Raw genomic sequence first — 52,250 nt, 5'->3', positions numbered from 1 at the left:
CGCCCCCCGCCGTTAAAGGCACTCACCCCTCCTGGCCCCGGGGGGGGCGGGGCCACTTCTGCGTTGTGGGGATTCCGGGCCTAGGCCCGGGCAGTCTTTCCAGGCAATGCCAGCTTGAAGACCTTGGCCCACGAGGAACCTACCTGCTTCAGCAACGGCCCCGTGGTGTACTTCAGGCCGTAGCGCTGGCAGATCTCGCGGACCCTGGGTGCCACCTCTGCGTACCGGTTGGAGGGCAGGTCCGGGAAGAGGTGGTGCTCAATCTGGTGGGAGAGGTTGCCGGTCATCAAGTGCATGAACTTGGAGCCTGAGATGTTGGCGGACCCGATCATCTGGCGCACGTACCAGTCGCCGCGGGTCTCGCCGTCCACCATTTCCTCCGTGAAGGTGTCCGTTCCTTCGGGGAAATGGCCGCAGAAGATGACCGCGTGGGCCCAGACGTTGCGGATGGCGTTGGCTGCGATGGTGCCGAACAGGGCCTGCTTGGCGGAGCCGGTCAGCATGGCCAGGGCGGGGGTGGCGGCGTAGTCCTTGGTGAACTGGGTGACTACCTTCTTGCCCAGGGCCTTGAGGTCCTTGAGCAGGGCCTCCTTGGACTTGGTGCCTTCTTTGTACTCGGTCAGCTCGAGGTCGTAGATGGCGATGCCCCATTCGAAGACCGGGGCCAGGATGGCGTTGAACAGCGGGTTGGCCAGGTTGATGGGCTTCCACGGCTGGTTTTCGTCCATCCGCAGCAGGTTGTATCCGACGTCGTTGTCCTTGCCGACAACATTGGTCCAGCGGTGGTGCAGGTCGTTGTGCGTGTGCTGCCAGGACCGCGACGGAGTGACAAAGTCCCATTCCCACGTGGTGGAGTGGATATCAGGATCGCGCATCCAGTCCCACTGGCCGTGCAGGATGTTGTGGCCCAGTTCCATGTTTTCCAGGATCTTGGCCAGGCTCAGCAGCGTAGTGCCCGTGACCCAGGCGGCTTTGTTCTTTCCCACCAGCAGGGCCGCGCGGCCGGAAAGTTCCAGGCCGCGCTGGATCTTGATCATGCGGCGGATGTAGGCGGCGTCTTCCGCGCCGCGCTTGCCCAGGATCTCATCACGGATGGCGTCGAGCTCGCGGCCCAGCTCCGCTACCTGCTCGTCGCTGAGGTGCGCGGCGGCCGGCGGCCGGACGGTGGGGCTGCCCGATTCGGCGAGCTTCCCGGGGCGCGTTCTCGAGCTTCCCGCGGGGGTGACCTTGGTAGGTGTGATTACAGACATTCCGTGGTGCTCCTCAGATTTCGAGGTTGACGGGTCCGGCGGCTGCCGAGACACACGTTTGGATCAGTTGGCCGGGTTCGCCATGGATTTCCCCGGTACGCAGGTCCCGGACCTGCCCTGCGAGCAGCGGTGTGAGGCAGCTGTGGCAGATGCCCATGCGGCACCCGCTGGGCATCAGCACCCCGGCGTCCTCGCCAACGTCCAGGATGGGGGTGTCGCCGTCGGCCTGCACCTCGCGGTCGGAGGCTTCGAAGGTGACCAGGCCGCCGTCGTGCCCTACGCCGGCGTTGAAGGTGGTGTTGAAGCGCTCAATCATCAGGTTGCCGGGGTCGCCGGCCACGGCGACGTCGGATCCGGGACCCTTGGCGGTCAGTGCCCGCTTCCAGAGTGCCTCGGCGTCGTCCAGGAAACTGTCCGGACCGCAGGCGTAGGCTGCCCGTTCCTTCCAGTCGGGGCAGATCGCGTCCAGTTCCTTGGTGCTGGAGAAGTCCAGACGGCCCTGCTCGCCGGTGTACCAGTGCGCCAGCCGGAAGTTGGGGAATTGGTCCGCAAGCTCGGCCAGTTCCTCGCGGAACAGGCTGTCACCCGGGGTGCGGGCCGAGTGGACCAGGACGACGTCGGCATCCGGGCGGCGGGGAACGAGGGTACGGATCATGGACATCACCGGGGTGATGCCGCTGCCCGCGGTGATCATGAGCAGGGGACGCGGGTGTTCAGGGAGCACAAAATCGCCCTGGGGCGGGGCCAGGAACAGCACGTCCCCGGGCTTCGTGGTGCGCACCAGCGTGCCGGACACGGCACCGACATCGGTGACGGTGATGGCCGGGTCCTTGCCGGCGGGAGCGCTGAGGGAGTAGGAGCGCCAGTGGCGGACGCCGTCGAGTTCGACGCCGATGCGGGCCCACTGGCCTGCCAGGTGCGCCTTCCAGCCACGGCCGGGGCGGAAGAAGATCGTGGCCGACTGGGCGGTCTCCTGGACCACCCGGGTGACCACGCCGCGCAACTGCCGGGCCGAGTAGACAGGGTTGAACAGCGCCAGGATATCTTCGGGCGCCAAAGGGGTAGTGAGCACTGAGGCCGCCTGGGCCAGCTGTCGTAGCCGGATCATACGGGTAAGCCTAGAGCGGTGCGAGCCATATTTCTCTCTCTCCGTCATATGACCGTTCCGCAGTCACACGCTAGTTGGTGGGCGCGAAGCCTCCACGCCGCACTCTTAAGAGTAACGGTTGGGTCTCACAAAAGGTTCCCAGCGTCCTTTCGGTTCCATCCCAGGGCAGGGGCCACGTATTTTGCGATGGTGCCCAGGAGCTTGGCGTTGAAGTCCACGCCCAGCTGGTTGGGAACGGTCAGCAGCAGGGTATCCGCTGCCTGCACCGCGGTATCGGCGGCGAGCTGCTCCGCCAGGAGGTCCGGCGCTCCCACGTAGCTCTTGCCGAAACGGGACGTGAGGCCGTCCATGACTCCTACCTGGTCGCGGCCGTCCCGGAGCGCACTTCCGGCGAAGTAGTAGTTGTCCTCCTCATCCACGATGGGAAGGACGCTGCGGCTGACCGAAACCCTTGGCTGATGGGGGTGGCCTGCGGCCGCCCATGCGTCCCTGAACAGTTGGATCTGCTCGGCCTGGAGTTCATGGAACGGGACCCCGGTGTCCTCCGTGAGCAGGGTGGAGCTCATCAGGTTCATTCCGAGTTCCGCGGCCCATATGGCGGTCTTCCGGCTGCCGGCACCCCACCAGATCCGTTCCGCCAGCCCCGGGGACTGGGGCTGGACCGGGAGGAGGCCCGTGGCGCCGCCCGCATAGCGGGGATCGGCCTGGGCCACCCCGGCGCCCGTAATGGCTTTGCGGAAGGCGTCGGTGTGTCGGCGCGCCATATCGGCATCGGTCTCCCCCGGCTGCGGCCGGTAGCCGAACGCGGACGCGCCCTGCAGGGCGGGCTCGGGTGAACCACGGCTGATGCCAAGCTGCAGCCTGCCGCCGCTGATCAGGTCTGCCGCGGCCGCTTCCTCTGCCATGTACAGCGGGTTTTCATAGCGCATGTCGATGACGCCGGTGCCAATCTCGATACGGCTGGTGCGGGCCGCGATGGCTGACAGGAGGGGGAAGGGCGATGCCTGCTGCCGGGCGAAGTGGTGGACACGGAAGAACGCCCCGTCCACTCCGAGTTCTTCGGCGGCGACCGCCAGTTCGATGCCCTGGAGAAGGGCGTCCGCCGCCGTCCTGGTCCGGGAACCCTGGTCGGGACCCCAGTGGCCGAATGAAAGGAATCCGATGCGCTCCATACCTCCCCCAACTGTGCTGGCGGCAGCTGCATTCCCGGCTGGGATGATGGCTGGGTGGGTACTCCGGGTGAAGCTGTCGCTGTTTTCAAGACCATCGTGCTGTTCGTACTGGCCGCTGCCGCTGAAATCGGGGGCGCCTGGCTGGTGTGGCAGGCCGTGCGCGAGGGCAGGGACTGGTGGTGGGCGGGGCTCGGCGTGATCGCGCTGGGCGTCTATGGCTTCGTGGCCACGCTCCAGCCCGACGCCCATTTCGGGCGGATCCTGGCGGCCTACGGCGGAGTGTTCGTTGCCGGCTCGCTGGCGTGGGGCATGGCATTTGACGGCTTCCGCCCGGACCGGTGGGACGTCGCCGGATCCCTGGTCTGCCTGTTGGGCGTCGGCGTGATCATGTTTGCACCCCGCAGCGGCGGCTAAAGCAGCGGTTACGTGGCTAAAATCTAGCCACGACGAAAGGCGGGTCCTGTGGAGCGGGTGGACTACTGCGTTATTGGCGGCGGCATCGTGGGCCTTGCAACGGCCTACCAGCTGCTGCAGAGGCAACCGGGAGCCTCCCTGGTCCTGCTCGAGGCCGCGGGGTCCCTGGCTTCGCACCAGACCGGGCACAACAGCGGCGTCATCCACTCCGGGATCTACTACGCCCCGGACAGCCTCAAAGCCCGGTTCAGCAAGGCCGGAGCGCAACAAACCAAGGAGTTCTGCCGGGAGCACGGGATCAGGTTCGCCGAGCCGGGGAAGCTGCTGGTGGCTACCTCGGCCGTGGAACTGGGCCGGCTGGACCGCCTGGAGGAACGCGCGGCCGTCCATGGGCTGGACTGCGAGCGCCTCGACCAGGCGGAACTCAACCGGCGCGAGCCCAATGTTTCAGGCCTGGGCGCGCTGTTCATTCCGAGCACCGGCATCGTGGACTACGGGGAAGTGGCGCGGAAGCTGGCCGACCTCATCTCCGCTGCCGGGGGGCGGGTCATCACCGGAGCCACCGTGGGCTCGATCGTGGAGCATTCGGACCGCGTGGAGGTTGCCACGGGCCACGCCGTCTACTCATGCCGGCGCCTGGTGGCATGTGCTGGCCTACAGTCGGACCGCGTGGCGGAAATGGCCGGCATGAAGATCGACGTCCAGATCATTCCTTTCCGCGGGGAGTACTTCGAGCTCCCGGAATCCAAGTGGGACTATGTGACCCACCTGATCTACCCCGTACCGGATCCGGAACTGCCCTTCCTGGGGGTGCACCTCACTCCCACCATCAACGGCAGCATCACCGTGGGACCCAATGCGGTCCTGGGCCTGGCCCGGGAGGGCTACCCCAAATACTCCGTGGACCTCAAGGACGTGGGCCGCTACCTGCGCTTTCCCGGGCTGTGGCACGTGGCAAGGTCCAATGCCCGCACCGCAGTGCGCGAAGTCCGGAACTCGCTGTTCAAGGGCAGCTACCTCCAGGAATGCCGCAAATACGCCCCCGGCCTGTCCAAGGCGGACCTGCTGCCGTACGAGGCAGGCATCCGGGCCCAGGCTGTGCGCCGGGACGGAACGCTCCTGCACGATTTCCTGCTGGCGGAGACGGACAGGATGATCCATGTCTTGAACGCCCCCTCCCCGGCCGCAACTGCTGCCCTGCCCATCGGGGAACACCTGGCCGGCAAAGCCGTGCTGCACCCCGCGTCCTGACCGGCAGGCAGGCACCGGCCACGGCTAAACTGGCCCGGTGATCAACAGTGAGCAGCCGCCCCGGCCAACGGTCCCGCCGTCGCGCGGGAGGATGGCGGAACGACTGTTGCCTGGCGGAGAGGAACCGGACCCGCGCTTCACGCTTGCGAACGAACGCACCTTCCTGGCCTGGATCCGGACGTCGCTTGCGCTGCTGGCAGGTGGCATTGCCATCGAGGCGTTCACTTCAGGCCTCTTCATTGAGCCTGTCCGGAAAGGCCTGGCCGTCCTGCTGCTTCTGCTGGGCATGATGCTCAGTGGCGGGGCCGCCGTACGGTGGCTTCGGGTGGAGCGCAGCATGCGCAACAAGGCGCCGTTACCGCTGCCGCTCTTTGTGCCCCTGTTGGCCGGGGCAGGCGCGCTGGCTGCCGCCGTCGTACTGGTCTTCATTCTCTGGCGCTGATTCGATGGCACCCAGCGGCCCCAGCCCCCACGGCGATCCCGGCCTCCAGCCGGAGCGGACGGCCCTCGCCTGGGGCCGGACCATGCTGGCGCTCGTGACGGCGAGCGCCTTCTTCCTGCGCTGGCTTCCCACCTATGGGCCACCGATCCTGATGCTGCCGGTGGTTTCCGGCGGCGCAGCCCTGGCCATCTACCTCACGCAGCGCCGCCGCTACCAGGCGAGGTCGCACGGGCTGGCAGGCGAAAGCATCGAAGCCGACCTGCCAGCTGTGCTCTGGACCGCCTTTGCCGGGCTCGCCCTGGGGTGCCTGGGCATTGTGGTGGTGCTGGTCAGCTAGAACGGCCCCTGTCAGCTAGAACATGGGCAGGACGAAGCCGGCCAGCAGGGCCACGACGCCGATCGCCGTCAGGCACCGGCCCAGGACCGAGGCCGTCCTCCCGGGTTCCTCCGGCCTGGTGGTCTGCCACTGCGTTGGACGCTTGGGGTGGTAATAGATGGGCAGTGTGTCTCCCGCCGCCATGTCCTTGATGTCGTACGGGGACATCGGGGCGTTGTGCACCTGGTGCTTCCGGTCAAACCAGCGGAAGCCAACACCGGTGGAATCCGAGTACACCACGGCCTCGGCCATGTCCCACGGGTGCACGAAGCGGCGGAGGAACCCGGTGTAGAAGAGCAGTCCCAGACCGGCGGGCAGGCACAACCAGGTGAGCACTTCCAGGATGGGACCTGCCATATCGAGCGCAGTGGGCATGAAGTTGATGGTACAGCTCAGGGGCTGGCTCCTTCAGCACCTGATACGTACGCTGAAGGAGACCGGACCGGAGTAAGGGGAAGCCATGAATGATCAGGACATTTTGACGCACATCCAGGCCCTCGTGGAAGAGGAGCACTCGCTGCGTGAGGGCTCAGGGGACGGGCAGGCCCCGGACCAGGCACGGCTCAAGTACGTGGAAGAAAGCCTGGACCAGTGCTGGGACCTGCTGCGCCAACGGCGGGCCAAGAAGGATTCGGGCGAGAACCCGAACGACGCCGAAGCCCGCCCCATCAGCGAGGTGGAGGGCTACCGGCAGTAACCCCGCCGCATCCCACCATCCTGGGTGTCCGGGCCGGCGTGGCCCGGGCACCTGTTTCCGCCACCAACAGATTGAGCTCTTCCATGCGTATTGCAGTAGCGCAGATCATCAGCAGTGCCGACACCGCCGCCAACCTGGAACTCATCTGGGACTATGCCGCCCAGGCCAGGAACGCCGGAGCGCAGCTGGTGGTCTTTCCCGAGGCGTCCATGCGCGCCTTCGGCCATTCCCTGAAGGACATTGCCGAGCCCGTTGACGGCCCGTGGGCCAGCGAAGTCCGCAGGATGGCGAAGGAGCTGGACCTCACGATCGTGGTCGGCATGTTCACTCCGGGAAAGGACGGCCGGGTCCGCAACACGCTGCTGGTCACCGGGCCCGGAGTGGAGGCGTCCTACGACAAAGTCCACCTTTTTGACGCCTTCGGTTTCACGGAGTCCAAGACAGTGGACGCCGGGGAAGCGCCGGTGACGTTCGAGCTGGACGGGACGGTGTTCGGCCTGGCGACCTGCTACGACGTCCGCTTCCCGGGTCTCTTCACCGCCAACGCCAACGCGGGTGCCCAAGTGAATATCGTGTGTGCCTCCTGGGGTGCCGGTGAGGGCAAGGCGGAGCAGTGGGACCTGCTGGTGCGGGCCCGGGCGCTGGACAGCACCACTTTTGTGGTCGCCTGCGGCCAGGGTGACCCCGAAACAGTGGGCGCCGGCCAGGCGGGCACGGCACCCACCGGCATCGGGCACAGCGCCGTGATCACCCCCCTGGGCAAGGCGGTGGCGGCATTGGGCGGTAAGCCGGAACTCGCCGTCGTCGACATTGATCCCTCAACGGTGGATGACGTCCGGACCAAGCTGCCCGTCCTGGCCAACGCCCGCACATTCTGATCGGGTGAGGCGCCGTTCATAGCTTCGAAACAGACGGCAAACGAGAGGACGACGCCGGGTCTCACCTGGGGCGTGCCGCCTGCGCCCGTGATGGCAGGCATCCGGCGGGGCCGGGGCGTACGGAGGCCGGCGGCGGAAGAGGCGCCGTTTACATGCCCGAAACATAGCCGATACGTGAACTTCACGCACGGCCTATTTGTGTAACGTGGCCGCAACTTTAAGCGGCATTGGCTGAAACACACACCGCCAAAAATGGATCCCGGGGGAAATGCCACGGGGCCAATCGGGCCCCTGCACCACGTTCACGTTGCGAAGGGACCCACCGGTGGAAATCACTGCCCAACACGTCTGGCTGATGATCTCGGCAGCCATGGTCCTGCTGATGACCCCGGGGCTTGGCCTCTTCTACGGCGGCATGACCCGCGCCAAGGCCGCCCTCAACATGATCATGATGAGCTTTATCTCGGCGGGGATTGTTGGCGTGGTCTGGGTCCTGTGGGGCTACTCAATGACCACCGGCGACGGCGTCCTGGGCCTCTTCGGCAATCCCTTCACCAGCTTCGGCCTGCAGAACCTCATGGGTTCACCGGACCTCCTCAAGGCCGGGTACAGCGCGACGTTCGCCATCATCACGGTTGCCCTGATCAGCGGCGCCATCGCCGACCGCGCCAAGTTCGGGGCCTGGGCCCTGTTCGTGCCGGTGTGGATTACGGTGATCTACTGCCCGCTCGCCTACATGATCTGGGGTGGCGGGCTGATGAGCGCAGGGGGCGCCGTCACGCAAATCTTCGGCCAGGTCATCGATTTTGCCGGCGGTGCCGTGGTGGAAATCAGTTCGGGAACGGCCGCCCTGGTGCTGGCCGTGATTGTTGGCCAGCGGCACGGGTTCGCGAAGGACCCCAACCACCGCCCCCACAACCTGCCTTTCATCATGCTGGGTGCCGCGATTCTGTGGTTCGGCTGGTTTGGCTTCAACGGCGGGGCCGCCACCAGCGTCGAACAGGCCGGCCTCATTTGGATCAACACCCTGGTGGCACCCGCGGCCGCCATGCTCAGCTGGCTGGTCACGGAGAAGGTCCGCCACGGACACCCCACATCCCTGGGCGCAGCCTCCGGCGTGGTTGCCGGCCTGGTAGCCATCACCCCTTCATGCGCCAACATCAGCCCGGTGGCCGCTATCGGCCTGGGCCTGGTGGCCGGCGCGGCCTGCTGCGTATTCGTGGACCTCAAATACCGCTTTGGCCTCGACGACTCCCTGGACGTGGTGGGTGTCCACCTGGGTGCCGGCCTCATCGGCACCCTGTCCCTTGGCTTCATCGCCCTTCCCGTGAACGGCCAGGGCGGCGGCCTCTTCTACGGCGGCGGAGTCCAGCAGCTCATTGCCCAGACAGCCGCCGTCGTCATCACCCTGCTGTTGTCCGGTGTTGGCACCGCGGTCATTGCCCGGACCATCAACAAGACGGTGGGCTTCCGGGTCAGCCACGAGGCCGAGACCGCCGGCGTGGACCTGGCCGAGCACGCCGAGACTGCCTACGCATTCGGTGAGATCGGAGCAGGATTCAATCCCCTGCGCCACGCCGCGGCCCACATCCCGACCGCACCTGCCCCGGCTGAACGGCATGCCAAGGAAGACTCCTTCGCGTAGGTTTCCGTTCTAGTCCGCAAGGATCTTGTAGAGCGCCCGGCGCAATTCGTCCATCTTTTCGACGGCGGCAGCCCGCTGTTCCCCGGTCACTCCGGCGCGGAACTGGTGGATGGCACCCATGAGCTTGGCGATGCTCTGATGGAAGTCCCTGTCCGCACTGTCCGGTTCAGCGTTCCACGCGTCCTCCATTTCCTCAGCGTGTTCCGCCACGTAGGCCCTCCCTGCATCGGTGAGGGCAAACTCAGTCCCGCGGCCTTCGCTGAGCGCCTCAATCAAGCCCTCGTCCACCAGCTGCTGGAGCGTTGGATAGATGGATCCCGGGCTGGGCCGCCACACGCCGCCGGTCTTGGCGGCAATGGTCTTGATCAGTCCGTAACCATTGGACGGCGTCTCTGCCAGGAGTGACAGGATGGCCGCGCGCACGTCGCCACGGCTGGCCCTCCGTCCGCCGCGGCCGAATCCGGGGCCAAAACCGGGGCCAAACCCCGGACCAAAGCCTGGACCGCGGTGCCCATGGGGCCCCCGATGGCCCCTCCCCCGCTCGAAGCGGCCCTTGCCGAACTCCGGGCCCGGATGTTTCTCGTCGAATATGCCTTTCATGGTGGCATCGTCCTTTCATATTGACCTGTTCGCTGTCACTTCAGCGATAGTTAACGATATGTCGTTAACTATCGCTGGTCAACAGGTGGATGTGACCAAATCCTGATCCTTCCGCCTCTGGTTCGCCCTTCCCCGTGAGCGTATTCTGTTCCCACTTCCGAGGACGAGGGCTGAAAAATGGTGAAGAGGCGGAAGCGCGGGCGCAGTTTTGGCGCGGCCCTGGGAAGGATCCTGGGGTTCATTGCAGCGAGCGTCATGTGTGGCGTACTGGTGGCCAGCCTCGTGGTCCCGGCGGTGGCAGCAGCGGGGATGGGGGTCAGTTCCTCCATTGGTTTCTTCGAAAGCCTGCCGGCAGAGCTGACGGTGCAGCCGCCGTCGCAGGCCACCAAAGTCCTGAGCTCAGACGGGCAGTCGATCGCAACCTTTTATGCGGAGAACCGTGTGCGGGTGCCGCTGGACCAGATGTCGCCCTTCATCAAGGACGGCATTATCGCCATCGAGGACAGCAGGTTCTACGAGCACGCGGGCGTGGACCCGCAGGGGATATTGCGGGCGGTGGTGTCCAACCTGACCAAAGGCGGCGAGCAGGGCGCGTCGACCATCACGCAGCAGTACGTCACCAACGTCCTGAACGAGGCGCAGCTTTCGCAGGACAGGCCGGACGCGGTGGTGCTGAACGGGCAGAAGAACCTGGGCGACAAACTGCGCGAAATGAAACTGGCCGTCACGCTGGAGAAGAAGTACACCAAGGACCAAATCCTTGAGGGGTACCTCAATATCGTGTTCTTCAGCAGCAACGCGTACGGGATTGAAGCGGCGGCACGCTACTTCTTCAGCACCACCGCGAAGGACCTTACCCTCCCCCAGGCCGCCTTGCTGGCCGGGGTGGTCAACAGCCCCACCCTCTACAACCCGGCCACCAATCCTGATAAGTCGATCGTGCGCAGGAACCAGGTCCTGTCCGAGATGCTGCGCCTGCGCAAGATCACGCAGGCCCAATACGATGCCGCTGCGGCCACCCCGATCCAGCTGAAGATCACGCCGCAGCAGCAGGGGTGCGCCAACGCTGCCATGGCGCCGTACTTCTGCGACTACATCTCCCATTTGATCCTGAACAATCCCGCCTACGGGCCCACCGAGGCTGACCGCGAACGGAGGCTTTACCGCGGCGGCCTCACCATCACCACCACCCTGGACAGCAGGCTCCAGGCAGCCGCCCAGGCCCAGGTGGATGGAACCGCGGGCGCAAATCCGGACCGGTGGGCGGCCTCGCTGCTGACCCTGCAGCCAGGCAGCGGCAAGATCCTGGCCATGGCCCAAAACACGGTCTTCCTCCCGCAACCAAGCAAGTTCGACACCAACCTGAACTTCAACGTGGATGCCAAGGACGCCCAGGGCAACGACCTGAACGGCGCCGGCGGGTTCCAGCCCGGTTCCACCATGAAGCCCTTTACCTTTGCGGAGTGGCTGAACGAGGGAAAGTCGCTCACCGCCGAAGTGGACGCCTCACGCCGTGTCTATCCGCTGGGGTTCCCGTGGAAGGACAGCTGCGGGAAGGTGCTGGGAGCGTACAGCACGGCGCAGGCCAACCCTGCCCTCGGCGCTGCCGATGACCTGCAGAATGCGGAGGACGGCTTCTACCGCCCGATGCCCGTGAATTACGGCCTGTACAACTCGATCAACACGGCCACTTTCGCTTCGGCATCCCAGCTCGACTTTTGCGGCATCCAGAAGATGGTGGACGCCGTAGGGCTGCACAGCGGCTTGGACAGCACCCCGGTCAACATGCATCAGCTGGGCAACCTCCTCGGCGGCACCGGCGTGGCGCCCCTCACCCTGGCAAACGCATTTGCCACCTTCGCCACGGAGGGCCGCTACTGTGCTCCCATCGCCCTGGTTGATGTCACTGATGCCGCCGGGGCAAAACTGCCCGCCCAGGCCCCGGACTGCCACGACGCCGTCAAACCCGACGTGGCCCGAGGCGTCAACTCGGTACTGCAGGACGTGCTGAAGAAGGGTTCCGGCGTCTGGATCAACCCGAAGGTGCAGGACAAAGTTCCTACCGCCGCCAAGACCGGAACCTCGAACAACAACGGGTCCACCTGGGTGGTTGGCTACACCACCGGCCTGGTCACGGCGTCCTTCTTCGGGGATGCCCTGGAAGGCCAAAAGCGGGCAGGGCAGAACGTTACCATCAACGGCACGTTCTACCCCCGCCTTGACGGGTACATGATTGCCGGGCCGCAGTGGGCCAACTACATGCTCAAGGTGGCACCGCTCTACCCCGCGGGTCCGTTCGCGCCGCCTCCCGCTTCGATGATTGGACCCAATCCCAACTACAAGCCGTAGCCCGGGGATGGTCATCAACGCAGCCCGGTAAGGACCGCACCGCTCTGGCACGATGGGAACGTGCGGGCCCTTGAGACTGAGCGGCTCATCCTGCGCCCCTGGGAGCCGGCCAGGCGGTTCTCAACTACGCGTTTGAAAGCGGCCTGCCGGAGGTGATGACAGTGACCCACCCGGCCAACGCCGCGTCGCAGCGGGTGTGCAGAAGGATTGGCCTTGCCCACCGGGGCCAGACCGGCAAGTACTACAACGCCTTGTGCGAGCTGCTCGGGAGCGCAAACCCTTCCGCCTAGCCCGTACCCTTCCAGAGGCGTTTCCACCAGGACCGCTCCGGTTCGGGCTCAGCAGGAGCCTCCACCGCGCGCGCGGTCCGGCGGCTGCGCCAGCGCTCCACTTCCTCCTCCACGTCACGGATCCTGGTGACCACCGGCGGCCCGCCCTGGAGCTGGCGGCGCGCGTCGATCACGCGCCGGTTGAAATCCTGCAGGATCTCCCGGACCTGCTGCTCGGTGTACTGGGCGTCCAGCCTGGTGTCGAGTTCGGCGTCCTCAGTTCGGAGCAGGATGGCCGCCGGACCCAGGCCGCTGATGTTCTCCCGCTGGATCAGCCCCTTCACCCACCAATCGGGATCGTACGATTCGCCCAGGCCGGGGATCGGCTTGCCCGCGTACTTCAGGTTGTCGAACTTCCCTTGCGCCATGGCGTCGCGGACCAGGTACTCGGCACGGGCGGCATCACTGACTTTCCTGTGCTTCTCCCGCTCCTGCGCGTCGAGGGCATCCAGCGCGGCTTCCTCCTCGGCGCTGATGCCGGCGCCACGGTATGACCGGACTTCGGCCGCACGCTCGAGGCGCTTGCGGAAATCCCCTGCCCCGCCGCTCATTGCCGCCACCGCCTTTCCTTGCCTGGCCCCCATCTTCCAGTATTCAGCGGTGGGCTTGTGCGTTCAACGCCCAAGCTGGACGGACGACGGCGGCGCGTCCCGCCGTCGTCCGCCCACGTGGCGCTGTGGCAAAGGGTGGTTGGTGCGCTGTCAGGCGTTGGCGTGCTCGGCGAGGATGCCATCCATCTGGCCGACCGCTTCCTTGAGGCCTTCCTCCATGCCCATCTGCATCATCTGCTCGAGTTGTTCCTCGGACTCGAAGGTGGACAGCATGGTCATCCGGGTCCGCTCCCCCAGCGGCTCCAGGGTCACCGTGGCGTGGCTGATGCCGAACTCCCCGGTGGGGTTGCCGTCGCTGTCCGCGAACCCGTCGTCGAACTGCAGCTCCCGCGGGAACTCGATGCTGGTGAACTCCCACCAGCCGTGCGCCTTGTCCCTGTCAGGTCCTGTCATGTAGTAGCTGGCCCGGCCGCCCGGAACGAAGTCGTGCTTGTAGAAAGTGGCGGGATAGGTGGGCGGTCCCCACCAGCGCTCCAGCCGGCGCGGGTCTTCGAAGAGCTGCCAGACGCGCTCCACGCCCGCGTCGAACTCGGCGACCAGGGTGAGGCTGAGGGCCTCGGGGTTCTTATCCGTACTGATGACTGTCATGGCAATGCCTTCCTAACCTTCAGCGAGAATGTCGGCCATCCGGGCGGCCCGCTGCCGCCAGATCTGTTCATAGTCGTCGAGCAGCCGCCGGGCGTTTTGCAGTCCTTCGTGGTTGCCCCGCACGATCTGCTCCCTTCCGCGCTTTTCCTTGGTGACCAGTGAAGCGCGTTCCAACACCGCCACATGTTTTTGGACGGCGGCGAAACTCATGGCGTACAGGGCGGCCAGGCCGGACACGGAGTACTCGCCCACGGTGACCCGGCGGACGATGTCCCGCCGGGTGGAGTCGGCGAATGCCTGGAAGAGGCGGTCCAGTTCGGTCTCGCGCAGCTTTTCTACAACCATTTGGTTGTACGTTAGTCCCGCAGTGACTGCAGGTCAAGGGTCTTTTCCTGTCTCCGGCAGCCCGGCGGCGCCTGCCGGTACCTTAAAGCCCATGAGTATTTTCCTTGCCGGGGCCGGCCCGGATCCGCTGGGTTTTCCGGACGTCTTTGACCGGTTTGCGGAGGACATCCGGCGGCATGCCGCGCCGGGCCGGACTGCCCGGATCGCCGTTGCCGTGCATCATCACGGCGGAAGCCTGCAGGAGCTGGTGGAAATCTGCGCAGGGCCCCTCCGGCCCAGGCTTGACTGTGAGGTGGTGGCGGTGCCGCTGGCAGAAGGCAGGACAGCGGATCCCGCTGATTTCAGCGGTGTGGACGGCGTGGTGGTGGGCGGCGGATTGACGCCGGCGTACTGGAAGGGCCTCCGCCCCGCGGCCACCGCAATCTCCAGATTGGCGGCCGGCGGCGCCCCCTATCTGGGGTTCTCCGCCGGAGCCATGGTGGCACCAGGCCCCGCGCTGATTGGCGGCTGCCGGATCAACGGGGTGGACGTGTGCGGGGAGGAGTGCTCGGAGGGCCTGGATGCAGTCGACGTCCGGGAGGGCCTGGGGATGGTCCCGTTCGCGGTGGACGTCCACGCCGCCCAGGCCGGGACACTGAGCCGCGCGGTGGGCGCCGTGGCGGCAGGCCTGGTGGAATGGGCGGTTGCCATCGACGAGGGCACGGCAGTGGTGCTGGAATCAGTCGGAGACCGGGACTACAAGGTCATTGGCAGCGGCAACTGCTGGGACATCCGCGGAGCAGCCGGCGAGGCGAGAGTGTCCGTGCGGACCGCCGGTTGACCGGACGGGGACCGCTGGTGGACTGCAGGGAGCCGGGGCGCCGGCCTAGGCGTCGAAGTGGGTCTGGATGCCGCTTCCGGACAGCTGTTCAATCAGTTCCTTGGCCACGTCCCGCAGCTTCCGGTTGCGGTTGCTGGAGACCTTGGTGAGGATCTCCACCGCCTCTTCCTGGGAACACCGGTTCTGCGCCATGATGACGCCGCAGGCCAGGTTGATGGCGGTCCTGCTCTCCAGGGCAGCTTCGAGGTCATCCGCCCGGTTCTGCGCAGTGTGGATGCGGACTGAAAGATGCAAGGTGTTGTGGGCAGCGGCGGCGAAACCCGCCGCCTTGTCGTAAACGTCAGCCGTGAACACGCCCGGCCTGGAGGCGAAGAAGTTCAGGGCAGCACTGGCCTCGCCGCTGATTTCCAGTGGCACACCCAGGCTGCTCTGCACGCCCCGGCGCGCCAGTTCCTGGTTGTATTTTGTCCAGCGGGGGTCCCGTGCGACGTCGTCGATCAACACAGGCGCCATCTCCCGCAACGCACGGATACAGGGACCGTCCCCCAGCGCCTGCTCAATGACGTCAAGTTCCAGCGCCCGGGCACTGCTGCCCGCCGCAGTGGTGGGCCGCCGCCGGAGCTTCAGGGTCACCGCGCACTCAATGTCGTCACCGGCAGCTGCGGATACTGCCGCTGCCGCCATTCCCGAGAGACCCGACAGGAACTCCACGGCATTTTCAGCCCCCACCAGGACCTCTTGGAGGTGTTGGACAGTCACATCGTCGGCAGGATTCAGCATGGGGTTCATCTTACGGTCGCCGGGGACCCGCAGGGCAGCGGAGCGGGCATTTACGGGGGCTTAAGCTGAAGTCTCAGGGATCCACCTGGACTTACCCGCGGTCCGCTGCTGGACGACGACACCCGGCCCGCAGGCGGCCGGGCCGCGCGAATGCAACCGGCCGCCATACCAGAAACACCTCCAAGGGCGTAGTGTCAAACGTAGGAGATTTCGGGATGGCTACAGGATCCGGAGGTTGAATGCACGGGCCGAACGCGCCAAGAGCGGGCGGCCGCCAGCCAGGAAAAGCAATTCTGGCGCAACTATGGATCGAGGCCCGATGGCCGGGAACAATGCGCTGACCACCGCCGGGCCCATGGGACCGCAAGGATGAACGCCGACTGGACCGGGGACCCCGACCAACTACTGGAAGCCGACGAGCAGCGAAGGGACGTTGCCCGGCGTTTCCGCGAGACGCAGATACCGATGCTGAAACTGTGGACGTACTACTACGGCCTCGGCGGCGACGCTGACGAAATGTCATTCGACGCCTACCTCAACGAAGCGCTCCACCTTCCGGCCTCCCAGGTGGGGTTGATCGCCACGGCCATGAGGGAACTGACCGCGGGTGAGGACCAATGACCGGCAGCGAGGAGCAGCCGTTCCGGGAATCCGAGGGATGGCCGCTGGAGGCAGCAGAGCTGTCGCTGCAGCAACTCGTGCTGGAAAGCCCGGACATCAAGGCCTTCCTCACCGAACTGGCGATGCTTGCCAGTACCCGGTTGTCCGTCCCCGGGAACACGATCCACAGCGGCGTCACGGTGCTGCGGCACAAGCGGCCCCAGGCTGTGGCAGCAAGCGACCCTGCGGCATGGGCCCTTGACGAGCTGCAGAACGGATTCGGCCAGGGCCCGTGCCTTACCGCGCTCCGGCAGGGATCCACCCTCCTTGTGCCAGACCTGGCCGGCGAAGACCGCTGGCGCCCTTATGTCAGGACGGCTGCAGAGCACGGCGTGTCCTCGATCCTTGCCGTCCCGCTGGACTTGGCGGGGGAAGCAGAAGCGGTACTGAATCTCTACTCGGGCCGCAGCAACGGGTTCTCCGGGGAGGACGTCGCCACCGTGGAATCGTTCGCGGCCCAAGCCGCCAGTTCACTGCGGTTGATCCTGCGGATCTCCCAGCTCCGGGAAGCCAGGAATGACCTCACCGCCGCAATGCAGTCACGCACCGTGATCGACATGGCGGTGGGTGCGACCATGGCCCAAAACCGCTGCGACCGGGATACCGCCTTCAGCATCCTCTCGCACGCCTCAAGCACCAGGAACGTCAAGCTGAGGGAAGTGGCAGCCACCGTCATCACCTCAATCTCCGGAGAACAGAGGATCACCGCCCACTTCGACGAGTAGCTGTAACCCGGATCACACGTGATGAGATTCACTCGCAACAAATGCGTGATTTGGTTGAGTGCGCCCATCCGCCATGGGCACTATGGATAGGCAGGGCCGGAAACATCCGCCCTTGACATCCTGGTGACGCAACGAGGCCCACCGGTGAGCACAGGCCACCGACCCTCCGAGCGCGGACAGGCCATTGCCGGGGACAAAACCGGCTTGACACAGGAAAGTACTGAACAATGACGTTTAACACTGCCGAATCCGTGACGCTGAAGATCTGGGACCGGACCTCCCTCCACGAGACCCTCGATTCCGCGGTCTCCGACCTCTCCGCGCGCCACAACACCACCACCTGCCGCATCGCCGTCACCTGCAGCGGGCCCAACACCTTCACCTTGAGCGTGCGCGGGAACGAGCCGGCGCTGGCCCTCTAAGCGGCCCACCCGCACAGGGCGTTGACGACGGCGGGCCCCACCCGCCGTCGTCAACGTCCTTTTCCGTCCACGAAACGGGTGACACGACCGCAGATATTTCGGGCGTGAACTGTCCACCCGGACCGGCGTAGCATTCGTCAGGTACACCCAAACGACGGGAAGGGCACATGGCTACCCACCAGAAGGGCACCAAGTTCAGGTTCGAGTCGCTGGCACTGCCCGTCATCCAGGCACCCATGGCCGGGGGACCCTCCACCCCACGGCTGGCAGCGGCCGTCAGCGGGGCCGGCGGACTGGGCTTCGTCGCTGCAGGCTACAAGACCGCCGCAACCATGCGCGCCGAGATCGAGGCCGTCAGGGGACAAACGGACAAGCCGTTCGGCGTGAACCTCTTCGTACCCCAGGCGTCCGTCATCAGCCAAGCGTCCCTGCAGCAATACGTGGACTCGCTGGCCCCGGACGCCGAGCGCTTCGGCGTGAGCCTCGGCGAGCCGCGGCATGACGATGACGACTGGGACCAAAAGCTCGAGGCCTTGCTGGACCTGGCACCGGAGGTCGTTTCATTCACCTTCGACATCCCGGAAACCAGCGTGGTGGAAGCACTGCAGCACCGCGGAATATACGTCATCGCCACAGTCACGGACCGCGAAGAAGCCCTGCGGGCGCTGGCGGCAGGCGCCGATGCGCTGTGCGTCCAGGGCCCGGAAGCCGGAGGCCACCGCGGAACGTTCAAGCCGGATGTGCCTGCTCCCCTGGTGCCCCTCCACGGGATCCTGGGCGCGCTGTCTGATCTGGAGGTGCCCCTTATCGCGGCGGGTGGCATTGCCTCGTCTGAGCACACCCGGGCTGCGCTCGCCGTCGGAGCCGTTGCGGTCCAGGCCGGCACCGCATTCCTCCGCGCTGATGAAGCGGGAACCAAGCCCGCGCACCGGGCTGCCTTGTCGTCGCCGGACCATTTCACCACCACCGCCCTCACCCGTGCCTTCTCCGGCCGCAACGCGCGCGGCCTCTACAACGAGTTCATGCGCCGCCATGACGGCCACGCCCCGTACGGCTACCCGGAGATCCACCACCTCACCACTCCCCTGCGTGCCGCAGCCGCCGCAGCAGGGGAGCCGGAGTGGCTGAACCTGTGGGCCGGCATCAACTACCGGGACACGAAGGAAGGCCCGGCCGTTTCCATCCTGGCGGCCCTTCGTCCGTAAGGCCTGTACCGCCGTCGTCCCCTACCTTAAAGCCCGACGGCGGGCCAGCCCCTTCTGGGAGCCGGCCCGCCGCGCGCGCCGTAAAAGCGGGGGTAGTGCTTTAGAAGGTGGCGGTGTCGATCACGAAGCGGTACCGGACATCCGATGCCAGCACGCGCTCGTAGGCGTCGTTGATCTTCCCAGCCGGGATGACCTCGATCTCGGCGCCCAGGCCGTGCTCGGCGCAGAAGTTGAGCATCTCCTGGGTCTCGCGGATGCCGCCGATCATGGAACCGGCGAAGGAACGGCGTCCGCCGATCAGCGCGAAGGCGTTGACGGGAAGCGGTTCCGCGGGGGCACCCACGTTGACCAGGGCGCCGTCGAGCTTCAGCAGGCCCAGGTAGGAGCTGATGTCGATCGAGGCGCTGACCGTGTTGATGATCAGGTCGAAGGAGCCGGCGAGTTCAGAGAAGGTGTTCTCGTCGCTCGTGGCGAAGTAGTGGTCGGCGCCAAGCTTCAGGCCGTCCTCCTGCTTCTTCAACGACTGCGACAGGACAGTCACCTCGGCACCCATGGCGTGGGCGAGCTTGACGGCCATGTGGCCCAGGCCGCCGAGACCGACGACGGCAACGTTCTTGCCGGGGCCGGCACCCCAGTGCCGCAGCGGTGAGTAGGTGGTGATGCCGGCGCACAGCAGCGGTGCGGCGACGTCGAGGTCGATGCCCTCGGGGATGGTGACGACGAAGTCTTCAGTGACCACAATGTGGGTGGAGTAGCCACCCTGCGTAATGGTGCCGTCGCGGTCAACGGCGCCATAGGTGCCGGTGTTGCCCTTGAGGCAGTACTGCTCCTCGCCCTTCTGGCAGTTGACGCATTCCCGGCAGGAGTTGACCATGCAGCCAACACCAACGCGGTCGCCCACTTTGTGCTTGGTCACCTCGGCCCCCACCTCGGTGACGATGCCGGCAATCTCGTGGCCGGGCACCAGCGGGTACTGCTGCGGGCCCCAGTCACCGCGGACGGTGTGGATGTCCGAGTGGCAGATGCCGGCGAACTTAATGTCGATCAGGACGTCATGAGGGCCCACTTCGCGGCGCTCAATGGTGGTAGCCACCAGGTCCTCCGTGGCGGACGGGGATGCATAAGCCTTGACGGTAGTCATGGTTCTCCTGTGATCTGTTGGGGGGACATATAAATGCTACCGGGGTTGTTCGGAGCAAACCCGGGAAAAGGTGGCACCAAGGTGGCCCTGTTGTGACTGGTCTTGAGAGTCCTACCCTTGGGCCCTTGGGGAAAAGGATGCGCTAGGGGCGCAGGAGCACCTTGATGGCGCGGCGTTCGTCCATGGCCTTGTACGCGTCCGCGGCCTGCTCGAGCGGGAGTTCCAGGTCAAACACTTTTCCAGGATTGATCGTGCCGCTGAGGATCAGGTCGATCAGCTCCGGCAGGTATTGCCGGACCGGAGCCGGGCCGCCGTGCAGGTGCACATGCGAATAGAACAGGTCCCGCCCTGGCAACGCCACATCGTGGGAGACTCCCACAAAGCCCACATGGCCGCCCGCCCTGGTGGCGTGGATGGCCTGCAGCATCGATTCCTGCGTGCCCACGGCTTCCAGGACGGAATGTGCACCGAGGCCACCGGTGAGTTCCTTGATCTTCTTCACGCCCTCGTCCCCGCGCTCCTCCACGATGTCCGTGGCGCCAAACTCGCGTGCCAGCGCCTGCCGGTCCCCGTGCCGGGACATGGCGATGATCCGTTCAGCACCCATCTGCTGCGCTGCGAGGACCCCCAAAAGTCCCACGGCGCCGTCGCCCACTACTGCCACGGTCTTCCCCGGACCCACCTCGGCGGCCTTGGCGGCGAACCATCCTGTCCCCAGGACGTCGGAGGCCGCAAGCAGCGACGGAACCTTGCCGGCGTCGGGCATGCCGGGCGTGGCCACCAGGGTGCCGTCCGCCAGCGGAACGCGCATGTATTCTGCCTGTGCACCGCCCACGCCCTGGCGGTGGACACACGCGCTCTGGTAGCCGGAGCGGCAGATTTCGCAGGTGTTGTCGGAGGCAAAGAATGACCCGACGACGAACTGGCCCGGCCGGACATTCCTGACCCCCGCACCGACCTCCTCGACGATTCCCACGTACTCGTGGCCCATCGGCGCGGGCTTGGAGATTTTGTCGGCGCCGCGGTAGGGCCACAGGTCCGACCCGCAGACGCAGGCGGCAACGAGTTTGATGACCGCATCCGTGGGCTGCCGGACGGCTGGTTTGTCGCGATCCTCGACCCGGACGTCTCCGGGCGCGTGCATGATGGTTGCGCGCATGCTGGGTCCTCCACATGGTGAAACGGCTGAAAGGGACATTCCCATCAAACCCGGCCCAGGCATCGTTGGCGAGGGCCCTGCTGTAACTGGTTCCGGCAGAACCTCCTTAGGGTCCTGCCATCCGTCGTAACGTGTTCCCTATGGATAACCGAGCCGAGGTACGGCAGTTCCTGTCTTCACGCCGTGGGCGGATTACCCCCGAGCAGGCGGGCATCGAACCCTATGGCGGCCGCCGCCGCGTACCGGGGCTCCGGCGGGAGGAAGTGGCGCGGCTGGCCGGCGTCAGCGTGGACTACTACACGCGGCTGGAACGGGGAAACCTGCACGGTGTTTCTGACAGCGTCCTGGATGCCATCGCCGGTGCCTTGGAACTGGACCGCGCCGAACATGACCACCTCTATGACCTGGCCCGGGCAGCCAACACCTCGGGCCGCAAGCGGGCTGCGGGCGCCGGCGGCTCCGCCCCGTCCAAGGTCCGGCCGGAGCTGCAGTACCTGCTGGACGCCATCACGGAGGCGCCGGCCTTCATCGGCAACAACCGCCTGGACATCGTGGCCGCCAACACCCTGGGCTATGCCCTGTATTCGGACATGTACCGCACTCCGTCACGGCCGGCCAACCACTCCCGGTTCATCTTCCTGGACCCCCGCGCCCACAACTTCTACACGGACTGGGAACGGGCGGCCAACACCAACGTGGCCATCCTGCGGCGGGAGGCCGGCCGCAATCCCCATGACAAGGGCATCGCCGAGCTGATCGGGGAACTGTCCATGCGCAGCGACGAATTCCGCACGCTGTGGGCAGCCCACAACGTCCGCCGCCACTACGCCGGCACCAAGTTCTTCCAGCATCCCGTGGTGGGACTCCTCGAGCTGAACTACCAGGTGCTGGGCCTGGAAGAGGACCCGGGGCATACCCTCACCGTCTATCCCGCCACCCCCGGCAGCCCGTCCGCGGAAGCCCTCAAGCTCCTGGCCTCCTGGGCCGTCACCGAGAACATCGTGGAAACGGCGCAGGCGACGGTGGGCGGCTAGGAACAACGCCGGCTATTGAACGTTCGACGGCGGCCCGGGCGGCGCAGCGTCCGCCCGCCGCCGGCCTGCGAGTTCGCCGAAGCGTTCGACGGCGTCCTGGGCAGTGCGGTACAGGGCCGGGTCGGACCAGGGTGCCCGCGCCCAGGCGTTCACGGCGGCGAGGGCCTCGGCCAGCAGCTGGGCGGGATGTTCCCTTGGGAATCCTTGCGCCAAGGATGGACCTCCGGTCTGCTTCCAAGGTGTCCGCCATGGTCCGCGTGCTGACCCGCTGCCAAACATCAGGGATGGCGTCGACGTCGAGCAGCCGCTCACGGAGCGGCCAGTTACCGATGAAACGGGCCACCCAGGCCTGGTGCCGCTGCTTATAGTCCTTGATGAACTTCCGCCTCTTCCACTTCGGGTAGGCGCCCAGCACGACGAGGCACGGGACGAGGACTGCCAGCGCTGTCAACACCCAGCCGGCTTGTCCGGCGTCCCCGTCCTGGACCGCATCCTTGTAGAGTCCCAGCATCACTCCCGCAGTGATGCACCCCAGGATCCAAGTGGCGTGCAGGACAATGGTCCGGCGTTCCTGTTTCCTGGAAGGCTGGAGTGACGGCGCCGGCTCCGCGGCAACGGCAGACTCAGCCTCGGTCAGGCCGGCGTTCAGGAGTCTGCTGGTACCTGCACCCGGCATTCCTGATTCATCCGGCACGTCCACATAGACAGGCGGAAGGCCCGTCCGATCCTGCGCAACCTGATTGGCAAGCTCACCCATGTTCCCCCATCAACCCACTCATGACCCGCCTTCAGAGTCTACGGTTAGGCGGGCTCCGGGCGGGTAGTCCTTAGACTGGCCAATAAACGTTGAATGCAGGACTATACGAAGGAGCGAACGAATGGCGAATGTAGTTGTAGTAGGTGTGGATGCCAGCCCGTCCGCACGGAAGGCCGCAGAAGTGGCGCTGGACCTGGCGGAGTCACTGGGAGCGTCCCTCCATGTAGTGACCGCCTTTGAGATCGAGAACGCCGAAACCTTTGGGGTGGGCTCGGACAAGGTACGGATCTCCAACGCGGACAGCTCGGAGATGGTGGCAAAGTCCTTGGGCGCATCGCGGCCGGGAGTGGAGATCACCCACTTCGCCGCCCGCGGCAAGCCGGCTGATTCGCTGATCAAGGAAGCCATCCGCCTGGACGCCCGGGTGATCGTGGTGGGCAACCGCAGGATGCGCGGCATCGGCCGGCTCCTGGGCAGCGTTGCCAACAGCGTGGCGCACAACGCCCCGTGCGACGTCTACATCGCGAACACCTACGAGGACTAAGCTGCCACGAAAGAAGGTGGGGGGGGGGGCGGCGGGGGCCCCCCCCCCGCGCCCCCCCCCCCCCCCCCCCCCCCCCCACCGTCGTTAGGGGTGCTCAGGCCCCGTATTCCTCATCGGTGACGTGCTGGAGCCAGGTGACCACCTGCCCGTTTTCGTCCGCTTCCTGCATGGCGACGTGGGCCATGAACCGCTCCGGTGTTGCCCCGTGCCAGTGCTCCTCCCCCGGCTCGATGTAGACCACGTCGCCGGGACGGATTTCCTGGACCTGCCCGCCGCGCCGCGCCACCAGTCCAATGCCGTCCGTGACGTACAGGGTCTGGCCCTTGGGATGGTGGTGCCAGGCGGTGCGGGCACCGGGGGCGAAGCGGACGTGGGCGCACCCGACCGCCGACTGTTCATCGGGGTTGCGGATGCCGTCAATCTGCACGGTGCCGGTGAACCATTCCTTCGGTCCGGCTCCTGTCTGGCCGCCGCTCTTGGTGTACTTCATGTTCTCCTCCTGTTATTTCGGCTAATTGGAAAAATCTGTTGGTCGGTCAGGCGGTCCGGCTTGTGATCCGTGCCGTCACGAACGCCAGGACCGACGAGACCGCGAGGACAGCGGCGGCCACCATGAAGGCGCCGCCGTGGCCGGCTGAGTCGAACAGGACGCCGCCCAGCGTTGATCCGACAGCGATCGAGGTCTGGACGACGGCCACCATCAGGCCCCCACCTCCCTCGGCGTCGTGGGGCATGGCCTCTGCGATCCAGCTCCACCAGCCCACCGGGGCGGCCGTGGACAGCAGCCCCCAAACACCCAGGAGGACCATCACGACGGCGAGCCAGCCGCCGGTGGGGACCAGGGCGGCGGCGATGACCGCCATAAGCGCCGGGATGGTGACCAGCGTCCGGTACAGGCCCTTCCCCAGGAACCGGCCAATCAGCATGGTGCCCGCAAACCCTGCCACACCCATCACCAGCAATACGAGCGACACCGTGGCCACCTCCACGCCGGTCACCCGCTCCAGGAACGGACGGACGTAAGTGAACAGGACGAACTGGCCCATGAAGAAGGTGCCGCAGGCGGCCATCCCCCAGGCGACAGCCGGGCTCTTGAATGCGGCGAAAATTCCGAGGACGTTTCCGGACGCCCGCTTTTCCACTGGCATGGAAGGAAGGCTGATCCACTGCCAGACCAGGGCGAGCAACGCCACCGGAACCAGGCAGAAGAACGCTCCACGCCACCCGATGAATGAGCCCAGGTAGCTGCCCAGCGGCGCAGCCAGCACGGTGGCCAGGGCGTTGCCGCCATTAAAGACCGCCAGGGCGCGCGGCACCTGGTGGGCCGGCACCAGCCGCATGGCGGTGGCCGCGGACATGGACCAGAAACCGCCGATGACCACGCCAATGAGGGCACGGCCGACCATGAAGAGCAGGTATCCCGGGGCCATCGCGACCAGGGCACCGGAAACAGCCATCACCGTGGTCAGGCCCAGCAGCAGGGTCTTGCGGTTCATGCTGCCGGCCAGCGTGGACACCGACAGGCTGGTGGCGACGGCGAAAAGGCCGGAGATCGCGATGCCCTGCCCCACCATCCCCTCGGAAACCCGGAGTTCGGCGGCCATCGGGGTGAGCAGGCTGACCGGCATGAATTCGGAGGCGATCAGGGCGAAGACGCACAGGGACATCGCGAAGACGCCTCCCCAGTGCGCGTGGTGCTGCACGCCGGGTTTTTGGGGCGCACGGGTGCTGGTGACAGTTGTTTCGGGGGCCATGCCTTCCATCAAACCGTGCTCACCGAGCCCTGGCGAGGGCCCTGCTGAAACCGGTTTTGGCAGACCCCCTTTAGGGCAAGACTGCCATGGAACTACGCAGTGGTTCCTTGCCGCTGCGTAGTTTGCGGGCTCTTTCGCAGGTCTTTTTCAAGTTCCGCCAGGCAGTAATCCTTGAACCAGTGCCTGATGCGCACCGGCAGCATGGGGTAAGCCACCGCAAGGATGCGCCATGTCAGGTCGAAGCGTCGCTGGTGGCGGTCGCTCCACACGAGGCCGAAGTCCTTCCGCAACTGCTCCGGGAGGAGCCCGGCGGTGAGGAACCTCGCAGAAGGCATGATGGCGCGGTACCAGAGTGCGGTGTGCTTGGGGAACAGCAGGCCGCGCCCCACGCGCACGCCTTCTTTCTCGGCACGGAGGGTGGAAAGCTGCTCATCCCAGTAGCGGCTGAACGCCGCCCGGTCCTTCGGCCACATGTCCGGTGGAAGCTGCAGGGCGGTGCCGATCCGTGCGTAGTCCCGGTACATTGCGTCGGCCGCCTCGTCACCGAGCGGGCCGCGGATCTTCTCGACGATGGTCAGCGCCGTGTCATAGAGCGTCGCTGCCACCCAGAGCTGCAGCGCCGGATCGAAGGCGTTGTAACCGGCGGACGGTTCGCCCGCCGTGCGGCGTACCGGAACGTGCGCGCGGTTCACCCGGCGCCGGACTTCCTTGACCTGCTCCTCAGTTCCGTACACGATGCCGTAGACGTACGTGAGAGTGCCCTTGAGGCGGTTTACCGGGCGTTGGGTGAACGTGCTGTGCGCCGCCACGCCGCGGCCGATCGCAGGGTTGGCAAGCTGCAGCAGAATGGCCCGTCCTGCCCCGGCGAGCAGGATGCCTTCAGCCCGGAAATCGGCCTCTCCCTGCACCATGTGAACAGGGTACCCGAGCGGCCGAACCACAGGACGGGCCCTTTGGCCCGTTGTGCCCGGGCGGAGGAGTGCCGCAGGACCTGTCCTGCCTCCTCCCCCGCCCGGGTGTGGGCGTTAGCGCTCCAGGAGGGACACGTCCCGGACGGCACCCTTGTCCGCGGAGGTGGCCATGGCGGCGTAGGCGCGCAGGGCAGCGGACACCTGGCGGTCCCGGTCCTTGGGCTTGTACCCGCCGTTGACCAACAGTTTCTCGCGGCGCTCGGCGAGGATCTCGTCGGAAACTTCCAACTCCATGGAGCGCTGCGAGATGTTGATGCTGATGACGTCACCGTCCTCCACCAGCGCGATGGTTCCCCCTGACGCAGCCTCCGGGGAGATGTGGCCGATCGACAGGCCGGAGGTACCGCCGGAGAAGCGGCCGTCCGTGATGAGCGCGCACTTCTTGCCCAGGCCGCGGCCCTTGAGGAAGGACGTGGGGTAGAGCATCTCCTGCATGCCCGGACCGCCCTTGGGGCCTTCGTAGCGGATCACCACCACGTCACCCTCCTTGACCTGCTTGTTCAGGATCTTCTCCACGGCTTCGTCCTGGGATTCGCACACCACAGCCGGGCCGGAGAAGGTCCAGATGGATTCGTCCACGCCGGCGGTCTTCACCACGGCGCCGTCCACGGCAATGTTGCCGCGCAGCACGGCCAGGCCGCCGTCCTTGGAGTAGGCGTGCTCCACGGAGCGGATGCAGCCCTCTGCGGCGTCGGTGTCCAGGGAGGTCCATTCGTTCGACTGCGAGAACGCGGTGGAAGAGCGGACGCCGCCGGGGGCCGCGTGCCACAGGGCTTTGGCTTCCTCGGTGGCCTTGCCGCCGCGGATGTCCCAGTCGTCCAGCCAGCCGTCCAGGTCGGCGGAGTGCACGGAGTGGACGTCCTTGTGCAGCAGACCGCCGCGGTTCAGCTCGCCCAGCAGGGCGGGGATGCCGCCGGCGCGGTGCACGTCCTCCATGTAGTAGGTCTTGTCCTTGGCAACGTTCGGGGCCACCTTGGCCAGGCAGGGCACCTGGCGTGATTTGGCGTCCATCTCTGCCAGGCCGTAGTCCACGCCCGCCTCCTGGGCAGCGGCGAGCAGGTGCAGGATGGTGTTGGTGGAGCCGCCCATGGAGATGTCCAGGGCCATGGCGTTGTCGAAGGCCTTGGCGGTGGCGATGGAGCGCGGCAGCACGGAGTCGTCGTCGCCGTCGTAATAGCGCTTCACCAGCTCGACGACGGTGGCGCCCGCTTTCTCGTACAGCGCCTTGCGTGCGGTGTGGGTGGCCAGCACGGAGCCGTTGCCGGGCAGGGAAAGGCCGATGGCCTCGGTGAGGCAGTTCATGGAATTGGCGGTGAACATGCCGGAGCAGGAACCGCAGGTGGGGCAGGCGTTCTCTTCGATGAGGTTGATGTCCGCGTCGGAGATGGACTCGTCCACGGCGTCGGCGATCGCGTTGACCAGGTCCAGGGAGCGCACGGAGCCGTCGGTCAGGGTCACGCGGCCGGCCTCCATGGGGCCGCCGGAGACAAAGACTACGGGGATGTTCAGGCGCAGCGCCGCCATGAGCATGCCCGGGGTGATCTTGTCGCAGTTGGAAATGCACACCAATGCGTCGGCGCAGTGGGCGTTGACCATGTACTCCACGGAGTCAGCGATCAGGTCGCGGGACGGCAGCGAGTAGAGCATGCCGGAGTGGCCCATGGCGATGCCGTCATCCACTGCGATGGTGTTGAACTCGCGCGGCACGGCGCCGGCGGCGAGGATCGCGTCGGAGACGATCCGGCCCACGGGGGCAAGGTGGGTGTGGCCGGGGACGAATTCGGTGAAGGAGTTGGCCACGGCAATGATCGGCTTGCCGATGTCTGAATTGGCGACGCCGGAGGCGCGCAGCAGTGCGCGGGCGCCGGCCATGTTGCGGCCATGGGTGACTGTTTTAGAGCGGAGTGCAGGCATGCTTACCATCCTCTTGCCTGGGCGACGCGGACGGAAGACAGCGCTGCTACTAGTAGTGAAAGTACCAGAGTAATAGTATTTCCCGGTGAGTGATCCTGGGCGCCGAAAAGAACTTGGCCTGTTCCTGAGGGCACGGCGCGACCAGGCGCTGCGGGCCGACTACGGCCTGCCGCCCGTCGGCCGCACCCGTGAACGGGGGCTCCGCCGCGAGGAGGTGGCGTTCCTTTCCGGCGTCAGCGTCACCTGGTACACGTGGCTGGAGCAGGGCCGGGATATCAGCCCGTCCCGGCAGGTCCTCGAGGCCATCAGCCGCGCACTGCATCTGTCCAGCACCGGCCTGGGCTACGTTCTGTCACTGGGCGGATACGCCTCCGCAGCTCCCGCCGGGCCGGCAGCCGATACCGCCCCGCCCCACATCCAGCGCCTGCTGGATGCCTTGGACCCCAACCCGTCCTTCGCCCTGTTCCCGGACTGGGGCGTGGCCGGGTGGAACAAGGCCTACGCGGCGCTGTATCCCAATATCGCCACCGTGCCGGCGGCAGACCGGAACCTGCTGTGGTTGGTGTTCACCGACCCCTACGTCCGGAACCTGCTTCCGGACTGGGACACCACCAGCAAGCGCTTCCTTGCAGAGTTCCGGGCCGAAACCGGGCAGCGGCTGGGCGATCCGGACATTCAGTACCAGGTGGAGCGGCTCAAGGAAGCGAGCCCGGAGTTCCGGCAGGGCTGGGACCTGTACGACATCCTGGGTTTCGAGTCCCGCGAGCGCCTTTTCCACCATCCCGCCGTCGGGGTGCTCCAGCTGGAACACCACCAGGTGTCCCCGTCGGACCGGCCGGACCTGCACATCGTGGTGTACACACCGGCCCCGGGCAGCGACGCCGCAGCGCAGATGAAGTCCCTGCTGTCCGTGGCCGGCTAGGCTTCGTCCGCACCGAGGTAGGCGAGCGCGGCCGCCGCCTGGGCCCGGGTGGCCATGCGGAGGGTAGGGTCAACGGCGGGCAGGAACGACGGCGAGTGGTTGGCAGGGATATCGGCGTCCACCGTGCCATTCGCCACGGCCCGCCGGTAGGTTTCCGGGGGCACGGACCCGACGATCCAGTAGACGTACGGGATGCCGAATGCGTCAGGGATGCGGCTGAAGTCCTCTGACGCCGTCTGCGGGGCGGTGCGGTAGACAGCGTCCGCTCCGAAGGTCCTGGTGAAGGCTGCAGTGACCCGGGCGTTGGCCTCCGCATCGTTGCTGGTCAGCGGGTACTGGTCGTAATACTCGAACTCCGGTTCCTGCGGCGAACCGGCGGCTGCGCACTCGCCCCGTACTATCCGCTCGATGGCGGCCATCATGGCGGCCCGGACGGCAAGGTCGTATGTGCGGAGGTTGAGCAGCAGCTCCGCCCGGTCCGGGATGATGTTGGCCGTGGCTCCGGCGCTCACCGAGCCAACAGTCAGCACTGCGAACTCCCCCGGAATCGTTTCGCGGGACACCACAGTCTGCAGGCGGAGGACGATCGAGGCGGCCAGCACCACCGGATCCACGGACTTGTGCGGCATGGAGCCGTGGGCGCCGCGGCCGTGGACGGTAATCCGTACAGAGTCGCCGGCCGAGAGCACCGGACCCGGCGTGGTGCCGATGGTTCCCGCCTCGGTGGGCATGACGTGCTGGGCCAGTGCGACGTCCGGCCGCGGGATTCCGCCGGCCAGGCCGTCGTCGAGCATTGCCTGCGAGCCTGCCGCCGTCTCCTCTGCCGGCTGGAACAGGGCGGTGTAGGTTCCCCGCCAGGCATCCCGGTGGTCTGCCAGGTACTTCGCCGCGCCGAGCAGGGCCACCACGTGCATGTCGTGCGCGCACGCGTGCATCACCCCTGGGACGGCGGAGGAGTAGCTTGCCCCGGTTGCCTCGGTGACCGGGAGGGCGTCCATGTCGGCCCGGGCCAGGACGCCCGGGCCGGGTCCGTTGGCAAGGACGCCCACCACACCGGTGCCGCCAAAGTGCCGGACGTCGAAACCCCAGGCCGCCAGCTTCGCCGCAACGGCTTCCGAGGTCTGGTGTTCGGCGAGGCCGAGTTCCGGATTCCGGTGGAGCTGTTCGTAGAGCGGAACCTGCCAGTCGAGCTCCTGCTCGATTCCGTCCGTTGCGTTGTTCATAAGTCCCATCGAAGCTCCTCCCGGCCGGTGGCGCCGGCCTTTCCGGCCACCATAGGCGGCACCGCGGATGGTGTCCATGGGCAACCAAAAGCGGCCGGCGGCGGGAAATCCCGCCGCCGGCCGCTAAATGCCCACGGACGCTAGGCCAGCACCCCCAGCCGCCCGACGGCCGGCTTGAACTGTGCACCCGCGCCCGGGAATACCGGCACCTCGATCCGCGCGTGGGTGTGGACCTCGGTGACCGTGGCCTGGGTGTGCCGGGCAATGTTCTCCATGGTGGTCACCCACATGCCGTCCATTGCCTTCACCCGCTCCATCAGCTGCTCCAGCGCTACAGCCTTGGACGGCCGGCCGGAAATGAACGGGTGGTTGGTGAGGACGAAGCAGCTGCCCTGGGAGTGGTGGGCCTGGGCTTCGAGGGTCCACATTTCCAGGACCTTGGCCGGGCTCTCGATCACGCCGCTGCCTGTAACGCCGGGGTAGAAGGCGTACTGCTCCCAATCGTCAAGGGTCCAGTCCACGGGAATCTCCACGATGTCCCGGGGATCGTCCGCGGCGACAGCGAAGCGGTAGGGTGCGTCGCCGTCGAGCAGGCTCGAATCGTAGAGGAACCCGCGGTCCGCCAGGAGGCCCGGCGAGTGCCAGTTGAGCTCCCACCACGGAGCCCGGTACCCCACGGGCCGGACACCTGCGACTTTGGCCAGTGCCTCCAGGCCACGGTCGATGTAGCTGGCCTCGGTGGCGGCGTCGATGCCCTGCATGGGTTCGTGCAGGTAGCCGTGGTGGGCCACCTCGTGGCCGCCGTCCACGATCTGCCGGACCACGTCGGGGTAGGACTCGGCGGTGAAGCCGGGAATGAAGAAGGTGGCCTGGATGTCCTGGCGGGCCAGGATGGCCAGGAGCCGCGGGACCGCGATCTTGGGGCCATAGGACTGGTGGCTCATCAACGACATGCGCCGGGTGCCGGCGGGATCGTGGGCGATGGTGCAGGACTCGGCGTCCACGTCGAAGGTGAAGGACGCTGCGGCCTTGAAGCCCTCGGGCCAGGTGATGGGGTGCAGGGCGTCCGCGATGGCGGGCTTGTTCACGGGAAATCCTTTCGGCGGGCGCAGGGCGCCCGCCAGGTTCTTCGGGGTGGTGAGCTTAGAGGGCGGGAAGAGCGGGCGTGCTCTCCGGGCTCCCTGCTTCGGGAGCGGTCGCGCCAGGGGTGGCGTCCACCTTCTGCGTGGTGCGCGGCTCCAGGGCGAGGTAGCGGATGTGCTGCCGCGGGCCGAGGATGGCGTACACCCCGGCGCTGGTCAGGCCGCCGGCCAGCCAGGACAGGTCCCAGCCGCCCAGGGCCACGGCGATGGGGCCCTGCATGATGGGGATCAGGCCGTACATGAACAGCCACGTAGCGAAGATCCCGGCCACGAGGGAGATGACCCCGGCAAAGTTGACCACCGGCAGCCGCTTGGTGCCCACGCCGTCGAACAGACGGTCGGTGCCGCCCGGCCAGCGCTTCTCCAGCCAGAAGTAGTGCACCAGCATGATGCCGCCCCAGGCGGCCACCCATGCCACCAGGCCGATCAGCCAGGCGTCGAGTACCGCTGCGAAGTCCTCCTGGAAGATGAAGAAGACGACGGCGCCGAGCGAGAAGACGCCCACGAACAGGTTGAGTTTGCGGCGGCTGATGGAGATGTCCAGGGCCTGGGTGGCCACGGAGAAGGTGTAGATGTTCAGGATGTTGGTGGCGATGGGGCCGTGGAGCACCATGAGCAGTACGGGCAGCGCCATGGCGCCGAAGTTCATGACAATCAGCTTGCCGGGATCGATCTCGCCGCTGTTGGTGGCCAGGCTGGCGCCCAGGACGCCGAGCCACACCACGGGGATGAACTGGCCCAGTACCGAAGCGAGGTAGACCCTCTTCTTGGGGACGCTGGTGCTGACGAACCGGGAGTAGTCCGCGGCGTAGGTGAACCAGGTGATGCCCCAGCCAATGCCGATGGCGGTCATCACGGCGCTCATGGCCGCGATGCGCTCGGAACCTTCCAGGACGGCGCCGGCAGGACCGGCGTAGCTCCAGTTGATGTCCATGCCGAACCATGCCACCGCGGACATGACGGCCAGGATGAGGATGGTGGGCGGTACGGTCCATTTTTCGAAGGCGGCGATGGCCTTGTAGCCGAACCAGGCAATGGCAACCTGGAGGGCCATGATGAAGGTCGCAACGCCGATCTTCCAGGCGTAGTTGGGGGCTTCCGGGTCAACCCAGCCAAGGGTCCCGAAGAGCGCCATGACCAGGTCCAGGATGATCCAGGTGTTCACCGCGCACCAGCCGATGACCAGCAGGGCCTGGATGGCGGCCGGCAGGTAGTTGCCGCGCCGTCCGAATGCCGCCCGGGCCAGGACCATGCCGGTGGCTCCGGTCTTCTGGCCCAGGAGGACGAAGCAGCCAAAGAGCAGCATGCCGATCAGGTTGCCCAGCACCAGGACGGTAATGGTGTCCGCGAGTCCGAGTCCCAGCTGGATACCGAGTGCCCCCAGCACCCAGTTGATGGGTGCCAGGTTGGCGCCCGCCCAGATCCAGAACTGGCCGGATACCTTGCGTGTGCGTGCTGATTCGGGGATGGGCTGCAGCCAGGCTTCATGGTCCACGGCGCTGTGGTCCTGTGTGGCCTGGTCAGGTTGGCCGTGCGTGGCTGTTGAAAGCTTTTCTTGCATGGGGGCCTCCGTGAGGTGGATAAGTACAAACAAGGCTATGTGGCCCTCATCACAAGCAACAAGATACAATCTGTCGAACAAATCCTTCTTCTACGTTACGGACTGTCGTGTCAGTGTTTCTTGGCGAAATACTCGCCCACCCCGCCCTTGCCGCCGCAGATCCCGTGGTCCACCCGGAAGGGGCTATGGCAGACGCCCAGCCGGTCCGTTGGGTCCACTCCAGCGAGGTGCTGGACATCGCTCCCCTGCTCCGAGGCGGGGAACTGCTGCTCTGCGGCGGGATCACGCTGGCCACCGCCACCCCGGCCAAACGCGGGGACTACGTCCGTGAGCTGGCGCAGCGCGGCGTCGCTGCCCTGGCCATCGAGACGGGCGGTGCACTGCCGGAAATCCCTGCAGACATGCTTCAGAAGGCTGAGGAATACGGCCTTCCCGTGGTGGAACTGCGCAAGGTGGTGCCGTTCGTCGGCGTCATGCAGGCCATCAACTCCATGCTTGTCAGCGAATCGGTGGGGCACCTGCAGCAGGCGGATGCCGCCACGCGCGCCATGGCTGCCGAGCTGGCCCATGGCGCTTCACTGGACAAGATCCTGGGCGTGCTGGCAGGCATCACCGCCTCAGCCGTAAAGCTCACCTCCCCGTGGGGAGTAACCATGGGCAGCGCGGCGCCGGAGGGCTGGAGTAACGGGGTAGACGCGGAAGCGGGAGAAGGAACAGCTGACGACGACGGCACCGGGCCAGGTGGGCACGGCGGCTTTTACCCGGTGGCCGGCGGAACGGTCATCACCGTGGACATCCCCGTGCGCGGGGTCCTCATGGGACGGCTCGAGGTGCACGTGCCGGATGTCGCGGACACGGCGCTGGCCCAGGTGGCCGGGGAGCGCGCCGTGGACATCCTGGGCCTGGCGCTGCTGCAGCACACGCCTCCGGGACTGCATGCCCTGGCCGGTGCTGAACTGATGCGCGCCGTGCTGAATTCCGCACCGGAGTGGCGTCTCGAGCAGCTGGCCCCCGGCGCCGGCTTCCCCACGGACTCCCCTGCCGTGGTGGCCGCCATCCACGCGGCTGCGCCGCAGGAGCTGCGTGGTGCCATCGAGAACTTCCTCAGCTCACAGCGGATCCCCTGCGCCGCCTACCTTGACGACACCGAGCTGGTGGTGATGATCGGTCTGCCGTGCACCGAGACTGCCGGGGAGCGGCGGCTGCTCCTTCAGTCCCTGCAGGGACTGGAAGGGGATCACGACGCCGTGATCGCCGTGGGGCCGCTGGCAGAGGGGGTGGCGGAGGCAGCCTGGTCACTGGCGGAGGCCCGCCGCGCCCTGGAGGTGCGGCAGATCCGCCGGCGGAATGCGTCGGCGCGCAGGCGGTATCCGTCCCGGGGCCTGGTTGTGGTTGATGCCCAGGACACTGCCGTGGAAAGCCTCGCGCTGACCTGCCTGGATGCCTCGTCCCGGGAAGCGTTCGTGAGCCGGCAGTTGCGGGCAGTCCTGGAGCATGATGCACAGCGGCAGTCCCAGCTGCTGGAGACCCTGCAGGTGTGGCTGGACTCCGGTTGCAACACAGCCCAGTCGGCACGCGAACTGCATCTGGAGCGGCAGTCGATGCATCACCGGCTGCAACGGATATTTGAACTCTGCGGAGGGGATCCCCGCGGTACGGGGCGGCTCGCGGCGCTGCATCTGGCGGCGAGGATGGCCGGGCTGCCCTGATCTCCTGCGGGCCTCCGCTTCCGGGCGTATGCTTGCCGGGCATTGCCTTGTGGCCGGGCCCCCAGGTCCGGGCCACTCGGATGGAAAGGGCTTGGTGGATGGCAAAGCGGAATACTTCCTCAGTGGGTGCGCCGTGCTGGGTCGACACCTGGCAACCGGACCCCCAGGGGGCCAAAGAGTTCTATGGCGGACTGTTCGGCTGGACGTTCGACGAGGCGTTACCGATGCCGGGGTTCGAGGGTGGGTACTGGCTGGCACGCCTTGACGGCCGCTCTGTGGGCGGCGTGGGGCAGGCCCCGCCGGGGTCGCCCGCGGGTTGGCTGACCCATGTCCGTGTGCGTGATATCGGGCAGGCCTCAGCTCTCGCTGAGCAGGCGGGAGGCCGGCAGCTCGGGACCATCGATGCCCGGGCCCATTCGCAACTGGTTGCCGATTCCTCCGGCGTGCTGTTCTGCCTGCGGCAGGCGGGCGTCAACGACGGCGTTGAGCTGGCAGACCAGCCCAATAGCTGGGCCATGAGTTCGCTGCACACCCCGGAGCTTGGAAAGGCCCAGGAGTTTTACAAGGCAATGTTCAACTGGGAGCTGAAGTCACCGCCGGACGCGCCCTTTTCACTGTGGCTTCTCGAAGACCAGCTGGTGGCCGTCGCCACCGCCACCGACGGCGTGGCTGTTCCTCCGCATTGGAGTGTGAACTTCGGGGTCACCAATGCAGACAGGACCGCTGACCGGGCCGTTGCCCTGGGCGGCGGCATTGTCATGGCGCCGATGGATACGCCGGGGTTCCGGAGCGCCGTGATCAGCGACCCCTGGGGCGGTGTGGTCGCCGTCAGCGCGGTCGGGACTCAGACCGGCACCCCGGCGGCACTGCCCTGACCTGGCAGCGTCAGATTCCCGTGCGGCCACCCAGCCGGCCGGTCACTTTGGCGGCGGCGGCCATGCAGGCCTCCCCCAGACTCTCGAACTGTTCCTTGGACACCCTGAACCGCGGAGCCGGAATCAGGACGGCCGCCACAACGTCGCCGCGGTGGTCGCGGACGGGCGCGGCCACGCCCACCTCGTCCATGGACGATTCGCCGTAGTTCCCCGCCCATCCCCGCTGCGCAACATCCTGGAGCCTTGCTTCGTAGGCCGCCAGTCCGTCGTCGTCCAGTCCCGGGAAGGTGATGGTTCCGCTGCGCAACAGTTCACGCACCCGCTCGGCCGGCAGCGTGGACAGGAACACCTGGACCGAGGCACTCATTGCATCCCGGTAGCGGGCGCCCAGGGGCGTGGTGTGCTTGATCTGGTGGTGGCTGGCGATTTGCTCCACGCAGATGGCCTCGTCACCGTTCCACAGCATGAGGGCACTGGTTTCGCCGGTCTGTTCGGTCAGCTGCCGAAGGACGGGGTAGGCAACGCGGCGTTCCTCCATCTCGGCCAGCAGCGGTCCGGCGACGGCGATGAGCCCCAGGCCCAGCCGGAACCGCTTGGTTTCCGGGTCGCGTTCCACCAGGTTTTCCTGCTCGAAGGTGGCCAGGATCCGGGACACGCTGCTTTTGTGCATGCCCACGCGGTTGGCGATTTCCGTGACGCCCAGCAGCGGTTCGTCCGCCGTGAAGGTCCGCAGGACGGCTATGGCATTGACGACGACGGAGGCTCCTTTGGCGTCCGTCCCGCCGTTGGTGCCGGCTCCGTTGCCAGTGCTGTCAGAAGTTATTGCAGGAGTCATGGTGGACACCATCTTTCCCTATCGTCTGCGATAGACGCCGAAGGCGGCGCCGTGGGTTCACGGCGCCGCCTTGGCTGTTCAGTTACCTATGCCCCGACGATGTTGTGTTCCGGGCCGAAGGGGAACTTGGTGATGTTCTCCACCGAGTTGTCCTCGCCGATCACCAGGATGTCGTGCTCGCGGTAGCCGCCGGCGCCCGGCAGGCCGTCCGCCACCGTGATCATCGGCTCCATGGAAACCACCATGCCCGGTTCCAGGACGGTGTCGATGTCCTCGCGCAGCTCCAGCCCGGCTTCGCGGCCGTAGTAGTGGCTCAGGACGCCGAAGGAGTGGCCGTAGCCGAAGGTGCGGTTGGCCAGCAGGCCGTGGCTGATGTAGATCTCGTTGAGCTCTGCGGCGATGTCCTTGCAGACGGCGCCGGGCTTGATCAGTTCCAGGCCGCGCTCGTGCACCTCGACGTTGATGTTCCACAGCTCCAGCGAGCGCTCGTCCGGCTGGCCCAGGAAGAGGGTCCGCTCCAGGGCGGTGTAGTAGCCGGAGGTCATGGGGAAGCAGTTGAGCGAGAGGATGTCGCCCTGCTGCAGCTTGCGGGTGGTGGCCCAGTTGTGGGCGCCGTCGGTGTTGATGCCGGACTGGAACCACACCCAGGTGTCGCGGACCTCGCGGTCCGGGAAGGTCCTGGCAATCTCGTGCACCATGGCCTCGGTGCCGATGAGGGCCACCTCGTACTCGGAGATTCCTTCGCGGATGGCGTTGCGGATGGCCTCGCCGCCCAGGTCGCCGATGCGGGCGCCATGCTTGATGACTTCGATTTCCTCGGCGGACTTGATCATGCGCTGGCGCATGGCGTCCTGGGAGACGTCCAGGAGCTGGGCGCCCGGGAAGGCGGCGGCGATCTTTTCGCGGGTCAGGCCCGGGAGGAAGTCGTCCTCGACTCCCAGCCGGCTGGCCTTGACGCCGCGCTGGCGCAGGGCTTCCTGGAGGCCGAAGTAGAAGTTGTCGCGGCGCCAGTCGGTGTAGACGATGTTCTCGCCGTAGGAGGTGCGCCACGGCATGCCGGCGTCGATGTTGGCGGTGACGGTGACGGAGTCGTCTGAGGTGACCACCAGGGCGTAGTTGCGGCCGAACGTGGTGTACAGGAAGTCGGAGTAGTACTTGATGCCGTGGTAGCTGGTGAGGATGACCGCGTCCAGCTCCTTGGCGGCCATGATCTTGCGGAGGCCGCCAAGGCGGCGCTCGAACTCCGCGTCGGAGAACGTGAGCTTGCCCTTGGTGCCGTTGTGCAGGACCTTGAGGCGATCGAGTTCGGCGATGGAGGAGGCGTTGTCGGCAGTGATAGTCACGGGTGGTGCCTTTCTAGTGGGTGCCAGCTGCTGTTGGTGCAGTTGGTGTTGTTTGCGTAGTGAGGTTGGTCTGTGTACCCGGAAGGGTTAGGGGCCGTCTGGTTGGTCAGAGGTGTTTGAGGGGCTTGCGCGAGGTTTCGGCGGCGAACAGCACGGCCATGAGGGACACGGCGGATGCGGCCACGAGGTACCAGCCCGGCGCCAGCTTGCTCTGGGTCATGCCGATCAGCAGGGTGGCCATGAAGGGCGCGGTGCCGCCGAACAGCGCGTTGGAGAGGTTGAAGCTGACGGCGAAGCCGCTGTACCGGACTTTGGTGGGGAACAGTTCGGCCAGGAAGCTGGGCAGCGTTCCGTCATTCAGGGTGAGCATGCCGCCCAGCAGGATCTGGACCAGGACGATCACCAGGAAGTTGCCCGTGTCCAGCAGCATGAAAGCGGGAACGGTCAGCAGCATGAACAGCACGGACGCGGTGATCAGCATGCGCTTGCGGCCGAACCGGTCCGAGGCGAGGCCGGTCAGGAAGATGAAGCCGATGTAGCTGGCCAGGGCAATGGTGGTGGCCAGGAACGACTCAGTGGGACCGAAGCCCAGTTCCTCGGACAGGTAGGTGGGCATGTAGCTGAGGATGACGTAGAAACCGACGGCGTTGAGCAGCACGGCACCGCAGGCGATCAGCAGCTGTTTGCGATAGGTCCGGAACATGTCCAGCGCAGGGGCTTTGGGAGCGGATTCCTCCTGGTCGGCCAGGGCCCGGAAGGCAGGCGTTTCCTCGAGCTTGGTGCGGATGTAGCGGCCGATCAGGCCCATGGGGGCGGCCAGCAGGAACGGCAGCCGCCATCCCCACTCGTGCAGTTGGTCAGTGCTGAGTACCGAGCTGAGGAGCGCCGCGATCAGTGAGCCCAGGAGCAGGCCGGCGGCGGTACTGGCGGGCACGACGGCGGCATAAAGTCCGCGGCGGTTGGCCGGCGCGTATTCCACCAGGAAGGCTGATGCTCCGGCGTATTCACCGGCCGCCGAGAAGCCCTGGACCACGCGGACCAGGAGCAGCAGGAGCGGGGCCAGCATGCCGATGGTTCCGTAGCCGGGGATGAGGGCGATGCAGAAGGTGGAGACGGACATGATGACGATTGAGAGGGACAGTGCCTTGCGCCTGCCCAGCTTGTCGCCGATATGCCCCCAGAAGAAGCCGCCCAGGGGACGGACGAAGAAGGAGATCGCGAAGACGGCGAAGGTAGCCAGCAGCGCGGTCTGCCGGTCTGCTTCAGGGAAGAACACCGACGAGATGACGGCCGCGAGGTAGCCGTATACGGCGTAGTCGAACCACTCGACAAAGTTGCCGATGAAGCTCGCGGTGACCACCCGGCGTCGAACGTCCCTGCTGGCAACGGCGTTGTCCGTGCCGCCACCGGCCCGGGCGGGACCGTTGGCGTCAGCGGCAACCATCCCTGCCTCGGGTGAGTTTTGTTGGGTGCTCATGAAACCACCAATGAAAGTTGGAGTTGCATTACTTGCAACATGGTTGTTTCAAGATAGGCCGTGACGCGCAACACAGTCAAGAGTTTTCAGAAGCATTAATAGAGAGAGTCTTCCGCTGTCCCTGACCTAACCCAAGTGACTGGAACACTCGCAGTTGCCTCGATTACGTTGCACGACAAACAACATAGTTGCCCCAAAAGGGCATCTGCCTGTGGTCCTTGAGTAAGCTGCACCCACTGTCTCCGTGGCATTTTGCCCAGGCACGGCAAAGACGGGCCAAAAGACACGCGTGGATCGCATCCCCCTGCCCCATACTGGCGCCATGGACGAGACTGCCGCCAGGGAGCGCACTGCGCGAAGACCGGACCGGATCCTGCTCGCGCTGGTGGGGGTGGTGGTTCTGCTGGTGGTGGTTGCCCTCGCAGTGGTCTTCACCCGCGGCGAGCCGGCTCCCCTCGATGAGGCGAGCCCGGCCGGGGTGGTCCAGCGGTACAGCAAGGCAGTGATCGACGGCGACAACACCACTGCCCAGTCGTACCTCACCGAGGGTGCCAAGAGCCGTTGCCGGGGCGCCTACGCCAGCGAGCCGGCACCCGCCCGGGTTGTCTTGGTTTCGACGACGGAACGCACCGATTCAGCCACGGTGAAAGTTTCGATTGTCCGGTCATCCCAAGGTGGACCGTTCGGCCCGTCGGAGTACGAAATGGAGGACGCCTTCTCGCTCCTGAAGGTGAACGGCAAATGGCTGATCGACCAGCCGCCTTACCCACTGGTGGACTGCACCGTTGTGCCGGTGAAGCCATGACGGCGCCGGCAGCAACCACGGCCCCTGCCCCGGCGGGCGGGCTGGCAACCCTGCGCCGGCTGATCCTGTACGTCCTGCTGTTTGCCCTGGTGGTGATCTCGGCCTCAGGGCTCCAGGGACTGCTGGAGCGGCTTTTCCGGACGGCATCCACCCTGGTCTCCGGCGATGTGGCCGGCCTGGCGCTGTCCCTGGCCTTCACCCTGATCGGCGGCCCGCTGGCGCTGCTGCTGTGGTGGTTCGTGTGGAGACGCCTTGATGACGAGTCGGAACGCCGGGCGCCCGGGTGGGGCCTCTACCTGACCGGGATGTACGCGGTTTCGCTGATCATCGCCACCACCTCACTGTTGAATTTGGCCACCTCCTTCATTGATACGCAGGAAAGCCAATGGCCGTCCCCGCTGGCCAACGGGATGGTGTGGTCGGCTATTTGGTGGTGGCACAGGTGGATGTGGAAGCACCCCCGCAAACCCTCGTCACACCTTGAGGACGTGCGGGCCGTCGTCGGCTCTGTTTTTGGGCTGCTGCTGGGCGCAGGCGCCGCCATTGCCGCGCTGGGCACCCTCCTGGACGTGGCGATCCGCGGTTTCACGGCAGCGGCCGCCTTTGAGCCATGGTGGTTCCCTGTCCTGCGGTCCCTGGTATGGGCTGCCGGTGGGGCTGCGGTCTGGTGGTGGCACTGGTTCCGGGACGGCGGCCGGCGTTTCCAGACAGGGCTGGTGGACGTCACCATCATCGCCGTGGGCATCTTCGTCGCCGGCATCACCGCCCTGGGCGGGCTGGGGGTCATCCTGTTTGTCCTCCTGCGGCTGGCGTTCGACCGGAGCGACCCCACGAACGACCTGCTCGAGCCCCTCGCCCCGGCCATCGCGGCCGCTGTCATCGGGGCCCTGGTCTGGCGCTACCACCGCACCACGTCCGTCACCCGTTCCACCAGGACCCGCCGCGCCAGCCTCCTGGTGACGTCCGCTGTAGCCCTCGCCGCGGCAGCCTCCGGCGTCGGCGTTGTGGTCAACGCACTGCTGGCCGCAGCCGTCTCACCTTTGGCCGGCGGCGCCACACGCACGCTGCTTCTTGGCGGCATCAGTTCGCTGGTGGTGGGGGCACCGGTCTGGTGGCTGGCCTGGAAGCCGAGGCACCAGCCGCGCACCGCTGAGGACATTCCGCCCGGCCGGCGCGTCTACCTGGTGGCATTTTTCGGCGTCAGTGCCGTGGTGGCCCTCATTACGCTGCTGGTCATCGGCTACCGGCTCTTTGAATTCCTGCTCGGCGACGTCACGGGCGGAAGCCTCCTGGACCGGGTCCGTGCACCCCTTGGCCTCCTCGTGGCGGCGGGCCTCGTTGCGGGCTACCACTTCGCGCTGTGGCGGCATGACCGGGCACTGCTTGCCGCCGCGGCACCCGCGCACAAGCGCATCGTCGAGCGGGTCACCCTGGTCAGCGGATATCCATCAGGTTCCGTGGATCCCGAGGCATTGGCCCGCGGCATCGCTGACGCCACCGGCGCCAAGGTGACCACCTGGCTGCGGGCGGACGACGGCGGCCCCGGACTTCCGCCGTCGCCTGAGCCTTCGCCCGGGGTCGGGGATGTCATCCGGCAGGTGACGGCGGCACTGGAAGGCGCCACAACGCAGCAGATCCTGGTCATTGCAGGCCCGGGGAACCGGTTGGAGGTCATGCCGCTGGTCGGCGTTGGTGGCGCTGCCGCCCCTGGTGGCCCTGCCGCCCTCGGTGCCCCTGCGCCTGGCCGGGTCCTACGGCCCTAGCTGGCGCCGGACGCCGGAGCCTAGCGTGGTGGCAAAGGAGGCCGGGGATGGCTGTTCGTGGACCCGTGAAGCATGATGTTGCCACCTCGGGAAGAAACAGCAGGCGCCGACTCGGATGCCTGGCGGCCGTCCTCCTCGCCTTGGCCGCGTGCTCACCCGGCGGCACACCGCCGGGAACCAGCCCATCCGGCAGTTCGGCGCCTCCCGCCCCGGCTTCCCCTTCCATCCCGGGGTCGGCAGTGTCACCGTCCAAGCCGTTCTCGGACGCGGAACTTGCAGCCATCATCAACGGAGTGGGCCAGACCCGCAAACTGCCATTTCCCGCGGCCCAGGATTCAACGCGCCTGCGCAGCGGTGCCGCCAGCGGCTCCTTCCCTCAGACCGACACGAAAACCACGCCCGCCGACTGCATCGCCTTCGTCCCCCAGGACCCGTTTACCCGATGGGCGGACAAGGACATCAATTTTGCCGAGGGCGCCATGCCGCCGGCCGGCGGGCAGTCCGGTCCCACCAGCACCATCATGATCGTGCTGCGGAGCGCGGACCGGGACGCCATCGCCAGGGCCGATTTCGGTTATGCCGATGACCTCCCGTCGCGCTGCAGCCAGTTCGATCTGGCCTACACCGAGTCGGGCCGGACCTCCACCTACGCTGTCCAGTTGCTGGCCGCTCCCCCAATCGCCGACAAGCAGTATGCGGTCACGCAGGTCACCAAGCCGAAGGGCCCGGGAGACTTCACCTCAGTGGGGTTGCGCGTCCTGCACGGCACCCTGTCCCTCACGCTCAACCTCGCTGTGGCAAACCTCAACTCGGAGGCCGACGCCAAGCCCGCCCTTGAGGCCATGTCGGAACTGGCGAAAGAGCTCATCAGCCAGTCGGGTAAAGCCTCCGCACTAACGGCGGCAACAGCTCCAAACTCAATGACGCCTGAACAGATGGTGGCGCTTTTCAAGGGCATGACCGGCCCCGGCGGGGAGCCGGTAAACCTGCCGCAGGCGACAGTACTCGGCCAGTCTCCCGGCTTCACCCCCAGCGCCACGTTGCCGGCGTCCGGCTCCCCATGCACCTTTGACGAAGAGTCTTACGCCGCATCCTTGTCTGGTTCCGTCTACGGCCAGGGGCAGATCCAGGGGGCCACCAAGAGCGGATATGCAGACTTCACCGCCGTCAACATGCCTTCCACCATGGGCCCGCCGTTCCCGCTCGACTCGCGGGCGGAGCAGCTTCGCGGGTGCACCACCGTGCAGGAAGTCCTGTTCGAGGGAAGCAGCCGGCCGTGGTCTTCGGTTTCCGCGCCCGCAATCGACGTTATGGCTGATGCACGTTACGCCGTCACCTACCAACTCAGCGACGGCACCGGTGAATGGCACGGCCGGAGCGGAGCACGCAAGGGGACACTGTCCGTCGAGGCAAGCTGCGTGGCGGCCACTGAACCGGAAGTCCGGGCAAAGACAGAGGCCCTGGCCGTATTTTTTACCTCTGTTTTTGCCCGGGCCGGACTATGACCGGCGCGCACTGCTACACCGGGAGAGAGGGCTTGCTCAAGATTTGCGCAGTTTATCCGGCTGGTGGATTAACCCTCTTTCCCTTGGCTTTCGGTGGTGCCTAGTGTGGGCACACACGCTTGCAAGGGGGATAAGTGAAAAGCTCAGTCGAAGGTCTTCAGGACGCCACGGACCAGGATGCGCAGCAGGTCGCTGTGGCGGATTCACTGGACGTACAGCAGAAACTGGCGGAATGGACGTCTGATTGTCTCCTGACGTTGCGCAGCCCCGTCAGGTTCACCCGGGCAGACTGGCCCTAGTTCCCTTGCCATACTGACGGGACGGGCCACCTGGACCACCGGTATGACTCCTCAGAGCCATGCGCCCAACACGGCCAGCGCACTGGTCCAGGTCGTTACCCGCCGTTTCAGGCCCGCCCGGCGGATGTTCAGCTGGACGCGTCCCGCTCGATTTCCTCGGCGAGGTCATCCACTTCTTCGGGGCGCGCCTCAATGCCCGCTTCCTCGAACCGTTCTTCAAGGACGTGGGCTACGTCGTCCTGGACCTGGCCCAGCTGGATGTCGTGGCGGACATCCTCGGCGATGCTCTCAGGCGTCTCGAGGTGCCCGCTTTCGGCCACAATCCCGTCGTTGCCGTCAAAGGGATCGTTGGCGCCGCCCGCTCCGGAATCAGTCATACTCCATGGTTACCCTTCTCCTTCCGGCAGTAAACGTGCGGAAGGATCCAGGGAAGGGACGACGACGGATGGGCCCGCCGTCGTCCGCTCCCCTGAAGCGTCAGGCTGCTTCGGCGAGAAGCCCGTCGATGCGGGTCAGCAGCCCCGGCCAGCCGTTGCCCATCCCTTCGATGGCGTGGCGGCCCATGGGGGTGTCCAGCTGGAAACCGGCGTGTTCGAAGTGGAGGACAGTGCCGTCCTCGACCGGCTCAAGGCGCCAGGTGATGGTGGTATCGAGCTGGCCTTCGGAGAAGAGGAAGCTGATGGACTTTCCGGGATCCACGGCAAGGACCTCGCACTGCTGCTGGCCCCAGGCGTCCATGTCCATGGTGAAGCGGTGGCCCACGACGGGTGCGATGCCGCCAGGCGCCCACCAGCGGGCCAGCAGTTCCGGCGTGGTCAGCGCCGCCCACACGGCCGCGGCGGGGTGCGGGTAGCGGCGTTCCAGCCTGATCGCATTTTCGGTCATGTCGGTTTCTCCTCGTCCAGAAGGTCTGCCAGCGCATCCAGCCGCTGGTTCCAGTAGTGCTCGAAGTGCTTCACCCAGCCGCCAACCTCGGCGAGGCGCGCCGGCTGGAGGTGGTACACCCTGTTCCGCCCCTGCCGCTCCTCCCGCACCAGCCCCGCCTCCCGGAGCACGGCCAGGTGCTCGGACGCGGCGGGGCGGCTGAGGTCCAGCAGGCCGGTGAGTTCACCGGCCGCCCTGGGACCTTGGCGCAGCTCGTCCAGGATTACCCGCCGCGCCGGGTTGGATACGGCGGCGAAGACATCGGGAAGCACGCCTACAGTATACGTCGGAAATATCCGACGCATTTCCAAATGGGCAGAAGACGGCCATGTTCCCCGCATCACACCAGGGCTACGCTGGGCCGAAACAGGCGTACGCTGTAATTGCATGCAAATGCATGAACTTAAGCAACGGACCGAAGGAGAATGACCCATGAAGGCATGGCAGTTCACCGGCACCAACAACCCGCTCACCCTCAACGAAGTGGCTGAACCCAGTGCCGGTCCGGGCCAGGTAGTGGTCAGCGTCAAGGCCGCCGGGGTGTGCCACTCGGACGTGACCGCCCTCGACGACGCCGGATGGATGCCGCTGTTCCCGGAACTCCCCCGCACCATGGGCCACGAGAATGCCGGCGTCATCACCGAGGTTGGCCCCGGCATGGAGCACTGGAAGGTTGGCGACCGGGTTGGACTCTCCCCCGTCCTGAAGGACGGCGACGCGTTGGGTTACGGCAAGTGGGACGGCGGTTTCGGCCCCAAACTGCTCGCCACCGACGACAACCTGGTGAAGCTGCCCGATGAGGTCTCCTTCGAGCTGGGTGCGATGGCCACCGACGCCGGACTTACCGCCTACCACGCCATCATGGCCGTGGGCGGGGCCAAGGCGGGCATGAAGGTTGGCGTGATTGGCCTGGGTGGACTGGGCTACATCGGCGCCCGCGTCGCAGCGCTCTCAGGTGCAGAAGTCTATGGCGCCGAGGTGAACCCCGAGACGCAGAAGCTCGCGGACGAGATCGGCCTGGCCGGAGTGGCTGACTCCATCACCGAATTCAAGGACAAGAACCTGGACCTGATCGTTGATTACGCCGGGTTCGGCACCACCACCTCCGCGGCACTTGAGACCCTCGCCGAGTTCGGCACATTGGTCCAGGTGGGCATGGGACGCCTCGAGGCGACCATCAACACCTACCCGCTGATCATCAACCAGCTGTCCATCAAGGGATCCAAGTCGGGCACCAAGGAGGACCTCGAGAACCTCTATGCCCTCATGAAGACCGGCGAACTGAACCCGCCGATGAACCTCATCAAGCAGGCGGATATCCCCGGCGCCATCGACAAGCTGCGCAAGGGCGGAGTGGTGGGCCGTTTCATCGCGGTTTACGAGGACTAAATCAGCCACGCACTTTCCTGAGCGGACGACGGCGCACACGTCCCGCCGTCGTCCGCTTGCCTTTTTAACGGCTGCTGCGGCGCGCTCACGGTTCATCCACTAGGCTCGCTCTTGGTCCGTGTGGGCCTTGACCCGGCTGCGCCGGACTTATTGGGGGGCATATCCATGGTGGGAACTGGCAGTACATCAAAGACGCCGTCCAAGCGCAGGGCCTGGCCGCATGCCGCGGCGATTGTCCTGCTGCTGGGCGGGTTGGCGGGATGTTCCTACTCCGATCACGCGGCAGAGCCGGCGGCCGCCGTCCAGTCCACACCCGCCCCCACTGCGTCCTCCGCCGCGAAGCCTGCGCTGAGTGGAGAAACCGTGCGGGACTCGTTTGGCAACGTGGACTTCTACACGACGGCGGCGGGCGACACGCTCGAAGCAGTAGCGAAGGCACACAAGCTTTCCGAGGCGAAGGTCGCTGGGTTCAACGGACTCCAGCCCGGAACACCCCTCACTCCCGGCACACGGCTCCGGCTGATTCCGGCCGGTCCCGTGCCGGGCGCCAAGGGCGCTGCCACGGTGGACGCAAACGGCATTCCAACGGGTTACACCATAGAGCCCGAAGACAGCCTGGCCGGCATCACCTACCGGTTCAACCTGACCGAGGCGCAGTTGGCGGAAGCGAACAAGGTCCCGTTCACCTACGAAAAGGGGAACGTCTTCTTCATCCAGGCAGGAAAGGTCATCCAGCTGCAGAAGAAGCCGGTGGACAGCCGCTCCGGGTCCGGCACAGAGGTCAACAATTCGTTCGGCCAGACGGTCTTCTACACCACGGTGGACGGCGACTCGTTCGACAGCCTCGGCTACAAGTTCCGGTCCACCACGGCACAGATCCTGCTGTACAACCCTTCCTTGGCGGCAGACCAGCCCCTTCCTGCCGGCACGAAGGTTCGCCTGATTCCGGGCGCACTGAAAATTGAGGGCGCACAGGGAACGTTCACCGCAGACGCCAACGGGATTCCGCTGACCTACACCACGGCGCCCGGGGACAGCGAACGGCAGGTTTCGTTCCGCTTCGGAGTGACTGACCTGCGCGCAGCCAATCGCCCCAGCAAGGGCACAGGCGGGGCGTGGTACGAATTCACCGACCTGCCGGCCGGTGAACTGGCACCCGGGCAGACCATCAGTGTGGCGCTGGACAAGCCCATCAATAATCCCGAACGCTAACGTCAGCACTCAGCGACCCGGCCCATTCACTGCGGGCAGAGACCTGGGGTGCCCTACTCTGGAGTAACCCTAGAGAGGACCCGACATTGGCGTGTGACGTCTGCACCACATCTTCACGGCTGGACTTTGACTTCAGCATGGCCTTCCAGCCGATCTATGACGCCGGGGCTGAACGGGTGTGGGGCTATGAGGCCCTGGTCAGGGGCTTGTCCGGCGAGGGTGCCTATGAGGTCCTGGGAAAGGTGCTACCGGAGCAGCGGTACCGCTTCGACCAGGACTGCCGGGTTAAGGCCATCGAGCTGGCATCACGGCTGTTCCCGGCGGATGAGGAGCTGATGCTGTCCATCAACTTCATGCCCAATGCGGTCTATGAGCCGGCAGCCTGCCTCCGCGCCACCCTCCTTGCCGCGAGGCGCTGCGGCTTCCCGACATCCTCGATCATGTTCGAGTTCACGGAGAACGAAGAAGTCACCGACACCGCCCACCTGACCAGCATCATCACTGAGTACCGTAAACAGGGCTTCACCACAGCCATCGACGATTTCGGTGCCGGCCATGCGGGGCTGGGTCTGTTGGTGGACTTCCAGCCGGACTTGCTGAAGATCGACATGAAGCTGATCCGTGGCATTGACACCAGCCATGCACGGCAGGCAGTGGTGGCCGGCATCGGCGGCATCGCAAAGGAGCTGGGGATCACGGTGCTTGCGGAGGGCGTGGAAACCGAGGAAGAGTTCCGGGTCCTGAAAGCCGGCGGAGTCCGCTTGTTCCAGGGCTACTGGTTCGCCAAACCGGAATTCGAGGCCCTGCCGGGAATCCGGGCGCTGGGCATCCCCGCCGCCTAGCCCCGATCCCTCACTCCTGGGCGGATCTTCCCTTGCGGCCCAGCCTGTACCCCGCCCAGAACGCGAGCACCAGCAGCCCGGCCACCATGATTCCCAAGCCGATCTGCGTGCCTTGCGTGACGAAGGCGGCCCCGTTGGCAACGAACGGCTTATTGCTGAGCGGCGCGTAGGCGAACCAGCCAGTGAAATCGCGGTTCAGGTAGGCGATCAGGACGCCCGCCAGCACTGCCGCAATCCCCAGCAAAGGCACCGCGGCGGCAGGAACTTTGGTGTGTTTTGACGGCCGATGTTCTTCAGGTGTGTTGTCTTCCCCCATGCCCGCGAGTCTAGCCGCGCCCCGCGTCGCGGTACCTACCGGGCCCGGCATATCGGGTCTAGGCTGGCCGGATGTTGACTATCGGAACCATTGTCCTCGGCGTCAACGACGTCGCCGCCGCCACCAAGTTCTGGAACGAGGCCATCGGCTATGTCCCGCGGGAGGCCGGCGACGAGACGTGGGTGACCCTTGTGCCGTCGTCGGGCCCCGGCGCGGAACTGTCCCTCATGCTCAGCGAAACCCCGGTCCAGGACCACCCGCGGATCCACCTGGACCTGTATGCGGACGACCAGTCCGCGGAGGTGGAGCGCCTGGTCTCGCTCGGCGCCCGGCGCGTGGACTGGGACTCGTATCCGGACGACCCCGACTTCGTGGTCCTGGAGGATCCGGACGGGAACCGGTTCTGCGTCATCGACAAGAGTCAAGGCTAGGGCCCGCCCCCGGCATCCCGGGAACAAGCCCGCAGCGCGGCCCGTTGGCATCCGTACACGTACCGCAGCACGATGCGGTGGAAGCGACGGAAGGGATCTCATGGTCAGGGCTGTCTGGAACGGAAAAGTCATCGCCGAATCCGCGGACACGGTGGTGGTGGAGGGGAACCACTATTTCCCGCGCGACGCCGTCAATGCCGAGTATTTGCGGGATAGCGACAAGAACACCTTCTGCCCGTGGAAGGGCACGGCCAGCTACCACACGCTGGACGTTGACGGCGAGCTGAACGAGGCCGCGGCCTGGTACTACCCGGAGCCCAAGCCGCGCGCGAAGCATATTGAGGATCGGGTCGCGTTCTGGCGCGGCGTCACCATCGAGGCCTGAGAGGCCGAATGACGCGGACGACGGCGGATACGGGTCCGCCGCCGTCCGCTCCCCCCCACAATGTGGCCCGGCACGCGCCATTGAGCGCCGGGCCGGCTAAGCGGCGAGCGGCAGGTCGAACAGCTGCTCAGCAAGCCTGATGAGGTGGCGGGGAGCGTCACACTCTCCGTCCAACGGGCCGCGGCCCAGGAACAGGGCCGTCCCCTGGATGGTTCCGTCGAGATCGATTCCGGCCTCGCGGATAAGCACCTCAGCGCGGGGATTCGTGGCCAGCGTATGGGTGGGGCTGTCCAGATAGACGCGCCAATCCATGCCGGCGATGAGGCCGATGCCGCCGGAGGCGATCTTCTGGAAGGCCGTCTCATCGAGGTCGATTGGCCTGAGGTGCACTGGCTGGGTGAGGCGGGTGGGGACGACTAAAGCATTGTGGGAGGTCATCACGGTGGTGTCCTTCGGCTGATCGCCCGGCGTTGGGCGCTGTGGAGCTTGCCGGGTTGGCGCGGGCGGCCGCGGGCCAGGAGTCCCGTGCGGCCGCCCGCTGGCATGGTCAGCGCTGGTTTTTGCGCGGTTTTACAAAATTCAGTTCGTTATTTTCATTTTTCGCTCTTTTGTCGGCCCGTTTTTCCAGGATGGACTTGCCGGCTTTTTTCGCGGCGCCGCTTTTGGGGGATTTTCCGGACATCGGAATCACGCCTTTCTTTGCTTTGCGTTACCCGATACCATACCTACTTTTATTTTTTTATCCAGTCCTGCGGAGGCACATAAGGACCCGTTCCGACGCCGCCCAGTTTCCGGTATGCAGGATGGGGTGAGAGCCGGGTGGGTTTTTTCAAAATTTGCTGCACCGTGAGGATTTGCGTTTCTTTTGCTTTGCCTCAAGAAAGCAGCCGGAAGCTCTGCCCGCACCACGAAAACAAGCTCAAATTCGCTTAATTCATTGCCGCCAGAATTCTGTGAGCATCGCGGCGCGGGTTTTTCCTTCGTTGTATCCGGACTGGGCTGCTGCGGGACGGAGTGACAAATCCATGGCGTTGGCGCCGAACATCTGCCCGGCCCCGCTGTCCGGGAAGATGACTTCGACCCTGCTGCCGCCTGCCCGCAGCTCTTCCACCTGCGCCGCCAGCTGCATGCCCCATTCGAGTGGCATCCGCGTTCTGCCACCGAAAGGCGACAGAACCAGGACGCCCCCACACCCGGCCGCCAGGTCGGCGTTCTCGTTGCGCCGGTAACCGCCGTCGATATAGCTCCTGTCCCCAATCCGGTACGCCGAGCCGCTGGAGCAACTGGCGGCGACGGCGTCAACCAAATCGATGCCGCTGTTGCGGTCGAACACTGCCGGTTCCCCGGTAGCCGCATCGACGGCCGTGATCAGCAGTTCATGCTCTGGCCATTCCTTCCTGAGCAGCCGAGCCGCGACCGTTGCCCGCCACCGCTCCGAGGCGTCGTAGGCCGCCGCCAGGTCGAGTGCCGCTGCGCCCATCCGGCGGCGCATGTCCGGCGCATTCACGGAGGCGGCGATGATCCTGCCGGTCCGCTCCAGGTGGTCGGGCACCGGACTGCCGGAGGTTCCCGCGGGACGCGTCCGCTGCGGAAGCGGAGCGCCAAGGACGGCGGCATAGAGTTCGGCGGGCCCGGCGCCCGCAATCTGCGAGGCTGCCGTGGACCCCGCCGATGTTCCGATGACCCGGTCGGCGCCGGTCACGTCCAGCCCTGCGTCTGCCAGCCCGGCGAGGACGCCGATCAGCCAGGCGTTGCCGGTGGAGCCACCGCCACCAAGGACCAAGGCGCGTTTGCATCTTCCCGCCGGAGCGGCATGCGGGGCGGAAGAAGGTGTTGTGTTCACGGGAGTCGCCTTTCGCGAATGTGCCTGTGCGGCGCTCCCGGTGGCGGCTGGTTCAGCCGCTGATCGTCGACTGCGGGGGAGCACCCATTACGGATACAGCATTCATGGGTCTCACCTCCCGGAGCCGGGTCACGATCAGGGGAATCTTGGCACACGGCCGCTGATGTCCGCAACGGGTAAATTTGAAGCGATGATTTCGATTGACCGGGACAGCCCCACGCGCGATGACGTCCACCTGCTCCTGACCGAACACCTGGCGGATATGTTCGCCACCTCGCCCGCCGAAAGCGTGCACGCCCTGGACCATTCCGCCCTGTCCGCCCCGTCCATCACGTTCTGGACGGCCCGCGAGGACGGCAACCTTTTGGGGTGCGGCGCACTTAAGCTGCTGGACTCCCCCGCCGGCCCGGGGAGGCATGGCGAGATCAAGTCCATGCGCACCACAGCAACCGCCCGGGGCCGGGGCGTGGCCACCCTCATGCTCGGGCACATACTTGATGACGCCCGTACGCGGAACCTTGAGCGCGTCTACCTGGAGACCGGAACCGAGGACTACTTTGCCCCCGCGCGGCGGCTATACGCCCGCAACGGGTTCACGGAGTGCCCGCCGTTTGCCGACTACGTGCTGGACCCCAACAGCGTGTTCATGGAACTCCGCCTGTAGCTCCCACACAAGGAAAAGCGGACGACGGCGGGTGGGCTCCCGCCGTCGTCCGCTCCGGTTTGTTCGTCAAGAACCCTGCCCCGGTCCAATACCTCGCCGCGCCAGCCGCCGGTTTCGCTGCCGCGCGATTCGACGAAGTCCTTGAACTTCCGCATGTCGGCCTTGACCTGCATGTTGTCGATCTTCAGTGCTGCGCCAGCCTTTTCAGTTGCAGTTTCCGGCGCCCATTCGAAATGGACTTTGACCTTGGTGTGGGTGGCATCCAGGGGCGTGAAACCTGATGATGCCCGCGTGCGACTTGCCGTCGGTGCTGCGCCAGGCGATCCGGTCATCAGGCGCCTGGTCAACGATTTCCGTGTCGAATTCCCTTTGGACGCCGCCTACTTTGGTAACCCAGTGATTGGTGGTGTCGGTCAGTTGGGTCACCGACTCGACGCCGGACATGAACTGCGGAAAGGATTCGAACTGGGTCCACTGGTTGTACGCGGTCCGCACCGGAACAGCGACTTCCACCGTCTCTTCAACCTCTTCAACGTGTGCCATCTGCTTCCTCCTCATGATGGACGGCCGCAATGGCGGACTGGCAGCATGGGCCAGCCTGCCAGTCGGGCAGCCGCCACCTTTGCACGATAAATCCGGCAACTACCCGTGTCCAGACCCTAAAACGAAAGCGGACGACGACGGGTGGGCGCCCGCCGTCGTCCAGGACGTTCGGCTCTAGGAGACTGCTGAACTAAGTGCTTTGTAGGGCTGGTCCGTGGCGTTCGCTGTCGGGCCAGCCCTTCCTTTTGTGGGTTGGGGTTTCTGGGGTTGAAGTGTTTTGGGGTGGTTCCGGGCTTTTGGT

Annotated in this window: 57 protein-coding genes and 1 pseudogene; 28 read left to right on the top strand and 30 right to left on the bottom strand. The window is 66.1% G+C overall.

Annotated features, from left to right (window positions below; all coding sequences use genetic code 11):
* Positions 1-80 precede the first annotated feature (80 nt).
* The 3 genes from ACWRN3_RS19010 to ACWRN3_RS19000 form a co-directional block, all read right to left on the bottom strand.
* The gene (locus ACWRN3_RS19010; RefSeq protein ID WP_476741614.1) at positions 81-1,250 is read right to left on the bottom strand and encodes a fatty acid desaturase family protein; all 1,170 of its coding nucleotides are present in this window, start codon (positions 1,248-1,250) and stop codon (positions 81-83) included.
* Positions 1,251-1,263: 13 nt separating this feature from the next.
* Positions 1,264-2,358, bottom strand: coding sequence for a ferredoxin reductase (locus ACWRN3_RS19005; RefSeq protein ID WP_324643164.1), 1,095 nt, complete (start codon positions 2,356-2,358; stop codon positions 1,264-1,266).
* A gap of 125 nt (positions 2,359-2,483) precedes the next feature.
* The gene (locus tag ACWRN3_RS19000; RefSeq protein WP_476741613.1) at positions 2,484-3,530 is read right to left on the bottom strand and encodes an LLM class flavin-dependent oxidoreductase; all 1,047 of its coding nucleotides are present in this window, start codon (positions 3,528-3,530) and stop codon (positions 2,484-2,486) included.
* 54 nt (positions 3,531-3,584) lie between these two features.
* Here ACWRN3_RS19000 and ACWRN3_RS18995 point away from each other — a divergent pair, with 54 nt between their 5' ends.
* The 4 genes from ACWRN3_RS18995 (at position 3,585) to ACWRN3_RS18980 (ending at position 5,974) form a co-directional block, all read left to right on the top strand.
* A complete protein-coding gene (locus ACWRN3_RS18995) occupies positions 3,585-3,944 on the top strand; it encodes a YnfA family protein (protein ID WP_255173317.1) in 360 nt (119 codons plus the stop codon).
* A 48-nt stretch (positions 3,945-3,992) separates the two neighbouring features.
* Positions 3,993-5,195 carry an L-2-hydroxyglutarate oxidase gene (gene lhgO, locus ACWRN3_RS18990; protein WP_476741612.1) on the top strand — a complete coding sequence of 401 codons (1,203 nt, stop codon included), beginning with the start codon at positions 3,993-3,995 and terminating at the stop codon, positions 5,193-5,195.
* A 91-nt stretch (positions 5,196-5,286) separates the two neighbouring features.
* A complete protein-coding gene (locus ACWRN3_RS18985) occupies positions 5,287-5,637 on the top strand; it encodes a YidH family protein (RefSeq protein ID WP_255175664.1) in 351 nt (116 codons plus the stop codon).
* 4 nt (positions 5,638-5,641) lie between these two features.
* Positions 5,642-5,974 (top strand): DUF202 domain-containing protein, encoded by a 333-nt coding sequence (locus tag ACWRN3_RS18980; RefSeq protein WP_255173319.1) that lies wholly within the window; start codon positions 5,642-5,644, stop codon positions 5,972-5,974.
* A 15-nt stretch (positions 5,975-5,989) separates the two neighbouring features.
* On the opposite strand, the gene ACWRN3_RS18975 is transcribed toward ACWRN3_RS18980, so the two are convergent.
* A complete protein-coding gene (locus tag ACWRN3_RS18975) occupies positions 5,990-6,388 on the bottom strand; it encodes a hypothetical protein (protein ID WP_255173320.1) in 399 nt (132 codons plus the stop codon).
* A gap of 85 nt (positions 6,389-6,473) precedes the next feature.
* Here ACWRN3_RS18975 and ACWRN3_RS18970 point away from each other — a divergent pair, with 85 nt between their 5' ends.
* The 3 genes from ACWRN3_RS18970 (at position 6,474) to ACWRN3_RS18960 (ending at position 9,233) form a co-directional block, all read left to right on the top strand.
* Positions 6,474-6,710, top strand: coding sequence for a DUF2630 family protein (locus tag ACWRN3_RS18970; protein WP_141945842.1), 237 nt, complete (start codon positions 6,474-6,476; stop codon positions 6,708-6,710).
* 83 nt (positions 6,711-6,793) lie between these two features.
* On the top strand, positions 6,794-7,588 hold the full coding sequence (locus tag ACWRN3_RS18965) for a carbon-nitrogen hydrolase family protein (RefSeq protein WP_476741611.1): 795 nt from the start codon (positions 6,794-6,796) through the stop codon (positions 7,586-7,588).
* A 325-nt stretch (positions 7,589-7,913) separates the two neighbouring features.
* On the top strand, positions 7,914-9,233 hold the full coding sequence (locus tag ACWRN3_RS18960) for an ammonium transporter (protein ID WP_324643173.1): 1,320 nt from the start codon (positions 7,914-7,916) through the stop codon (positions 9,231-9,233).
* Between the two features lie 9 nt (positions 9,234-9,242).
* On the opposite strand, the gene ACWRN3_RS18955 is transcribed toward ACWRN3_RS18960, so the two are convergent.
* Positions 9,243-9,833 carry a PadR family transcriptional regulator gene (locus ACWRN3_RS18955; RefSeq protein ID WP_476741610.1) on the bottom strand — a complete coding sequence of 197 codons (591 nt, stop codon included), beginning with the start codon at positions 9,831-9,833 and terminating at the stop codon, positions 9,243-9,245.
* Between the two features lie 177 nt (positions 9,834-10,010).
* Between ACWRN3_RS18955 and ACWRN3_RS18950 the strand changes: the two genes are divergently transcribed.
* Entirely contained in the window at positions 10,011-12,182 is a 2,172-nt protein-coding gene (locus tag ACWRN3_RS18950) for a transglycosylase domain-containing protein (protein WP_476741609.1), read from the top strand.
* Positions 12,183-12,280: 98 nt separating this feature from the next.
* Entirely contained in the window at positions 12,281-12,472 is a 192-nt protein-coding gene (locus ACWRN3_RS18945) for a GNAT family N-acetyltransferase (RefSeq protein WP_476741643.1), read from the top strand.
* On the opposite strand, the gene ACWRN3_RS18940 is transcribed toward ACWRN3_RS18945, so the two are convergent.
* From ACWRN3_RS18940 to ACWRN3_RS18930, 3 genes are all read right to left on the bottom strand, one after another.
* Positions 12,469-13,062, bottom strand: coding sequence for a DnaJ family domain-containing protein (locus tag ACWRN3_RS18940; protein ID WP_476741642.1), 594 nt, complete (start codon positions 13,060-13,062; stop codon positions 12,469-12,471). The two genes, ACWRN3_RS18945 and ACWRN3_RS18940, sit on opposite strands and share 4 nt — an antisense overlap.
* A 150-nt stretch (positions 13,063-13,212) precedes the next feature.
* Complete coding sequence (locus tag ACWRN3_RS18935; protein ID WP_476741608.1) at positions 13,213-13,710, bottom strand: SRPBCC family protein; 498 nt, start codon at positions 13,708-13,710, stop codon at positions 13,213-13,215.
* 12 nt (positions 13,711-13,722) lie between these two features.
* On the bottom strand, positions 13,723-14,055 hold the full coding sequence (locus ACWRN3_RS18930) for an ArsR/SmtB family transcription factor (protein ID WP_255173325.1): 333 nt from the start codon (positions 14,053-14,055) through the stop codon (positions 13,723-13,725).
* A 91-nt stretch (positions 14,056-14,146) separates the two neighbouring features.
* On the opposite strand from ACWRN3_RS18930, the gene ACWRN3_RS18925 reads away from it, so the two are divergent.
* Entirely contained in the window at positions 14,147-14,875 is a 729-nt protein-coding gene (locus ACWRN3_RS18925) for a Type 1 glutamine amidotransferase-like domain-containing protein (protein WP_476741607.1), read from the top strand.
* Positions 14,876-14,920: 45 nt separating this feature from the next.
* On the opposite strand, the gene ACWRN3_RS18920 is transcribed toward ACWRN3_RS18925, so the two are convergent.
* Positions 14,921-15,655 (bottom strand): GAF and ANTAR domain-containing protein, encoded by a 735-nt coding sequence (locus tag ACWRN3_RS18920; RefSeq protein ID WP_476741606.1) that lies wholly within the window; start codon positions 15,653-15,655, stop codon positions 14,921-14,923.
* Positions 15,656-16,024: 369 nt separating this feature from the next.
* Between ACWRN3_RS18920 and ACWRN3_RS18915 the strand changes: the two genes are divergently transcribed.
* The 4 genes from ACWRN3_RS18915 (at position 16,025) to ACWRN3_RS18900 (ending at position 18,667) form a co-directional block, all read left to right on the top strand.
* Complete coding sequence (locus ACWRN3_RS18915) at positions 16,025-16,276, top strand: hypothetical protein (RefSeq protein ID WP_324643176.1); 252 nt, start codon at positions 16,025-16,027, stop codon at positions 16,274-16,276.
* Positions 16,273-17,040: an ANTAR domain-containing protein gene (locus ACWRN3_RS18910; protein ID WP_476741605.1), complete on the top strand. Its 768-nt coding sequence runs from the start codon at positions 16,273-16,275 to the stop codon at positions 17,038-17,040. The genes ACWRN3_RS18915 and ACWRN3_RS18910 overlap by 4 nt, the downstream gene beginning before the upstream one ends.
* A gap of 227 nt (positions 17,041-17,267) precedes the next feature.
* On the top strand, positions 17,268-17,462 hold the full coding sequence (locus ACWRN3_RS18905; protein WP_159630557.1) for a hypothetical protein: 195 nt from the start codon (positions 17,268-17,270) through the stop codon (positions 17,460-17,462).
* Positions 17,463-17,629: 167 nt separating this feature from the next.
* Complete coding sequence (locus tag ACWRN3_RS18900) at positions 17,630-18,667, top strand: nitronate monooxygenase (protein ID WP_476741604.1); 1,038 nt, start codon at positions 17,630-17,632, stop codon at positions 18,665-18,667.
* 100 nt (positions 18,668-18,767) lie between these two features.
* Here the strand turns inward: ACWRN3_RS18900 and ACWRN3_RS18895 are convergent, their stop codons facing one another.
* Together ACWRN3_RS18895 and ACWRN3_RS18890 are read right to left on the bottom strand one after the other, a co-directional pair.
* On the bottom strand, positions 18,768-19,808 hold the full coding sequence (locus tag ACWRN3_RS18895) for an NAD(P)-dependent alcohol dehydrogenase (protein WP_476741603.1): 1,041 nt from the start codon (positions 19,806-19,808) through the stop codon (positions 18,768-18,770).
* 142 nt (positions 19,809-19,950) lie between these two features.
* A complete protein-coding gene (locus tag ACWRN3_RS18890; RefSeq protein ID WP_476741602.1) occupies positions 19,951-20,967 on the bottom strand; it encodes a zinc-dependent alcohol dehydrogenase family protein in 1,017 nt (338 codons plus the stop codon).
* 140 nt (positions 20,968-21,107) lie between these two features.
* Here ACWRN3_RS18890 and ACWRN3_RS18885 point away from each other — a divergent pair, with 140 nt between their 5' ends.
* On the top strand, positions 21,108-22,001 hold the full coding sequence (locus tag ACWRN3_RS18885; protein WP_324643183.1) for a helix-turn-helix transcriptional regulator: 894 nt from the start codon (positions 21,108-21,110) through the stop codon (positions 21,999-22,001).
* A gap of 12 nt (positions 22,002-22,013) precedes the next feature.
* Here ACWRN3_RS18885 and ACWRN3_RS18880 read toward each other — a convergent pair whose 3' ends face one another.
* On the bottom strand, positions 22,014-22,214 hold the full coding sequence (locus ACWRN3_RS18880) for a hypothetical protein (RefSeq protein ID WP_476741601.1): 201 nt from the start codon (positions 22,212-22,214) through the stop codon (positions 22,014-22,016).
* Between the two features lie 665 nt (positions 22,215-22,879).
* Between ACWRN3_RS18880 and ACWRN3_RS18875 the strand changes: the two genes are divergently transcribed.
* Positions 22,880-23,302: a universal stress protein gene (locus ACWRN3_RS18875; RefSeq protein WP_324643185.1), complete on the top strand. Its 423-nt coding sequence runs from the start codon at positions 22,880-22,882 to the stop codon at positions 23,300-23,302.
* Positions 23,303-23,396: 94 nt separating this feature from the next.
* On the opposite strand, the gene ACWRN3_RS18870 is transcribed toward ACWRN3_RS18875, so the two are convergent.
* The 4 genes from ACWRN3_RS18870 to ilvD all read right to left on the bottom strand — a co-directional run bounded on the left by ACWRN3_RS18870 (position 23,397) and on the right by ilvD (position 27,941).
* Entirely contained in the window at positions 23,397-23,792 is a 396-nt protein-coding gene (locus ACWRN3_RS18870; RefSeq protein ID WP_255173336.1) for a (R)-mandelonitrile lyase, read from the bottom strand.
* 46 nt (positions 23,793-23,838) lie between these two features.
* On the bottom strand, positions 23,839-25,056 hold the full coding sequence (locus ACWRN3_RS18865; protein WP_324643187.1) for an MFS transporter: 1,218 nt from the start codon (positions 25,054-25,056) through the stop codon (positions 23,839-23,841).
* Positions 25,057-25,148: 92 nt separating this feature from the next.
* Positions 25,149-25,967: an oxygenase MpaB family protein gene (locus ACWRN3_RS18860; protein ID WP_255173338.1), complete on the bottom strand. Its 819-nt coding sequence runs from the start codon at positions 25,965-25,967 to the stop codon at positions 25,149-25,151.
* Positions 25,968-26,081: 114 nt separating this feature from the next.
* Complete coding sequence (ilvD, locus tag ACWRN3_RS18855) at positions 26,082-27,941, bottom strand: dihydroxy-acid dehydratase (protein WP_476741600.1); 1,860 nt, start codon at positions 27,939-27,941, stop codon at positions 26,082-26,084.
* A gap of 85 nt (positions 27,942-28,026) precedes the next feature.
* Between ilvD and ACWRN3_RS18850 the strand changes: the two genes are divergently transcribed.
* Positions 28,027-28,863: a helix-turn-helix transcriptional regulator gene (locus tag ACWRN3_RS18850; RefSeq protein ID WP_255173340.1), complete on the top strand. Its 837-nt coding sequence runs from the start codon at positions 28,027-28,029 to the stop codon at positions 28,861-28,863.
* Here the strand turns inward: ACWRN3_RS18850 and ACWRN3_RS18845 are convergent.
* The 3 genes from ACWRN3_RS18845 to ACWRN3_RS18835 form a co-directional block, all read right to left on the bottom strand.
* On the bottom strand, positions 28,860-30,095 hold the full coding sequence (locus tag ACWRN3_RS18845) for an amidohydrolase (protein ID WP_476741599.1): 1,236 nt from the start codon (positions 30,093-30,095) through the stop codon (positions 28,860-28,862). The two genes, ACWRN3_RS18850 and ACWRN3_RS18845, sit on opposite strands and share 4 nt — an antisense overlap.
* Positions 30,096-30,226: 131 nt before the next feature.
* The gene (locus tag ACWRN3_RS18840; protein WP_476741598.1) at positions 30,227-31,174 is read right to left on the bottom strand and encodes a polysaccharide deacetylase family protein; all 948 of its coding nucleotides are present in this window, start codon (positions 31,172-31,174) and stop codon (positions 30,227-30,229) included.
* Positions 31,175-31,229: 55 nt separating this feature from the next.
* Positions 31,230-32,789: a purine-cytosine permease family protein gene (locus tag ACWRN3_RS18835; RefSeq protein ID WP_476741597.1), complete on the bottom strand. Its 1,560-nt coding sequence runs from the start codon at positions 32,787-32,789 to the stop codon at positions 31,230-31,232.
* Between the two features lie 107 nt (positions 32,790-32,896).
* Between ACWRN3_RS18835 and ACWRN3_RS18830 the strand changes: the two genes are divergently transcribed.
* Positions 32,897-34,498, top strand: coding sequence for a PucR family transcriptional regulator (locus tag ACWRN3_RS18830; RefSeq protein ID WP_476741596.1), 1,602 nt, complete (start codon positions 32,897-32,899; stop codon positions 34,496-34,498).
* 98 nt (positions 34,499-34,596) lie between these two features.
* Positions 34,597-35,373: a VOC family protein gene (locus ACWRN3_RS18825; protein WP_476741595.1), complete on the top strand. Its 777-nt coding sequence runs from the start codon at positions 34,597-34,599 to the stop codon at positions 35,371-35,373.
* Between the two features lie 10 nt (positions 35,374-35,383).
* Here ACWRN3_RS18825 and ACWRN3_RS18820 read toward each other — a convergent pair whose 3' ends face one another.
* From ACWRN3_RS18820 to ACWRN3_RS18810, 3 genes are all read right to left on the bottom strand, one after another.
* Positions 35,384-36,220, bottom strand: a complete 837-nt coding sequence (locus ACWRN3_RS18820) for an IclR family transcriptional regulator (protein ID WP_255173346.1) — start codon at positions 36,218-36,220, stop codon at positions 35,384-35,386.
* 74 nt (positions 36,221-36,294) lie between these two features.
* Positions 36,295-37,551, bottom strand: a complete 1,257-nt coding sequence (locus tag ACWRN3_RS18815; RefSeq protein ID WP_255173347.1) for an aminopeptidase P family protein — start codon at positions 37,549-37,551, stop codon at positions 36,295-36,297.
* Between the two features lie 106 nt (positions 37,552-37,657).
* Complete coding sequence (locus ACWRN3_RS18810; RefSeq protein WP_324643197.1) at positions 37,658-39,028, bottom strand: MFS transporter; 1,371 nt, start codon at positions 39,026-39,028, stop codon at positions 37,658-37,660.
* Between the two features lie 322 nt (positions 39,029-39,350).
* Between ACWRN3_RS18810 and ACWRN3_RS18805 the strand changes: the two genes are divergently transcribed.
* From ACWRN3_RS18805 to ACWRN3_RS18795, 3 genes are all read left to right on the top strand, one after another.
* Entirely contained in the window at positions 39,351-39,833 is a 483-nt protein-coding gene (locus ACWRN3_RS18805; protein ID WP_255173349.1) for an LpqB family beta-propeller domain-containing protein, read from the top strand.
* Complete coding sequence (locus tag ACWRN3_RS18800) at positions 39,830-41,596, top strand: DUF5671 domain-containing protein (RefSeq protein WP_476741641.1); 1,767 nt, start codon at positions 39,830-39,832, stop codon at positions 41,594-41,596. Before ACWRN3_RS18805 ends, ACWRN3_RS18800 begins: the two co-directional genes overlap by 4 nt.
* A gap of 239 nt (positions 41,597-41,835) precedes the next feature.
* On the top strand, positions 41,836-43,101 hold the full coding sequence (locus ACWRN3_RS18795) for a hypothetical protein (protein WP_476741594.1): 1,266 nt from the start codon (positions 41,836-41,838) through the stop codon (positions 43,099-43,101).
* Positions 43,102-43,528: 427 nt separating this feature from the next.
* On the opposite strand, the gene ACWRN3_RS18790 is transcribed toward ACWRN3_RS18795, so the two are convergent.
* The 3 genes from ACWRN3_RS18790 to ACWRN3_RS18780 form a co-directional block, all read right to left on the bottom strand.
* A complete protein-coding gene (locus tag ACWRN3_RS18790) occupies positions 43,529-43,777 on the bottom strand; it encodes a hypothetical protein (protein WP_255173352.1) in 249 nt (82 codons plus the stop codon).
* A 100-nt stretch (positions 43,778-43,877) separates the two neighbouring features.
* Positions 43,878-44,285 (bottom strand): SRPBCC family protein, encoded by a 408-nt coding sequence (locus tag ACWRN3_RS18785; RefSeq protein WP_255173353.1) that lies wholly within the window; start codon positions 44,283-44,285, stop codon positions 43,878-43,880.
* Positions 44,282-44,596 (bottom strand): ArsR/SmtB family transcription factor, encoded by a 315-nt coding sequence (locus tag ACWRN3_RS18780; protein WP_255173354.1) that lies wholly within the window; start codon positions 44,594-44,596, stop codon positions 44,282-44,284. The genes ACWRN3_RS18785 and ACWRN3_RS18780 overlap by 4 nt, the downstream gene beginning before the upstream one ends.
* Positions 44,597-44,756: 160 nt before the next feature.
* Here ACWRN3_RS18780 and ACWRN3_RS18775 point away from each other — a divergent pair, with 160 nt between their 5' ends.
* The 3 genes from ACWRN3_RS18775 (at position 44,757) to ACWRN3_RS18765 (ending at position 47,767) form a co-directional block, all read left to right on the top strand.
* Entirely contained in the window at positions 44,757-45,713 is a 957-nt protein-coding gene (locus ACWRN3_RS18775) for a zinc-binding dehydrogenase (protein WP_324643203.1), read from the top strand.
* Between the two features lie 165 nt (positions 45,714-45,878).
* Positions 45,879-46,925, top strand: a complete 1,047-nt coding sequence (locus ACWRN3_RS18770; RefSeq protein ID WP_324643204.1) for a LysM peptidoglycan-binding domain-containing protein — start codon at positions 45,879-45,881, stop codon at positions 46,923-46,925.
* A 137-nt stretch (positions 46,926-47,062) separates the two neighbouring features.
* Positions 47,063-47,767 carry an EAL domain-containing protein gene (locus ACWRN3_RS18765; RefSeq protein WP_476741593.1) on the top strand — a complete coding sequence of 235 codons (705 nt, stop codon included), beginning with the start codon at positions 47,063-47,065 and terminating at the stop codon, positions 47,765-47,767.
* Between the two features lie 10 nt (positions 47,768-47,777).
* On the opposite strand, the gene ACWRN3_RS18760 is transcribed toward ACWRN3_RS18765, so the two are convergent.
* Positions 47,778-48,083, bottom strand: a complete 306-nt coding sequence (locus ACWRN3_RS18760; RefSeq protein ID WP_255173358.1) for a hypothetical protein — start codon at positions 48,081-48,083, stop codon at positions 47,778-47,780.
* Positions 48,084-48,154: 71 nt separating this feature from the next.
* On the opposite strand from ACWRN3_RS18760, the gene ACWRN3_RS18755 reads away from it, so the two are divergent.
* Complete coding sequence (locus ACWRN3_RS18755) at positions 48,155-48,514, top strand: VOC family protein (RefSeq protein ID WP_255173359.1); 360 nt, start codon at positions 48,155-48,157, stop codon at positions 48,512-48,514.
* Positions 48,515-48,614: 100 nt separating this feature from the next.
* Positions 48,615-48,899 (top strand): DUF427 domain-containing protein, encoded by a 285-nt coding sequence (locus ACWRN3_RS18750; RefSeq protein WP_255173360.1) that lies wholly within the window; start codon positions 48,615-48,617, stop codon positions 48,897-48,899.
* A gap of 96 nt (positions 48,900-48,995) precedes the next feature.
* Here ACWRN3_RS18750 and ACWRN3_RS18745 read toward each other — a convergent pair whose 3' ends face one another.
* The 3 genes from ACWRN3_RS18745 to ACWRN3_RS18735 all read right to left on the bottom strand — a co-directional run bounded on the left by ACWRN3_RS18745 (position 48,996) and on the right by ACWRN3_RS18735 (position 50,742).
* Positions 48,996-49,337 (bottom strand): hypothetical protein, encoded by a 342-nt coding sequence (locus tag ACWRN3_RS18745; RefSeq protein WP_255173361.1) that lies wholly within the window; start codon positions 49,335-49,337, stop codon positions 48,996-48,998.
* A gap of 109 nt (positions 49,338-49,446) precedes the next feature.
* Positions 49,447-49,590, bottom strand: coding sequence for a hypothetical protein (locus tag ACWRN3_RS18740; protein ID WP_255175721.1), 144 nt, complete (start codon positions 49,588-49,590; stop codon positions 49,447-49,449).
* 243 nt (positions 49,591-49,833) lie between these two features.
* Complete coding sequence (locus ACWRN3_RS18735; protein ID WP_476741592.1) at positions 49,834-50,742, bottom strand: patatin-like phospholipase family protein; 909 nt, start codon at positions 50,740-50,742, stop codon at positions 49,834-49,836.
* 190 nt (positions 50,743-50,932) lie between these two features.
* Between ACWRN3_RS18735 and ACWRN3_RS18730 the strand changes: the two genes are divergently transcribed.
* The gene (locus tag ACWRN3_RS18730; protein WP_255173363.1) at positions 50,933-51,406 is read left to right on the top strand and encodes a GNAT family N-acetyltransferase; all 474 of its coding nucleotides are present in this window, start codon (positions 50,933-50,935) and stop codon (positions 51,404-51,406) included.
* 77 nt (positions 51,407-51,483) lie between these two features.
* On the opposite strand, the pseudogene ACWRN3_RS18725 reads toward ACWRN3_RS18730, so the two are convergent.
* Positions 51,484-51,949, bottom strand: a pseudogene (locus ACWRN3_RS18725) (SRPBCC family protein); the annotation flags it as partial.
* Between the last annotated feature and the right edge of the window lie 301 nt (positions 51,950-52,250).

Source organism: Pseudarthrobacter sp. rb (assembly GCF_056389225.1).
The sequence above is the reverse complement of the archived record's forward strand: the minus strand, read 5'-3'. Positions and strand labels throughout refer to the sequence as shown.

Coding starts and splice junctions, on each gene's coding strand:
- ACWRN3_RS19010 (WP_476741614.1), bottom strand. CDS start 1,250: ATGTCTGTAATCACACCTACCAAGGTCACCCCCGCGGGAAGCTCGAGA.
- ACWRN3_RS19005 (WP_324643164.1), bottom strand. CDS start 2,358: ATGATCCGGCTACGACAGCTGGCCCAGGCGGCCTCAGTGCTCACTACC.
- ACWRN3_RS19000 (WP_476741613.1), bottom strand. CDS start 3,530: ATGGAGCGCATCGGATTCCTTTCATTCGGCCACTGGGGTCCCGACCAG.
- ACWRN3_RS18985 (WP_255175664.1), top strand. CDS start 5,287: ATGGCGGAACGACTGTTGCCTGGCGGAGAGGAACCGGACCCGCGCTTC.
- ACWRN3_RS18980 (WP_255173319.1), top strand. CDS start 5,642: ATGGCACCCAGCGGCCCCAGCCCCCACGGCGATCCCGGCCTCCAGCCG.
- ACWRN3_RS18975 (WP_255173320.1), bottom strand. CDS start 6,388: ATGCCCACTGCGCTCGATATGGCAGGTCCCATCCTGGAAGTGCTCACC.
- ACWRN3_RS18970 (WP_141945842.1), top strand. CDS start 6,474: ATGAATGATCAGGACATTTTGACGCACATCCAGGCCCTCGTGGAAGAG.
- ACWRN3_RS18965 (WP_476741611.1), top strand. CDS start 6,794: ATGCGTATTGCAGTAGCGCAGATCATCAGCAGTGCCGACACCGCCGCC.
- ACWRN3_RS18955 (WP_476741610.1), bottom strand. CDS start 9,833: ATGAAAGGCATATTCGACGAGAAACATCCGGGCCCGGAGTTCGGCAAG.
- ACWRN3_RS18950 (WP_476741609.1), top strand. CDS start 10,011: ATGGTGAAGAGGCGGAAGCGCGGGCGCAGTTTTGGCGCGGCCCTGGGA.
- ACWRN3_RS18940 (WP_476741642.1), bottom strand. CDS start 13,062: ATGAGCGGCGGGGCAGGGGATTTCCGCAAGCGCCTCGAGCGTGCGGCC.
- ACWRN3_RS18935 (WP_476741608.1), bottom strand. CDS start 13,710: ATGACAGTCATCAGTACGGATAAGAACCCCGAGGCCCTCAGCCTCACC.
- ACWRN3_RS18930 (WP_255173325.1), bottom strand. CDS start 14,055: ATGGTTGTAGAAAAGCTGCGCGAGACCGAACTGGACCGCCTCTTCCAG.
- ACWRN3_RS18925 (WP_476741607.1), top strand. CDS start 14,147: ATGAGTATTTTCCTTGCCGGGGCCGGCCCGGATCCGCTGGGTTTTCCG.
- ACWRN3_RS18920 (WP_476741606.1), bottom strand. CDS start 15,655: ATGCTGAATCCTGCCGACGATGTGACTGTCCAACACCTCCAAGAGGTC.
- ACWRN3_RS18915 (WP_324643176.1), top strand. CDS start 16,025: ATGAACGCCGACTGGACCGGGGACCCCGACCAACTACTGGAAGCCGAC.
- ACWRN3_RS18910 (WP_476741605.1), top strand. CDS start 16,273: ATGACCGGCAGCGAGGAGCAGCCGTTCCGGGAATCCGAGGGATGGCCG.
- ACWRN3_RS18905 (WP_159630557.1), top strand. CDS start 17,268: ATGACGTTTAACACTGCCGAATCCGTGACGCTGAAGATCTGGGACCGG.
- ACWRN3_RS18900 (WP_476741604.1), top strand. CDS start 17,630: ATGGCTACCCACCAGAAGGGCACCAAGTTCAGGTTCGAGTCGCTGGCA.
- ACWRN3_RS18895 (WP_476741603.1), bottom strand. CDS start 19,808: ATGACTACCGTCAAGGCTTATGCATCCCCGTCCGCCACGGAGGACCTG.
- ACWRN3_RS18890 (WP_476741602.1), bottom strand. CDS start 20,967: ATGCGCGCAACCATCATGCACGCGCCCGGAGACGTCCGGGTCGAGGAT.
- ACWRN3_RS18885 (WP_324643183.1), top strand. CDS start 21,108: ATGGATAACCGAGCCGAGGTACGGCAGTTCCTGTCTTCACGCCGTGGG.
- ACWRN3_RS18875 (WP_324643185.1), top strand. CDS start 22,880: ATGGCGAATGTAGTTGTAGTAGGTGTGGATGCCAGCCCGTCCGCACGG.
- ACWRN3_RS18870 (WP_255173336.1), bottom strand. CDS start 23,792: ATGAAGTACACCAAGAGCGGCGGCCAGACAGGAGCCGGACCGAAGGAA.
- ACWRN3_RS18865 (WP_324643187.1), bottom strand. CDS start 25,056: ATGGCCCCCGAAACAACTGTCACCAGCACCCGTGCGCCCCAAAAACCC.
- ACWRN3_RS18860 (WP_255173338.1), bottom strand. CDS start 25,967: ATGGTGCAGGGAGAGGCCGATTTCCGGGCTGAAGGCATCCTGCTCGCC.
- ilvD (WP_476741600.1), bottom strand. CDS start 27,941: ATGCCTGCACTCCGCTCTAAAACAGTCACCCATGGCCGCAACATGGCC.
- ACWRN3_RS18845 (WP_476741599.1), bottom strand. CDS start 30,095: ATGGGACTTATGAACAACGCAACGGACGGAATCGAGCAGGAGCTCGAC.
- ACWRN3_RS18835 (WP_476741597.1), bottom strand. CDS start 32,789: ATGCAAGAAAAGCTTTCAACAGCCACGCACGGCCAACCTGACCAGGCC.
- ACWRN3_RS18825 (WP_476741595.1), top strand. CDS start 34,597: ATGGCAAAGCGGAATACTTCCTCAGTGGGTGCGCCGTGCTGGGTCGAC.
- ACWRN3_RS18820 (WP_255173346.1), bottom strand. CDS start 36,220: ATGGTGTCCACCATGACTCCTGCAATAACTTCTGACAGCACTGGCAAC.
- ACWRN3_RS18810 (WP_324643197.1), bottom strand. CDS start 39,028: ATGAGCACCCAACAAAACTCACCCGAGGCAGGGATGGTTGCCGCTGAC.
- ACWRN3_RS18805 (WP_255173349.1), top strand. CDS start 39,351: ATGGACGAGACTGCCGCCAGGGAGCGCACTGCGCGAAGACCGGACCGG.
- ACWRN3_RS18800 (WP_476741641.1), top strand. CDS start 39,830: ATGACGGCGCCGGCAGCAACCACGGCCCCTGCCCCGGCGGGCGGGCTG.
- ACWRN3_RS18790 (WP_255173352.1), bottom strand. CDS start 43,777: ATGACTGATTCCGGAGCGGGCGGCGCCAACGATCCCTTTGACGGCAAC.
- ACWRN3_RS18785 (WP_255173353.1), bottom strand. CDS start 44,285: ATGACCGAAAATGCGATCAGGCTGGAACGCCGCTACCCGCACCCCGCC.
- ACWRN3_RS18775 (WP_324643203.1), top strand. CDS start 44,757: ATGAAGGCATGGCAGTTCACCGGCACCAACAACCCGCTCACCCTCAAC.
- ACWRN3_RS18770 (WP_324643204.1), top strand. CDS start 45,879: ATGGTGGGAACTGGCAGTACATCAAAGACGCCGTCCAAGCGCAGGGCC.
- ACWRN3_RS18765 (WP_476741593.1), top strand. CDS start 47,063: ATGGCCTTCCAGCCGATCTATGACGCCGGGGCTGAACGGGTGTGGGGC.
- ACWRN3_RS18760 (WP_255173358.1), bottom strand. CDS start 48,083: ATGGGGGAAGACAACACACCTGAAGAACATCGGCCGTCAAAACACACC.
- ACWRN3_RS18755 (WP_255173359.1), top strand. CDS start 48,155: ATGTTGACTATCGGAACCATTGTCCTCGGCGTCAACGACGTCGCCGCC.
- ACWRN3_RS18750 (WP_255173360.1), top strand. CDS start 48,615: ATGGTCAGGGCTGTCTGGAACGGAAAAGTCATCGCCGAATCCGCGGAC.
- ACWRN3_RS18745 (WP_255173361.1), bottom strand. CDS start 49,337: ATGACCTCCCACAATGCTTTAGTCGTCCCCACCCGCCTCACCCAGCCA.
- ACWRN3_RS18730 (WP_255173363.1), top strand. CDS start 50,933: ATGATTTCGATTGACCGGGACAGCCCCACGCGCGATGACGTCCACCTG.